We start from the raw sequence: 50684 nt of genomic DNA, 5'->3' as shown, positions 1-50684 counted from the left end.
CTGCTGGCTGCTCTATTTCCTGTTCGTGACCGGGACCCTCGGCTACTTCGACACCGAGATCTTCACCCTGGGGCTCTTCTGGATGCCGTTCATCGTCCTGGGCGGCTACGGATTCGACACCGAGCGCATCGCCCGCCTGCCGGAGCAGGCATTCGGGCAACAGGTCGTCGTGCGATCCGGGACGGCGGCGCCGCTCGTGCCGCTCGAACCGCTGGCCCGCCACGCCGCCGCCGCTTGGGGCGAGGATCGGATCGCGTTCATCCGGGTGGAGATGCCGGGCGACGCCAACAGCGTCGTCACCGTCCAGCGCACGGCCGGCGGCAGCGTGATTGGCGACGCAATGAACTTCGACGGCGCCACGGGCGAGTACATCGGTACGACGTCCGGCGTGCCGAACGCCGCGCTCGGCTTCGCCGGCGCCATGATCGGCCTGCACGAAGGCCTGTTCGCGTCGCCGTTCCTCCGCTGGCTCTACTTCCTGTCGGGGTTGCTGGGCAGCGCGATGATCGCCACCCGGAGCGATCTGCTGGGTGCAGAAACGCAAGCCGAAGACGGAAGAAGCCGACCCGGGGCTGGGTTATCGATTCGTCGAGCGGATGAACGTGGCGACCATCGTCGGGCTGCCGGCGGCGGTCGGCGTGTACTTCTGGGCCAATCGCCTGCTGCCCGTCGAGCTGGCCGGGCGCGCCGACCGGGAGGTGCACTGCATGTTCCTGGCCTGGCTGGGATGTTTCGTGCACGCGGTGGCGCGTCCGATTGAGCGGGCCTGGCCGGAGCAGTGCTGGTTCGTGGCCGCGGTGTTTCTGGGATTGCCGGTGGTCAACTGGCTCACCACGAACCTGCACCTGGGCGTGACCCTGCTCGCGGGGAACTGGGCCCTGGCCGGTGTCGATCTGACAGCGATCGCGACGGGGGTCGTGGCCGTGCTGGTGGCGATCGCCCTCGGCGCCCGCCAGGCGGGTCGGACCGCGTCCCACAGAGCGACCCCGATGGTCGAGGCCAGTGTGGGGCGGTAGATGACGCTGGTGCTCGCGCTGGTGCTCGCCCCCGTCGCCACGGCGGCCTTGTGCGTGGCCATGCGACGGCACCAGCGTCTGTTGTTCTCCACCGAGTTGTCCGTCGGCGGGAAGCGGGGCCTGCAGTCGGCAGGCTACGCCGGGCTCGCGTTGGCTGCGTTCCTGTTCGCGCGTGCGATGGGTACGCTGGTCGGCCTCACCCTCTTCACGGGCTGGTTCACGGTCTGCATGATTGGAACGGCGCTGACCGCCACGTGGCTGCAGGAACACCAGGAAGAATCGGACGGAAGCCTGAACCGCAAACCCAAAGCTTCGGGAGTCCCGCAATGAACATCGCCACAGTTCGGAACACGTTCGCCCTGCTGCTGCCCGTGCTCCTGGCCGGCCTGACCGGATCCGCGGCTGCGCAGGAAACCGACGCGCCGGCGCCGCAGGAGGTCTGGTTCGGCGAGAACATCGCGGTGACCTACGCGGCGCGGATCGAGGGCGACTGGCTGGTCGTCGAGGTGCAGCACGAGTCGGGCTGGCACACCTACGCGATGGACAACGTCGAGCGCGCCCGGGAGGCGACGGGGAGGGACCGGCCCGATACCGAGCTTCCCACCCGGATTACGCCGTCACCCGAGCTGGTGTTGGCGTCTCCCTGGCGGCAGACGGTCCCGACCGACCTGTCGCAGCCCGACATCCGCTGGTACACGTGGGGCTTCGAGGACCGCTCGTTCTTCGCCGCGCCCGTCGAGCGCGCGGACCCCGGCGGCTGGGTCCAGGTGGATGCGCAGGCCTGCACCGACCGGTTGTGCGCGATGGTCGATGCCCTTCCCGTTCCCGTCACGCGGAGCGGCGAGCGCTCGATCGATCCGGAGACCCTGGCCGTGGTGGGCGAACCCGGCGGCGCGCAGGCGGCGGACGCGCCTCGGCAGCAGCTCGCGGCGTTCGGGGACTGGTTTCAGTGGTCCATGGAAGTCACGAGGACGGCTGAAGGTCGGGCCAGGCTCGAAGCGCCGCTGGCGCCCCTCATGCTGCCGTCTTGCGATACGCCTCGGACGGAAGTGTCCGAATGACGGACATGATCAGTCGGTCGGACCAGGACCTTGGCACAGCTTCCACATCGACCAATGCCGGCGACTAGTTCCTCCCCCGCGGACCGTTCGCCATCGCCGGACACCGTTGACCTGTCCGGCGTGCCGGAAACGGCGCTCTGGACGCTGTGGAACCGCGCGATGGACATGCCGCGCGCCGACCGTTTGGTGGACGACCCGCTCGCGGTCGAGCTCGTGGAACGCATCGACTACGACTTCCCCGGCCACTTCGGCCGGCCGACCGCGTTTCATCCCATTCGAGCCCGCGTTGGCGACGACCTCATTCGCGACTACCTGTCCCGGACACCGGAAGAGCCGGTCGTCGTCGGGCTCGGCGAAGGACTGGACAGCCAGCTCTGGCGCGTGGACGACAATCGCGTGCGCTGGATCACCGTGGACCTGCCGGAGCTGATCCGGGTGCGACAACGACTCCTGCCCTCCCATCCGCGTGCTGCGCACGTGGCCGGGTCGGTGCTCGAACCGACGTGGATGGACGCCGTCCCCGCCGGCGCGCGACCCTTCATCACGGCCGCCGGGCTGTTGATGTACTTCACCGAGGACGAGGTGCGCGCCCTGCTCGCCCGCATCGCCGAGCGCTTTCGCGGCGCGGAGATCTTCTTCGACACGATCCCGCCTATCGCTTCCCGGCGTACGGCGAACGGGATGAAAGTCACCGCACGCTACACGGCGCCGCCGATGCCCTGGGGCATAACGGTCGATGATCTGCCCGGCTTCCTGCGGTCGATTCCGAACCTCGAGCCGGTCACGGTGCAGACCTACGCCGATCCCTTCCCGCACCGCATCCGCCTCTATTGGCTCCTGTCCTTCATCCGGCCGATCCGCCGCGCGTTCGCCGGCGGCCTGGCCCACGCGCGCGTCTCGCTTTCCTGATACGCGCTCCCGGGCGTCTCCTGTCGTTCCCTGTTGCGCCGGCACCGTCCAATGCTCAGGACGCCGAGGCCGCGGTCCCTGCGGTTGCCGCCGCGTCGGCATCGATCGCCTCCGGCGGCTCGGCTGGCTCCTCCGATCCGAACAGCCGCCGCAGCGTGCGCTGCACGTCGTCGAGGATCAGGTACGAGACCGGCACCAGGATCAGCGTGATGAAGGTGGCGAAGATGACGCCGAAGGCCAGCGAGACCGCCATCGGCACGAGGAACGCCGCCTGCATGCTGCGCTCCAGCATCAACGGTACGAGGCCGAAGAACGTCGTCAGCGACGTCAGCAGGATCGGACGGAAGCGGTTGCTGCCCGCCTCGCGGATGGCGAGTTGCAGCCCGGCGGACTCGAACTGGTGGCGGTCGGCCGGACGCCCGCCTGCCTGACGGATGGTGCGGCCCAGGTCCGCATGGACGCTCCGCGCGCGGTTGATGAAGTCGACCATCACCAGGCTGTCGTTGACGACGACCCCGGTCAGTGCGATCAGGCCGAACATCGACATCATCGTCACGTCTAGCCCCATGACCATGTGGCCCCAGATGGCGCCCACCAGGCCGAACGGGATGGCCGCCATGATGATGAGCGGTTGCACGTACGAGCGCAGCGGGACGGCGAGCAGGGCGAAGATCATCAGCAGGGCGAGGATGAACCCGCGTTGCAGGCCGCCGACGGTCTCCGTCTGCTCGGCCTGGGCGCCCTCGAAGGTGTAGAACACCCCCGGGTAGCCGGCGAGCACCTCCGGCAGGATCCGGCTCTCGACGTCGGCGATGACCGCGGCGACCGACGTGATCGCGGGGTCCACCGCGGCGGTGACGTTGACCGCGCGGTTGCGGTTGACCCGCCGGATGGATGCGAAGCCGCGCCCCGGCTCCACCTCGGCCACCTGGCTGAAGGGCACCTCGCCGCCGTTCGGCGTCCGGATGCGCATGTTCTCCAGGTCGCCGAGCGAGCGGCGGTCGTCCTGCGGGTAGCGCACCATGACGCGGATATCGTCGCGCCCGCGCTGGATGCGCTGGGCCTCCTCGCCGTAGAACGCCTGGCGGACCTGGCGGCCGAGGTCCTGCAGGGTCAGACCGAGGGTCTCGGCGGCCGGCTTGATGCCGAGCTGCATTTCCTCCTTGCCGGCGCGGAAGGAATCGGAGATGTCGTAGAGGCCGGCGTACTCCGCCAGACGTACCTTGAGCTCGTCGGCGGCGGCCCGCAGCCGGTCGAGGTCCGGCCCGGCGAGCTGCACGTCGACGTCGTCGCCGGGATCCATGATCGACATCGAGAAACCGACCTCGACCGCCTCCGGAATCGGACCGGTGGCCTCGCGCCACAGGTTGCCGAGTTGCTCGCTGGTGAGGTTGCGCGTCTCCGCCGGCAGCAGCTCGACCGTCACCTCGCCGACGTTGGAGCCGGCCGGGCTCTCGATCGGACCCGACGGCACGTCGCCGGCCCCGGCCATGGGCTGGTCGCCGATCGCGGCCGAGACGTGCCGGAAGTAGTCGATGCCCGTCTCCTGCAGCAATCGCGCGCGAACTCGGGCGGCGCCGTCCTCGAGCCTGGCGATGGCCCGCGATGTCGCCTCGACCGGCGTGCCCTGCGGCATGGTCACCGACGCCGACATGAAATCGGCTTCGATGGACGGGAAGAACTGGAAGTTGACCATGCCCCCGAGCACCATCCCGCCGGTCAGGATGAGGGTGGAGAGACCGACCGCCACCGTCACGTACCGCCACTGCAGCGCGGTTTCGAGAAGCGGCGTGTAGATGCTCCGCACGAAACGCTTCAGGCCGTTGGAGAAGAAGCTCTGGAAGCGGCGCCACCGGCCTGGCCGGCCGCGCCGCGGGATGTGCGACAGGTGGGCGGGCAGGATGCCGAGCGATTCGACCAGGGAGAAGAGCAGGCACGGGATGACGACGAACGGAATGACCCGGAAGATCTTGCCCATCATGCCGGGCACGAACATCATCGGCATGAACGCGGCCACCGTGGTCAGGACGGCGAAGGTGACCGGTTTGGCGATCTCTCGCGCGCCCTCGATGGCCCCGCGCAGCCCCTCGCCGTGCTCCTCCTGGTGCCGGTAGATGTTCTCGCCGACGATGATCGCGTCGTCGACCACGATCCCGAGCACCAGGGTGAAGGCGAACAGCGAGATGACGTTGGCCGACACGTCGAGCGACGGCATCATCGCGATGGCGCCGAGGAAAGAGATGGGGATGCCGAGGCTGACCCAGAAAGCCAGCCGCAGCTCCAGGAACAGCGTCAGCACGATGAAGACGAGCACGAACCCGCTGGCGCCGGTGCGCAGCATCAGGCTCAGGCGGTCGTTCAGCACCTCCGCCTCGTTCAGCCAGACCGTCATCGAGACGCCTTCCGGCAGCCGTGGCCGCGTGCGTTCCACGTAGCTCTCGAGCGCGGCGGAGATGTCGAGCGCGCTCTGCTCGCCGGTGCGGAACACCGACACCAGAACCGTCGGCTGTTGATCGAACCGGGCCTGCTGGTCGGTCTCGGCGAAGCCGTCGACGACCGTCGCCACGTCGCCCAGCCGCAGTCGGCTGCCGTCGGCCCGCGTCCAGAGCACGAGGTTCTCGTACTCGTGGCCGCGGTAGGCCTGCCCGATGGTGCGCAGCAGGATCTCGCCGCCGTCGGTGCGGACCGACCCGCCGGGCAGATCCAGCGAGGACCGCCGCACCGCGTCGGCGACCTGGTCGAAAGTCATTCCGTGCCGCCGCAAGGCCACCTCGGAGACCTCGATGGAGATCTCGTAGGGCGGCGCGCTGACCACGTCGACCTGCGTGATCTCCGGCATCGCGGTGAGCTCGTCGCGCACGCCCTCGGCGAGCGCCTTCAGCGCGAAGATGTCGGTGGGCCCGGAGATGGAGATGTCGGTGACCCGGCTGCGGGCGATCATCTCCCGGATGATGGGCTTCTCGGTTTCGATGGGAAACGTCGTGATGGCGTCGACGTTGTTCTTGACCTCGTCCACCACCCGGCGCGGATCGGCGCCGAGCTCGAGCTCGACCATGACCGAGGCGCTGCCCTCGGATGCGGTGGACTGGATCTCCTTGATGCCGTCGATGCCCTGAATCGCCTCCTCGATGCGGATGACGACCCCTTCCTCGACCTCCGCCGGCGCCGCGCCGAGGTAAGGCACCTGGATGCTGATCCAGTCGAGCTCGAGCTCGGGCATCACCTCTTCGCGGACCGTGGTCGTGGCAATGAGGCCGCTCACGATGATGAAGACCATCATCAGGTTCGCGGCCACCGGATTCCGGGCAAACCAGGAGATGCCGCCGTTGTTCATGACCGTCTCCCTTCCGGCCGTCGCGGACCGGTCAGTCGTTCCCGCCGTCGCGCCAGACGTTGTCGGCCGGCGTCCGCTCGAACGCCGGCCAGGCGTCGATCAGCGTGAACGGCGCCGCCGGGGCGACCGTCGTCGGCACCGGGCCGATGCGCCGCCGGTCGCCGCTGTCGTCGAAGCGCTGCGTCACGTGGACGGCCCCGGCCGACGGCTCCCAGCCGCCGTCGCGCCAGAGCCAGCGCTGGCCGCCGATGTCGAGCGTCCGCTCCGCCCGCGCGACCAGGATGTCCGACGACGCCGGCGGGCCGAGCAACGCCTCGGCGGTGCCGGCGCCGACCGCCTCGGCCAGGGCATCGGCCAGCCGCGCGCCGGCTCGCAACCTGGCGACCACCGCGTCGACCGCACCGACCGCGTCGGCCAGCCCGACGGACTCGACCCACCCGACCGTGGCCAGCGGGGTGTACTCCCGCACCCACGGCGCGTCGCCGGCCGCCGCAACCGCGACGGCGGGCGCGTCGAGCGCGCCCAGCGCCTCGATGACCTGGTCGCTGGCCCGCGCCTGCAGCGCGAGCCACGCGTCGAGCCCGTCCTCCCGCCGGACGCACTCCAGACCGACCCAGCCGGGGACGCCGACCCGCAGCCAGTCCTCTCCGGGCTCCTTCCGCAGGTCGGCGGCGTCCGCCAACGCGCGCGCGGCCAGCGCGGCCGCGATGGTCGCGCGGCGCCGCCAACGGCCGAACGCCTCGCCGGCGATGTCCCATCCCTCGTGCTCGGGGAGCCAGAGCAGGTCGCCGTAGAGCGCGGTCCCGCCGTGTTCGCGCGGGGCCTGCAGCACCGTGCCGATCGCCGGCGCTCGTCCGAGCGTCGCGGCTACGCAGTCGCGCATCGCCGTCGCGTCGTCGAGGACGCCGTCCGCGTCGCGCGCGCGCTGCGGCCCGTGGAGCGCGGCCACGCCGCCGCGGCGGGTCTCGACCGGCGCGCCCGGCCACCAGGCCGCGGCGAAGTCGAACGGCCCGTCGGTCCGGCCCGTCGCGGCGATCCGGGCGCCGCCGGGGCGCTCCGCACCTGGATCCGCGCTGGCGAAGGTCACCCTCCAGCGCCAGTCGCCGGCCGGCGCCACGCCCGCCGCCGGCGCCAGTGCGCCCGCGGCGGCATCGCCGGGAACGGGAGCCAGGCCGTGGGCCGCCCGTTCCCGAGGCGCCCGCACCAGCCGATCGGGGTCGTGGCCGAGCGTCGGCAGCAGGTCGGCCGCGCGCAGCCATACGCCGGAGGGGTGCAACCACGGAGTCTCGCCCTCGGCGGACCATCCCTCGCCGCGGGCGACGACCTCCAGTTCCACGGTGCAGCCTTCCGCCGCCAAACCGCATGCGTCGAGCGGCAGCGCGAAGTGGTCGAATGCCACCGTCACCGCTGCCTCCCGGCCGTTCACGGCGGCACGGCGGATCTCGGCGCCGTCGGGCAACGAACCGTGCAGCGTTCCGGAGAGCGCCCGGACGCCGTCGAGCCGCCAGCGCGCGGTCGCAAGACGCTCGACGGGATCGATCACGATGTTCGCTGCGCCGCCGGTCATCGAGATGGGTGACGCCGCGGTCCACCAGCGCGCCTCCCAGGCGGCGTCGTCCGCGATCGCCGTCGCGGCCGACTCGTAGCCGCCCAATGTCACGAGCTGCTCGTGCAGCTCACGATGGATCCCGATGGCGACCGCGAGGGCGGCCGCCGCCAGCGCGCCGGCCCCGCCGGCGCACCTGCGCATGCCCGTACGCCAGCGGAGAGGCACGGTGAGCGCCGTCCCGCGCGGCCACGCGAGCCATGCCAGCGCGACGATCGCGGCGGCGACGGCCAGCTTGAACAGGTCGGCGGTCAGCACGTAGTCGAGCCACGGCGCCCACCCGGAGAACTCCGACAGCGTGGCGCTCGGCGGTACGCCGATCTCCGCCGGCGGGTAGCTGGTGACGCCCAGCTCGTGGTTGACGACGATGAAGAACGCGCAGATGACGCCTGCCGCGTGCGCCGCCCCCGCGTGACGGATGAGGGCGTGGGCCAGCAGCACCAGCGCGCACAGCTCCAGCAGCGCCGGCGCGAGCCGCAACCCGAAGTAGAGGAACGGATCGGACAGGCTGAAGGCGTCGGGGACCGCGAGGAGCGTCACGACCCACACCGCGGGCACCGGCGTCAGGGCGAACACGACGGTGACCGCGGCCGCCGCGAGAGCGCGGCCCCCCACCCGGCTGCCCAGGGGCGCGGGGGCGGCGTCGGCGATCTCGCCGTAGCCGGGGCGGTCGTCCCGCCGCGCCATGACGCCCACGAACGCGGCCACCATGAACACGATCACGAGGTAGAAGAACTCGATCAGCATCGGCTCGATGAGATCGGGACGGGGGAGGAGGGGGCCGTCGGCGTGCAGGATGATGTGAACGAACGAGCCGCCCACGCCCATCGCGGCCAGGATGAGCAGCGCGAGCGGCGTTCCCCACCCGCGGAACGCCAGGGCGAAGTGCCAGACCGCCTCGCTCCACGTGGCGCCGAGCCACGACGGCTGCCGCGGGACGCCGAGCGGCGGGCCGTCGAAATCGGCCGGCTCCGCGCTCGTTTCGTCCGCGGCGTCCGGCCCCCGCACCGCGGGCGCCCCCTCCAGCGTCAGCCGTTCACGCTCCACCCGGGGCAGCACGAGGCCGAGCAGCAGCAGCGGCGGGAGCATCCAGAACAGGCGGTTGGCCACCAGCGGCGGCGTGATCTGCACGACGCCCACCGCCTTCTCGCGCGGCGTCCAGAGGTTGGACTGCTCCTCCACCTCGGCGAACGCGGACGGGTCGAGGAGCGACGCGATCGCCGGGTTCGCGTCGCCGCCGCGCACCACGACCATGGCGATCATCCAGATCAGCATCAGCGCCGCCGCGCAGGCGAACGGCCCCGCCACCCCTCTCGTCCGGATTGCCGCACACAGGAACAGGGCGCCGAGTCCGGCCGCCGACGGCAGGGTCAGGATCAGCAGCGCGTGGCCGATGGCGAAGATCGGCTGCGGTCCGACCGTGTCGGGAGGAAACAGGCCGAGCGCACCCAGGGGGGGAACCAGGAGGAACCCGATTCCGGTCGCGAGCGACAGCACGCAGGCAAGGCCCACCGCGCCGAGGTAGCGGCCGGCGAGCAGGGCGGGCAGCGACACCGGGGCCGACAGCACCAGCTCGTGCAGGCCGGCCGTCCGGTCGCGCGCCACGACCTGCCCGAACAGCCAGGCCCAGACGAAGAGGAGCCAGATCGCCTGCCCGGCCATCATCAGGTAGACGAGGTGCGGGCTGTTGCGGGGCACGTCGGTCGCCCCCATGTCGCGCAGGTAGTCCGCGTTCAGCAGCACCAGCATCAGGTAGGCGATCAGTCCCGGAAACGCGATGGGGATGAGCGGCCCCCGGCAGCCGGCGCGAAACTCGTGCCAGGCTTCCGCGGCGACGAAACGCAGCGCCTTCATACTGTCCTGCTCCTCGTCCTTCAGCGTCGCGAGCGTCCGTCAGTTGTCCCCATCGCCGCGCCAGACATTATCGGCCGGCGTCCGCTCGAACGACGGCCAGGCATCCATCAGCGTGAACGGCGCGTCGGGGTCGGCAGTCGTCGGCACCGGGCCGATGCGCCGCCGGCCGCCGCTGCCGTCGTCGAAGCGCTGCGTCACGTGGATGGCGGCGGCCAGCGGCTCCCAGCCGCCGTCGCGCCAGCGCCAGCGCCGGCCGGCGACGTTCAGGGTCCGCTCGTCCCGCGCGACGAGGACGTCTGAAGAGGCGGGCGCTCCCAGAAGCGCCTCGGCCATGTCCGCGCCGGCCGCGCCGACAAGGGCCGAGGCGAGCGTCCGGCCCGCGCGCACCCCCGCGACCACCGCGCGGACGACACCGGCCGCCTGCCCGGGTCCGAGCGTCTCGACCCACCCGGCGGTGGCCAGCGGGGTGTACTCCTGCACCCACGTCGTATCCCCTGCCGCCGCGACACTTGCGGCGGGGGCGCCGAGGGCGCCGAACGCTTCGGACACGCGACTGCCGGAGCGGGTCAGCAGGGCCAACGAGGCGTCGATGCCGTGCTCGCGGCGGACGCATTCCAGGCCGACCCAGCCGGGGACGCCGACCCGCAGCCACTCCGCCCCCGGCTCCTTGCGAAGGCCCGACTCTGTCGTGACATGGGCTCTTGCGATGGCGGCGGCGATGGTCGCCCGCCGATTCCATCCGCCGAAACCGGCGCCGGCGATGTCCCACCCGGCGTCTTCCGGCAGCCACAGCAGGTCGCCGTGGAGCGCCGTCTCTCCCCGCTCGCGGGGCGCCTGCACCACCGCGGCGATCCGGGGGGCCGCGCCCAGCACCGCCGTGACGCAGGCGCGCATCTGCGACACGTCGGTGAGGACGCCGCCGGCATCGCGCGTGCGAGTCGGTCCGTGCAGGGCGGCGAGGCCGCCACGGCGTGTCTCGAGCGGCGCGTCCGGCCACCACACGGCGGCGAAGTCGAGCGGGCCCTGCGTGCGGCCTTCCGTGGCGGTCGCCGAACCGGCGTTTTCGCTCCCGTTCCCGTGGCCGCCCGCGAAGCTCACCGTCCAGCGCCAGTCGCCCGCCGGGGCGACGCCCGAAGCGGGGGCGAGCGCCGCCGGGGCGGCGGCGGCGGCGGCGGCCGCCAGCCCGTGGTCGCGGCGTTCCGGCGGCGCGCGGAGCACGCGGTCGGCGTCGTGGCCGAGCGTCGGCAGCAGGTCGGCGGCCCGGAGCCACACGCCGGAAGGGTGCAGCCAGGGGGTCTCTCCCTCGGCCGACCAGCCTTCGCCTCGCACCTCCACTTCCAGCTCGACCGTGCAGCCCTGCGCGCCGGCGGGCTCGGCGTCGGACACCGCCGCCCGGGTTTCCGCGCCGCATTCTCCGAGGGGCACCGAGAAGTGGTCGAACGCCACGGTCACCTGCGCCTCCCGGCCGTCGAGTGTGGCGCGCGGGTCGGCGGCACCGTGCGGGAGCGACCCGTGCAGCGTGGCCAACGCCGAGCGGACGCCGTCGAGCCGCCAGCGCGCGGTCGCCCGCCGCGCGGCGGGGTCGACGACGACGTGCGCTTCCCCGCCGGTCAGCGTGAAGGGCGCGGCATCCGCCCACCAGCGTGCTTCCCAGGCGGCGTCGTCCGCCGTCTCGGCCGTCGCGGACCGGTAGCCCCCCAGCGTCACGAGTTGCTCGTGCAGCACGCCGTGGACCCCTGCGGCCAGCACGACGGCGACCGCCGCCAGCGCGCCGGCCGCGCCGGCGAACCTCCGCATGCCCGCGCGCAGGCGGAGCGGAGCGGTGAGCGCGGTGCCCCGCGGCCACGCGATCCACGCCAGCGCCACGATCGCGGCGGCCAGGGCCACCTTGAACAGGTTGGCGGTCACCACGTAGCCCAGCCACGGTGCCCACCCGGTGAACTCGGACAGGGCGACGTGCGGCGGTACGCCGACGTTGGCCGGCGGGTAGGAGACCACCTCGATCTCGTGGTTGAGCACCATCGCGAACGCGCAGATCATCGCGACGGCGTGCGCGGTCCCCGCATGGCGCAGCAGCGCGTGGGCCAGCAGGACCACGGCGCACAGCTCGAGCAGGGAGGGCGCGAAGGCGACGCCGAAGTAGACCAGCGGGTCGAGCAGGCTGAAGGAGTCCGGGACCGCGAGGGCCGGCACGATCCAGACGGCGACGACGGGGGTCAGGGTGAAGACGATGGTGAGCGCCGCCGCCGCGAGCGATCTCCCCGCCACGCGGGTCCCGAGCGGCGCCGGCGTCGCATCGGCGATCTCGCCGTAGCCCGGGCGGTCGTCCCGGCGCACCATGACGCCGACGAAAGCGGCCACGATGAAGACGAGCATCAGGTAGTACATCTCGCCCATCAGGGGCTGGATCAGATCGGGCCGCGGAACCAGGGGGCCGTCGGCGTGCATGACGATATGGACGAAGGAGCTGCCGACGCCCATGACGGCGATCAGCCCCACCGCGAGCAGGGTGCCCCATCCCCGGAAGGCCAGCGAGAAATGCCAGACCGCCTCGTCCCACGTGGCCCGCACCCAGGACGGCCGCGCGGGGATGCCGGGCAGGGCGGCCGAACGGGCGGACTCGACCTCCGGGTCGGTGGCGGCGCGATCCGGCTTCGACGCCGCGGGCGCCGGTTCCAGGGCCAGGCGTTCCCGGCCGAGCCGCTGCAGCACGAATGCCAGCAGCAGCAGCGGCGGGACCGTCCAGATCACGCGGTTGACGACGAGCGGCGTCGTCATCTCGATGACGCCCGTTCTCTTCTCCTGCGGCGTCCAGAGATCGGTCTGCTCCTCGACCTCGGAGAACCCCGACGCATCGAGGAGTGTTGCGACCGCAGGGTTGGCGTCGCCGCCCCGCAGTATCACTATCGCCACCATCCAGACCAGCATCAACGCGGCCGCGACCGCGAACGGCCCGGCCATGCCCCGCGCCCGGATCGCGGCGCACAGGAGCAGCGCGCCGAGGCCGAAGGTCGAAGGAACGACGAAGACGAGCAGCGCGTGGCCCATCGCGAAGTACGGCTGCGGCCCCACCGCGTCGGGAGGAACCACGCCGAGCGCGCCGAGCAGGGGGACCAGCAGGAACGCGAGCACCATCGACAACGCGAGCACGCAGCCCGTCGCCACCGCGCCCAGGTAGCGGCCCGCGAGCAGCGCCGGCAGCGAGACCGGGGCCGACAGCACCACCTCGTGCAGCCTTGCGTTCCGGTCGCGCACGACGATCTGCCCGAAGAGCCAGGCCCAGACGAAGAGCACCCACATCGCCTGCCCCGCTATCATCAGGTAGACGAGTTGCGGACTGTTGCGCTGGACGTCGATCGAACCATATTCGCGCAGGTACTCCGCGTTCGTCAGCACCAGCATTATGTAGGCGATGATGCCCAGGAACACGATGGGGATGAGCGGGCCCCGGCAACCGGCCCGGAACTCGTACCACGCCTCCGCGGCCACGAAACGAAGCGTTCTCACGCCCCTGCCTCCTCGTTGCGGGCGCCCGGTCGGGTCGGTTCGTCAGTCATCGCCGCCGCCGCGCCAGACGTTGTCGGCCGGCGTCCGCTCGAACGACGGCCAGGCGTCGATCAGGGTGAAGGGATCGCCCGGGTCGACGGTCGTCGGCACCGGGCCAAGCCGCTCCCGGCCGCCGTCGTCGTCGAAGCGCCGGGTCACGTGAATGGTCGCGGCGACCGGCTCCCAGCCGCCGTCCCGCCAAGTCCAGCGCTGCCCGGCGACGTCGAGGGTCCGCTCCGCCTCGGCGACGAGGACGTCCGACGCCGCCGGCGGCCCGAGCAGCGCCTCGGCGGCGCCGTCGCCGACCGCGGCGCCCAGGGCGCCGGCCAGGGGCGCGCCGTCGCGCACGCGCGCCACCACCTCGCCGACCGCGGCCGCGGCGCCGGCGGAACCCACCGCCTCGCCCCAGCCGACCGTCGCCAGCGGCGTGTAGTGCCGCACCCATGGCACGTCGCCGGCCGCCGCGACGCCGACGGCGGGCGCCTCGAGCGCCGCAAACGCCTCGACCACCCGGTCGCTGGCGCGCTCCTGCAGCGCCAGCCAGGCCGCGACGCCGTCCTCGCGCCGGACACACTCGAGGCCGATCCAGCCAGGGACGCCGACCCGCAGCCAGTCCTCCCCGGGCTCCTTCCGCAGGCCGGCGGCGTCCGCGAGCTGGCGCGAGGCCAGGGCCGCGGCGATCGTCGCGCGGCGCTGCCAGCGGCCGAAGCCCTCGCCCGAGATGTCCCATCCCTCGTGCTCGGGCAGCCAGAGCAGGTCGCCGTAGAGCGCCGTCTCCCCGCGCTCGCGCGGCGCCTGAAGCACCGCGCCCACCGCCGGCGCGCGGCCCAGGGTCGCGGCGACGCAGGCGCGCATGGCCGCCAGGTCGTCGAGGACGCCGTCCGCGTCGCGCGTCCGCTCGGGTCCGTGCAGGGCGACCACGCCGTCCCGGCGGGTCTCGACCGGGGCGCCCGGCCACCAGGCGGCGGCGAAGTCCAGCGGCCCGGCGGTGCGGCCCGACGTCGCGGTCCGGGTCCCCGCGGGGCGGCTCGCGCCGCCGCTCTCGGCGGCGAAGGTCAGCGACCAGCGCCAGTCGCCCGCCGGCGCCACCCCGGCCGCCGCCGCCAGCGCCCCGGCGGGCGCTTCGCCGGGGACGGGGTCCAGGCCGTGGGCCCGCCGTTCGGCGGGCGCCCGCACCAAGCGGTCGGGGTCGTGCCCGAGCGACGGCAGCACGTCGGCGGCGCGGAGCCAGGCGCCCGAGGGGTGCAGCCAGGGAATCTCTCCCTCGGCCGACCAGCCCTCGCTGCGGACGGCCACCTCCAGCTCCACGGTGCAGCCCTGGGCTGGAGAACCGGGCGGCTCGGGGCCCGGCGCCGGCGCGCCGGTGGCGGTTTCTGCCGCCTCCCCGGCGGCCGTCGCGGGACCGGCGGAACCGGGCGCTTCGAGGCCCGGCGTCGACGGCGCCTGCGGGCCGGTGGCGGGTCCCGCGCTCTCCCCCGTCGCGGGACCGCAGGCGTCGAGCGGCAGCGCGAAGTGGTCGAACGCGACGGTGGCCGCGGCTTCCCGGCCGTTCACGGCGGCGCCCCTGATCTCGGCGCCGTCCGGCAGCGAGCCGTGCAGCGTTCCCGACCACGAACGGACGCCTTCGATCTGCCAGCGCGAGACGGCGCGGCGCCCGGCCGGGTCGATCTCGACGGCCGCCTCGCCGCCGGTCACCGCGAAGGGCGCCGCCTCGGCCCACCAGCGGCCCTCCCACGCGGCGTCACCGGCGATCGCCGCCGCCGAGGTCTCGTAGCCGCCGGTCACGAGCTGCCGGTGCAGCACGCGGTGCGTCCCGAGGGCCAGCAGGACGGCGGCCGCGGCCAGCACGCCAGCGCCGCCGGCGAGCCTCGCCGCGCCGGCCCGCCAGCGGAGGGCCGCGGTGAGCGCGGTGCCGCGGGGCCGGGCGACCCACGCCAGCGCGACGACGGCGGCGGCGACGGCGAGCTTGAAGAGGTCGGCGGTCAGCACGTGCCCCAGCCAGGGCGCCCACCCGGTGAACTCCGACAGGGTCACCTGCGGCGGGATGCCGACCAGCGCCGGCGGATAGGTGGTGACGCCCACCTCGCTGTTGATGACCACGACGAACGCACAGATGATGCCGACCGCGTGCGCCGCCCCCGCGTGGCGGACCAGCGCGTGGGCCAGCAGCACCAGCGCGCACAGCTCGAGCAGCGACGGCGCGAGCACGAGGCCGAACGAGAGCAGCGGATCGAGCAGGCTGAACGCCTCCGGGACCGCGAGCAGGGACAGGATCCAGACCGACAGCGCCGGCGCCACCGAGAACAGGACGGTGACCGCGGCGGCGGCGAGGCTCAGGCCCGCCACGCGGCTGCCGAGGGGGGCCGGGGTGGCGTCGGCGATCTCGCCGTAGCCGGGGCGGTCGTCCCGGCGGGCCATGACGCCGACGAACCCGGCCACCATGAACACGATCGACAGGTAGAAGAACTCGATGATCGTCGGCCCGATCAGGGCCGGCCGGGCCAGGAACGGGCCGTCGGCGTGCATGACGATGTTGACGAAGGTCCCCGCCGCCCCCGCGACCACGAGTATGAACAGCGCGAGCGGCGTGCCCCATCCGCGAAGCGCGAGGCGGAGGTGCCAGGCCGTCTCGTTCCAGGCGGCCCGCACCCACGACGGCGCCGTGGGGACCCCGAGCGGCGCGCCGGAAACGCCGGATGCGGCGGCCGCCGGGGCGGCGGCGCCCTCCCGCCCCGCCGCCGCCGGGGCCGATTCCACCGCGAGGGGCTCGCGCCTGACGCGCCGGAGGACCACCGCGAGCAGGATGAGCGGCGGAACGCTCCACAGGACGCGGTTGGCGACGAGGAGCGGGGTCAGCTCGAGGACGCCGACCGCCTTCTCCCGCGGTGTCCACTGGTGGACGGTCTGCTCCTCGACCTCGGAGAACCCGGACGGATCGATGAACGTGGCGAGCGCGGGGTTGGCGTCGCCGCCCCGCAGCAGGACCATCGCCACCATCCAGACGAGCATGACGACCGTCGCCACCGCGAACGGCCCCGCGAGCCCCCGGGTCCGGATGGCCGCGCACAGGAACAGGGCGCCGGACCCGGCCGCCGACGGCAAGGACAGCACCAGCAGCGAGTGGCCGATCGCGAAGAACGGCTGCGGGCCGACCGCCTCGGGGGGCACGAGGCCGACGGCGCCGAGGAGGGGGACGGTCAGGAAGCCGACGCCGGTGGCCAGGACCAGCAGGCAGGCGACGACCAGCACCCCGAGGTAGCGGCCGACGAGCAGCGCGGGCAGCGAGATCGGGGCCGACAGCACCACCTCGTGCAGGCGGGCCGTCCGGTCGCGCAGCACCGCCTGCCCGAAGAGCCAGGCCCAGGCGAAGAGCAGCCAGACCGCCTGTCCGCACAGCATCAGGTAGACCACGTGCGGGCTGTTGCGCGGCACGTTGGTGCCGCCCATGGCGCGCATGTAGTCGGCGTTCAGCACCACCAGCACGACGTAGCCGATGAGGGCGGGGAACACGATGGGGATGAGCGGCCCCCGGCAGGCGGCGCGCATCTCGTGCCACGCTTCCGCGGCGATGAAGCGCAGCGTCGTCACGCGGCAGCCTCTTCGTCCTTCACGCCGGCGCGGGCGATCGCCGCGTGGTAGACGTCCTCGAGCCGCGGCGCGTGGGGCGCCCAGACCTCCCCCGGGGTCGAGGCCGCCTCGACGACGACCAGCGAGCCCGCCGGGGTCGCCGAAACGTGCAGCACGGCGTCCGGCAGCGGCTCGTCGCGCGGCACCACGCGCGACCAGAGGCGGCCTTCGAGCGGCGCGATCAGGGCGGCCGGCGTTCCCTCGGCGACGATTCGCCCGTCCGCGAGGATGGACAGCCGTTCGCACAGGCTCTCGATGTCGTCGACGATATGGGTCGACAGCAGCACGATGTTGTCGGCGGCGATGTCGGCCAGCACGCGGTGGAAGCGGCTGCGCTCCGCCGGATCGAGACCGGCGGTCGGCTCGTCGACGATGAGCAGGCGTGGACTGCCGGCCAGGGCGAGCGCGATGCCGAACCGGCGCAGCATGCCCCCGGAGTAGGTGGCGACGGCGCGATCCGCGTCCTCGCGGAGATTCACTCGCTCGAGGAGCTGCGCGACCTCGCGGCGGCGCTCGGCCTTGTCGGTCCGGCCCTTCAGCCAAGCGAACCGATCGAGGAGCTGACGTCCGGTGACGGTCGGGTAGGTGCCGATGTGCTGCGGCAGGTAGCCCAGCCGCCGCCGCACGTAGTCGGGGTCGGCGAGCGTGTCGACCCCGTCCAGCGTGATCGTTCCGCTGTCGGGCTGCTGCAGCGTGGCCAGGGTCCGCATCAGGGTGCTCTTGCCGGCTCCGTTCGGACCGAGCAGGCCGTAGAGCCCGGGGGCGACGGTCAGGTCGACCGCGTCGAGGGCGCGGATCCCGCCCGGGTACGTCTTGGTGAGCTTCGTGACCTGCAGGCCTTCATTGGCATTGTTCATCGCGTGCTCCATTTCACTGGCCATTCCGGAGATGGCCGTCGATAGTCGGTCCAGGAGATGGCCCTCGATCGGTGCCGACACCGCTGGTGTCCAGCGGTGCGCCTGGACGGCGGACCGGCCGCCGGGCCGTCAGCCAGAGGCAGAAGGCGCCCGGAGCGGCCAGGCAGAGCGCCCCCGTGACGTCCCAGGACCCGTCCGCCACGAGTGCGCAGACCAATCCGAAGCTGATACCGGCGCCCAGGGCGGTCGGCCAGGCCCAGAGGAACAGGCGGGACGACAGCGGCTCGTTGCCGACGTAGAACAGGATGTAGTGGTCAAGGCTCGAGAGCTCCGTTCCCGGATAGACGGCGAACAGGAGCGACCTGCCGGGCCGGGCCTCCAGGCCGACGTCGTCCGCCATAAGCCCCTGCATCTCCGCGATCTGACAGTACTGGATCATCGGAAAGCTCGCTATTGGCAGCAGGTCAGCGCCGCTTCGCGGCTACCAGCCGAAGTCGACTCCGATGCCGACCGTGCGCGGATCGCTCACGCGGCCGTAGGCGCCGGGCAGGCCGAACGCCGTTCCATCGAAGAGGCCCAGCTCGTACTCGTCGTCCAGCAGGTTCGTGCCCCAGGCGTAGATCGACCAGCCCTCGGCGAACCGGTAGCCGAACCGGCCGGACAGCAGGTTGCGGCTCGACAGCCGCGTGATGTCGGGCGCGAAGATCTCGGTGTAGGCCGTGTCGGTGAAGCTGAACGTGCTGCTCGCGAACGGGCCGGCCGCCGGTTGCCAGCCGACACCCAGCGACGTGTTCCAGCCGGGCGAGTTCGGGAACCTTCTGCCCGACAGGTCCACGCCGTCGAGAACGAAGTCCCTGAACTCCGAGTCGTTGAGGCCCAGCGACGCGAAGACCTGCAGGTCGCGGCTGACGTAGAGCTCGGATTCCACCTCGAACCCCTGCAGGCGCGATTGGCCGACGTTGGCGATGAACTGATCGAACTGCGGGAACCCGCCCGGCGGCGTGTAGGGAACCTGCTGATCGAACCAGTCGATGCTGAAGACGTTGGCGTTCAGGGTGATCCGACCGTCCGCGCTGCGGTGGCGCAGGAAGAACTCGTAGTTGTTGGTGTACTCCTCGCCGTACGACTCCGCCTGCCCGAGAAAGACCGCGAACGCGATGCCGCCGGCCTGGAAGCCGCGTGCGAACGAGGCGCCGATCGACGTGTCGGGCGTGATGCTGTACGAGAGCGACGCGGACGGGATCAACTGGTCGAAGGTCTCCTCTCCGGTCAGCTCGCTGACGAAGCCGTTGTTGTCCGCGAAGTTGTCGGTCCCGCGGGTCTCGCGGTTGAGCCGCAGGCCGGCGGTGGCGAGCAGGCGGTCGCTGATGGTCCACTCGGCGCGGCCGAAGACGGCGAACTGATCCACTTGCTCGTTCAGGTCCGTGCGGGAGTTGAACGGCGCGACGCCGCCCATGCCGTCCGGGAAGATGCCGACGCCGCTGAAACCGGAGCCGTAGTCGCCCTGCGAGACGAACAGGCCGGCAATTGCGTCGACCGAGTCGCCGCCGTACGTGGCGCGCACCTCCTGGCTCGCGACGGTGTCCTTGCCGAAGGAATCGACGTTGAGGAAATCGAACTCCGACAGGTCGCCGTCGAAGCGCTGCGCCAGATCGAACGCGCTGTAGCCGGTCACCGAGGTGAGCGACCAGCGGTCCGTCAGCGCGGCCGACGCCTCCAGGTTCACCAGGTCGAAGGTGAACGGATACTCGTCGAGGCGGCTGTAGTTCTGCTGCCGATCGAACAACTCCGCGCCGGTCCGGGGGTTTGGGCCGACGAGGGCGAACGGATTGGAATCGGAGTCGTTGTGCAGCCAGGTCAGGTCGACGTTCACCCGGTCGTCGGCGCGCGGCCGCAGGCCGAGCTGCAGGCGGACGGTCTGCTCGTCGGTCCGCTGCACGTCGTCGACGTCGTGGACCACGTTGGTGACGGCGCCGTTCCCCTGGCGGTTCTCGTAGGTGACCCGCGCCGCGAGAACGTCGTCGACGAGCTCGACGTTCTGCATGATAGAGGTGCGCAGCGTGCCGTACCCGCCCCCTTCGAAGCGGACCCGGCCCGCGTAGCCGTCGAAAGCCGGTTTGTTGTAGTTGATCAGCACCGAGCCGATCAGCGAGTTGGGCCCCTGCAACGTCGACTGCGGGCCGCGCAGGATCTCCACCGAAGCGACGTCGAAGAGCGACGGCTTCAGGTAGTCGCCCGACTTCGGGCTGAGAGCGGTCTGGTTGAGCAGCACGGAAGCAAGCGCGTTGGCGGCGGAGAACGACCCGGTGAGGCCCGCGTTGTTGACGCCGCGGATGCTGTAGGCCCCGAATCCCGCGGTGCCGGTGAACGCGTTGGCGGTTCGGTCGAAGGCGTCCTCGACCGTGAAGATGGCGTCGGACTCGAGCCGCTCGGCGCTCAGATACGCTACGCTCGTGCCGAACTCCTGCCGCCCGGTGTCGAGCTTGCTGCCGACGACGGTCACGTCCTCGGAAAAGCTGGCGAACTGCAGCACGGCGTCCAGCGTGACGCTGTCCGCATCCGCCACCGTGACGCCGTCCCGGAGCGCCGTCTCGAAGCTGGGCAGCGAGAACGAGACCGAGTAGTCGCCGGCCGGCAAGCCGTCGATGGAATACTGCCCTTCGCCGTCGGTGACCGCCACGCGCGGGCCGTCCGCGAGGGTCGGGCCGGCGGCCTCGACGGTCACGCCCGGCAGGACGCCGCCGGTCTGGTCGGCCACCGTGCCGGTGATGGCCGCATCCTGCGCGAGCGCCGGCAGCGGCAGGCCCAGCAGGCAGGCGAATGTCAGGGTTCCCGGTTTCGTCATGACGTCGTCTCTCCGTTGGGCGCGTCACGACGCCGTCCCCGGGATTGGGGGGCCAGGATGTCGTCACGCGTGCTCTGTGTGCCCGATGATCCAGGGGGATCGGGCGCGTGACCGCGCTCGCCCGCTCTGCCAGAGCGAAGCGAGCGTTACCTTCGCGTACTTCTATTCACTCGAGGCCAAGGTCTCCGTCCGTCCAGTGCTTCAGACGCCGGAAGCCGCGTCCGCGTTTCGTTCGACGGTCGCCAGGTTCAGCCGATACAACGACGCCTGTCGCCGCAGCAGGAACGGGACGTACCGCATTGTCAGGCGCAGCATGAGCGGCAGCCGGTCCACCAGGTCGCGGTCGGCGTCGAAGAACGTCTTCGACGCGGCGAGCCGCAGGTTCGCGCCCCACGACTCGATCTCGCGCGGGTCGTCGCACTTCCAGCGGAACCAGCTCGCCCGCGTGAGGTGGCGCATGGCATCGTGTTTGTACTGGGTGTCGACCGCCCGGGCCGCCATCGAGTCGAAGGCGATGCGGGCGCCGGGAAACCGCCTGGCGATGTTGACGATGGCGCGCTGCGCGTCGGGCGCGTCGAGGTAGATCAGCACCGCCTCGGCCACGAACATCCATGGGCCGCCGGTCGCCGCCACCGCGTCCATCCACGCGTCGTCGAGGACCGACGCGTCGACCATCGTGCGGCGCGGCTCGTCTTCGAAGAAGCGGCGCCGGAGGGCCATGGTGTCGGGCAGATCGAGGTCGAACCAGCGCACGCGGCCGTTGTCGACGCGGTCGAATCGGGTATCGAGGCCGCAGCCGATCTCGACGACGGTGCCCTCGGGATGCGCGGCCAGGAAGCCCTCGACGTAGCCGTCGAACATGCGCGCGCGCAGCACCGCGCCCTTGAGGCTGCGCGTGCCCTCCCACTTCGTGAAGTCGTAGTCGAGCCGGCGCACGATCTCGCACGCCCGTTCGTCCCGCAGCAGCCCGTTCGGCCGCTCGGTTTCCCTGGCGCGGGAGAGCAGGGGGATCAGGAGGGTCTCCTGCACGGGGCCGAGATCCACCTTGACGGGATTCGTCACTTCAGCCTCTCCGTGAAACGCTCGCGGTCCCGGCCCGCCCCGGTTGATGTTCGGCCTCTGCGGGAGTCCCAAGCGTCTCATTCTCACCTAGAACGGGCAGCCCCGGCCTCGACGGGGAAACCGCGGGCGCCGAGTCGAACTCGTTCCCTTGCAGGGCGCCCAGGTCAGGCATCCCGGCGCACCGTCGGACGAACCGTGGAACAATGGATCGCGAGCCGCATGCGCCCCACCATCCACAACCACGCTGTCTCGGTGCTGGCGATAGCGATCCACCTCCTGCTCTGTCCCTGCGCCGCCGCGGCACAGGCCGACGCCGACGGCGAGCAGAAAGCCACCCGGCCGGCGGCCGAGCCGGATCGGGAAACCCCGCAACCCGGCGACGACCCCCTCAGCTTTCTCGACGCGGTCACCGTCACCGCGACCCTTCGGCCGGCGCCGGTGCAGGACATTCCCGGCATGGTCTCGGTCATCGACGACGAGACGATCCAGGAGCGCCTCGTGCAGGACTTCGCCGACCTCGTCAAGTACGAGCCGGGAGTCTACGTCGAGAACAACGTGACCCGGCTCGGCCTCAACGGCTTCAACATCCGCGGCATCGGCGGCAACCGGGTCCTGACGCAGGTCGACGGCGTGCAGACCGCCGAGCAGTTCGCCTTCGGCCCCTTCAGCATCCACCAGGCGGGACTCGACGTCGATGTCCTGAAGTCGGTGGAGATCGTGCGCAGCGCCAACTCGGCGCTCTACGGCAGCGACGCCCTCGGCGGCGTGGTGTCGCTCTTCACGAAGGACCCGGCGGACTACCTGCGCGGGCGCCGCTTTCACCTCGGCGCCAAGACCACCTGGGACGGCCGCGCCAACGAGACGAGCGGCCAGCTCGCGCTCGCCGCGGGAACCGATCGAATGCAGGGATCGCTCTTCGCCAGCGTCCGGCGCGGCCACGAAATCGACAATCAGGGCGTCGTGACCACGACCGACGACACCCGCACGGCGCCGAACCCGCAGGACATCGCCGGCTCGCAACTCCTGGCCAAGCTGGTCGTGACGCCTTCCCCCGGCAACATGCTGCGGGCGGCGGCCGAGGTCTACGACACGCGCGCCGAGACGGAGTGGTTCTCGGACCGGGCGCGCATCGCGCTGGGCAGCCTGCGCTACGACACCCTGGACTCGGATGCGGTCGACACGCAGGACCGCCTGCGGGTGTCGCTGGACCACACGCTCGCCGGCCGGCGTCTCGACCACCTCTCCTGGCGCGTGCACGGCCACGCGAACGATACGTCGCAGGTCATCGACCGCGAGCGCCTGACGTTCATCGACGGTGCGCTGGCCCCGACCCAGCGCCACGGCACCCTCGACTACGAGCAGGCCGGTTACGGCGGCTCCCTGCAGGTCCGGCACCGGCTGCCCGGCCCGCGCGACGGCGTGCTGCTGACGGCCGGCGGCAGCTACACGGCGGACGACTTCGACATCCTGCGCGACCGCACCGAGACCTTCGCCGGCGACGGGACGCCGGTCCCGACGGACCTCGTCTTCCCCACGAAGTACTTTCCGCGAAGCGCCGTCGGCGAAGCCGGCGCGTACGTCCAGGCCGAATTCCTGCTCGGCCGGGTCACGCTGGTGCCGGGGCTGCGGTACGACCGCTACACGCTCGACGCGGACCAGCAGGATCCAATCTACCTCGCCGGCCACAACCCCGAGGCGGCCGATTTCGCCGACGCCGCGCTCTCGCCCAAGGTCGGCGCCGCCGTGCGGCTGAACGACGCGCTGACGGTGCATGGGCAGTACGCCGCCGGATTCCGGGCGCCGCCGTACAGCGCCGTCAACACCGGCTTCACGAGTCTGCGCGGCGGCTACACGACGTTGCCCAACACCGGGCTGCGCGCCGAACGCAGCGACAATATCGAGCTCGGCGTGCGGGCCGACCTCGATCGGGCGAGTCTGGCCGCAACCGTGTTCTCGAACTGGTACGACGGCTTCATCGAGCTCAAGTCCCTCGGCGAGAACCCGGGCACCCGGCTGCTCGAGTTCCGGAGCGAGAATCTCGAAGCGGCGAGAATCCGCGGCCTCGAGGTGCGCGCCGAGGCCCACCTGAGCGACAGCCTCACGCTGCGCGGCAGCTACGCCCGGATCGAGGGCGTCGAGGTGCTCCAGGACGCCGCCACCCCGGCGCTCGCCGAATCGACGCCGCTCGGCTCCGTCGCCCCCAACGAAGGCGTGGCGGGCCTGCGTTACGCGCGCCCCTCGGGCCGCTGGGGCCAGGAGCTGTCCGTGCGGCTGGTCGAGTCCGCCGCCGGACGTCACGACGACGACTTCTTCGAGCCCGACGGCTACGCCGTGGTCGACCTGGTGGGCTTCGTCTCGTTGGCCGAATCGCTCAGGCTGCGGTTCGGCCTGCTCAACCTGACGGACGCGAAGTACTTCGAGTGGTGGAACGTACGGGGCCGGCTGGCGAACGACCCGGTGATCGATCGCTACTCCAGCCCCGGGCTCAGCGTCGTCGGCTCCCTCGGCTACGACTGGTGACCGCGGCCGAGCCGCACCGCGACCGCTGCGTTCGCGTTCGGCGACGACTGTCGGGCCAGCAGCCTGCGCCATAGAAACGGCGTAGACTGCTGGTCAGGCCCGGTTGGGCGGCAATCGGAGCCGGAGGCGACGATTGTCGGGCTACAGGCTGAACCGCACCTCGCCCACGACGGTGCGCCGCAGGATGTCGCCGAAGACGTGCTGCTGGATGCTCTGGTTGAACAGGTTCGTCACCTTGACGAGCGTCGTGATCGCGCCGCCGTTCCACTTCACCCCGAAGCTGCCGTTCACCATCGTGTAGCTGTCCGAGTAGCCGTGATACTCCGGCGTGAGCACGTCCGACCAGAGCGCGGCGGTCGCGGCGCTCACCGACAGGTTGCCGAGGAACCGCGATCCGTCCAGGGACGCGCCGACGTTGACCCGGTGGGTCGGGGGCAGGGTGAGCTCGGTCGGCAGGTTCGGGTTGTCGGACGCCAGGATCTCCGGATCGTCCTGCCACGAGTAGTTGAACCAGGCAGACATCGATCGCGAGAACCGGTGGTCCACCCACATCTCGGCGCCGACCTGCTGCGTCGGCCCCAGGTTGACGTAGGTGTACGCCGTCTGCGGCAGAAAGGCCCCGACCACCGCCATGAACGACAGGGCCTGCGGCGGAAGCAGCCACCCCGGCGGCGGGTTCCGCGCCGTGTAGGGGTCGGCGTCGATCGGCAGCGAGACGAGGTTGATCGTGTCGTCCCGCCGGTTCAGGTAGGCCGCGGCTCCGGCCGTCGTTCGCCGCCCGAACGTGCCCGTGTAGCTCAGCTCGTAGGCGGTGAGCGACTCCTCCGTGAGCCCGACACGCGCCGTGTCGCCCACGGGCACGTCGCTGCCGGCCACGCGGACCACCAGCGGAAACGGCTGTGCGGTGGTCTGGTCGAGCTGCTGCTCGAGCTGCCGCAGCGCGCCCGGCGCCGCCGCCGGCGGCAGGCTCGGCGGCAGCAGCAACGGCAGGAACGGCCGGAACACCGCGAGCCCGCTCAGATCGACCGGCTGGACGACCTGCATGTCCAGGAAGTTCTCGATCATCGACGGCGAGCGGAACGCCCGGTTGTAGGAAAGCGTCACCGAGTGATCGACGCCCGGCTTCATCATGAACGATACGCGGGGCGAGAACACCGGCCTGGCCAGGTTGCCGAACTTGTCGACCCGCCCGCCGAGGACGAGGCGGAAGCGGTCGAAGAAGATCTCGTCCTGCAGGTAGGCGGCGAGCTCGAGGCGGTCGTTCGCGTCCGGGCCGATGGTGAGGTCGAAGGTATTACGGCGCACGTTGCCGCCGTAGGTCAGGTAGTTCCGCTGGCCGACGAACGTCGAGTGGCCGATCTCCGCATCGACGGTCTCGGACTTGAACCCGAGCTGGACCGGCCGCCCCGTGTTCGGGTCCGGCAGCAGGAGATTCGGCGCGCCGCCGTTGAGGATGTTCGTGAACACCTGCGCCCGCAGGTCGCCCCGCTCGTACCCCACCTTGGCGTAGCCCATGTACGACCCGCGCTGGACGTCGAACGGGCCCACCCCGGTGTGCACCAGCCCCTCGGTCCCGGCAACGCCGCCCGAGTAGGAGATCCGGCCGTCCGACAGGTCCTGGTCCACCCGCACGTCGAACTTCGGCTGGCTCGTGCCCCGGTTGGCGAAGGCCCCGCCGAACGTGTCGTCGCGGTCCTCCGGATACAACGCACCGCCCACCGTGGCTCCCGGCACCCGCGGATCCTCGATGACCGGAATCCGCCCCGTCGGACGCGGGAAGGCATCGGACCGGAAGTAGCCGGCGCTGATGCGGTAGGCCAGCCGGTCGGTGGGCGCCCGCGTGACCGTCGCGTTCGTGCCGAACATCGAGCCGACGCCCTGACCCACCGTCGAGCCCGCGTCCCGGTCGATCCACCCGCCGCTCATCGTCACCGTCGTCCCGACCGACTGCCGCGGCGGCTTCGTGATGATGTTGACGGCCCCGGTCATGGCGTTGGCGCCCCAGGTCGCGGACGCCGGTCCGCGCACCACCTCGATCTGCTCGATGTCGCCCTGGTTGGCGGGCAGCAGATCCCACATGACCAGGCCGAAGAAATCCAGGTAGAGGCTGCGGCCGTCCATCAGCACGAGCTGCGAGTTGGTCACCGTCCCGGTGGACTGCCGGCTGGTGACCTGGACGTCGCGCGCCGAGAGCTGGATCACGTTGACGCCGGGCACCGAGCGGAGGACGTCGCCGACGTTCGAGCTCGCCGTCGTCGCCAGCGACTCGCTCGTGACGACCGACGTCGTGACCGGCGCATCCACCACCCGGACCTCGGTCCGCGACGCGGTGACGACCACCGTGTCGCCGAAGCTCGCCAGCGCCAGGGTGACGGGGGGCAGCTCGACGGCGGTGTCCGTGACGACGACGTCTTCCACCGTCGCGTCCGAGAAGCCGCTCAGCGCCACCGTCAAGGCGTAGTCACCGGCGGCGACCCCGGCGAAGGCGTACTCCCCGTCGCCGTCGGACTGGGTGACCCGGGTGCCCTCCGGGCCGCTCAGGGAGACCGTCGCGCCCGGCAGCACGGCGCCGGTCTCGTCGCGGACGCCGCCGCTGACTCCACCGGGCTGCGCGACCGCCTCGCCCAACCCCGCCATCAGTACCAGCAGACTAATCGCGACAACACGTTGCGTCACTCGCCGCCCCCCCCAAGTCTGTCGTTCGCACCGCGCATCGGTCGATTTTAGCAGCAGGGATGCCGTATGAGATTGCGTCTCAGTTGCAGAAAAGGTAGGATCCGCCCGTGCTGCCGACCCCGGTCGACACGCCGTCGCGGCCTCCGCTCCGACCGGGCGGCTTCGTGTGCGCGTGCCTGCAAATCACGGAGCGGCAGTTGCTGGACACCCTGTCCGACAAGCCGGACTGCTCGCTCCGCGACCTGCGCCGCACCCTGGGGGCCGGTGACGGCTGCACCGCCTGCCACGACGTGCTGCAACAGTACCTGGACGCCGGCGGCCGATACCCGGATCGCGGCGATCAGCCGTCGTGTCCGCCCATCTGCTCCGCCAGGTAGTTCTGGATCCCCACCTTGTCGATGCGGAAGAGCTGCGTCTCCAGCCAGTCGACGTGCTCCTCCGATTCGGTGAGGATCGGCGCCACCAGCTCGCGTGTCCCGTTGTCGCCGAGCTTGACGCTCAGCTCCACGAGCTCGTTGTAGAACGCGACGCCCTTCATCTCGAGCTTGAGATCGTTCTCGAACTGCTCCTGCACGTCGGTCCCGACCCGGATGACGTCGTAGCGTGCGATCTCGGGCGTCCCCTCCAGGAACAGGATGCGCTCGATCAGCTTCTCGGCGTGCTTCATCTCGCCGATGGACTCCTCGCGGTGCTTCTGCGCCAGATCGTGGAAGCCCCAGTCGGCGCACATCTTCGACTGGCAGAAGTACTGGTTGATCGCCGTGAGCTCTATCGTGAGCGCGCTGTTGAGTCCGGTGAGGATCTCGGATTGCCCCTTCATGGTTCTCCTCCTTGACGTCGTCGTGCGGAAGCCCGCACTTTCTTCAACGCTACTACCCGGTCCCGCGCAAGGGTGAGAATGCGACTCAGTCGCGCAAGAACGCGGGGGGCGTCCTGGGGGATACTCTCTGCCGATGTCACCGCTGGATGGAATCCGCGTAGTCGATCTCAGCCGGGTCGTGGCCGGCCCGTTCTGCACCATGACCCTGGCCGACATGGGAGCCGATGTCGTCAAGCTCGAGGAGCCGGGGCGCGGCGACGAGTCGCGCGCCTTCGGCCCGCCTTTCCACGGCGGCGAGTCGCCCTACTTCCTGTCGATCAACCGCAACAAGCGAAGCTGCACGATCGACCTCAAGCACGAGCAGGGCAAGGCCATTCTGCGGCGGTTGCTGGACGGGGCCGACGTACTCGTGGAGAACTTCCGGCCCGGCGCCCTGGCGCGGCTCGGCTTCGGCTACGACACCGTCTCGGCCGCGCATCCGCGGCTGGTCTACTGCTCGATCTCGGGCTTCGGCGACAGCGGTCCCGACGCCACGCGGCCCGGCTACGACCTGATCGTCCAGGGGGAGGCGGGCCTGATGGACGTCACCGGAGAGGCGGACGGCCCGCCGACGCGCGTCGGCACCTCGATCGCCGATCTCGCTTCGGGCCTGATGGCCGCCCAGGGCATCCTGCTGGCTCTGTACGCGCGGCGGACGACCGGCCGCGGGCAGCACGTGCGGGTGGCGATGCTCGACGCCGTCGCGTCACTGTTGACCTACAACACCGGCATCTACTTCGCTTCCGGCGAGAGCCCGACCCGGCGCGGCAACGACCATCCTTCCGTGGCGCCGTACCAGACGCTGCGCGCGGCCGACGGCTGGATGAACCTCGGTATTGCGAACGACTCGCTCTGGAAACGCTACTGTGACGCCGTCGAGCGCCCCGACCTGCGGGACGACCCGCGCTTCGCGACCGCCCCGGCCCGCGTCGAGCACCGCGAGGCGCTGATCCCGATCATCGAAGCGCTGACCGCGGCGCGGACCGTGCAGGAGTGGATGGATCTGCTCGGCGCGGCCGGCGTCCCCTGCGGCCGCATCCGCAACGTGGCGGAGGTCTGCACCAATCCGCAACTCGTCGAGCGCGGCAAGGTCGTGGAGCGCCCGCACCCGACGGCCGGCACCGTGCAGATGATCGGTCAGCCGATAGAGCTCAGCGCTACGCCGGCCCGCATCGAGACGGCGCCGCCCCTGCTCGGCGAGCACACCGACGCCGTGCTGCGCGAGGCGGGCTACTCGGCAGCGGAGATCGAGAGACTCCGGGCCGGCGGCGCGGTCTAGCCCGACAATCGTCGCCGAACGCGACCGCTGCGGTCGCGCTGCGGCATCCGATTGCCGCCCAACCGGGCCTGACTAGAAGTCTACGCCGTTCTACGGCGCAGACTCCTAGCCGCCGGCCCGGAAACATCAGTGCATCCGCGCGACGTGCTCGCGCAGCAGGTCCCGCCCGAGATCGCCGTCGAAGTCCCGGTACGCCGCGTGGATGTGGTTCGGGTCCTCCTGGGTGTTGTCGAACTCGATGAGGAACTCCTGCCCCTGCACGCGGTAGTAGGCCACCTTGCCCCGCTCAGTCGGACCGGCCCACGCGAACCGGATATCGTCGATGCCGCCGGCCAGGATCGCGGCCCGGCGCAGCGCCGCGATGTCGTCGGCCATGATTCCCACGTACGACTCGATCACGGCCATGAGCAGGTCCTGCTGCCCGGCAGTCAAGGCCGACGCCGGAATCCCGATCGGGTCGAGCGGATCCACGACCAGGTCGGCGCCCGTCACGACGTTGGTCGGGGCGACGTCGTCGAAGATCGCGACCTCACGCTGATCCGCGTTGAGCGAGGCCAGCAGTGCGCGGGCCGTGTCCTCCTGCTCCTTCATCGCCCGCATGCCGCGGCGCGGCCCGGACGGCACGGTCGCCGGGTTCGCGCCCAGGAAGGTGGGCGTGCTCACCGTGATCTCCCCGTCCACGATCGTGTAGTGCAGGGAGAGGTGATGGCCTTCCCAGCGCCAACCCCACGTGCCGCCAGCCTCGGGCGTCCCGAACACCGAGACCCAGTACTCGTCCTGACTGCGTGCGAAGCGGCGTCCCTCGCCCTCCACCAGGACCCCCAGGATCCCCTCGACCTCCATGATCTGCTGCGCCGTCAGGTAGCCGCCGTAGCTCAGGCCGGAGCGCAGCAGATCGAGTGCGTGCACCCGTTGCTCGAAGTCCATGTCGGCGTAAACCATGCCGTGACGCTCGAACACTTCCGGCGGGATGAAGTGGTGCCGCGACCGCTCATCGGAATCGAACGCGAAGGTCGCCCTGTCCGCCTGCTCGTCGGAGAGCGACGCGAGCAGCGCTCGGGCCGCCCCGGCCATCTCGTCCACCGCACGCGCGTGCTGAAAGGTCTCGATGGCGCTGCTGCCGCACAGTCCGACAACGACCACCGCCACGACTATCCTGGCTGTCCGCAAGATTCTCTCCGCCTGCATGATGCGCACCTCCTGACGTGCGTTCCGCTGATTCTCTCCCGCCGATTCCCCGCCTATCCTACTTCCAGCCGGCCGGACCGGCCGCCGGCGCCGGACGCGCGCCGACCGCGCGTCACGACCGCCGCGCGCCCCATCTCCGCCCCCCGACCACCAAGACAACCAGGACGGCCGCGGCGCCGACTGAGATCGCCAACCCGCGCCACGTCCGTTCTTCGCTGACGGGCGGCGCTTCGCGCTCGTCTTCGACGCCCATCCGGACTTGTCCGGCGACGATGACGCCGCCCGCTTCCTGCGCCGCGGCCGCCCCGCCGGCGCCCTGCTCCGCCGCGACCGCCGCCGGACGGCGCTCCCCGATGGCGTAGAGGTGTCCGGTGGTGCGGATGAAGATCTGACCTTCGGAGACCGCCGGCGAGCTGAGCACGTAGTCGTCGAAGTCGTTCTCGGCCAGCACCTCGAACTCCGGTCCGTCGCGCAGGACGGTTGTCATCCCGCCCTCGTTGGTGACGTAGATCTTCCCGTCGGCCAGCACCGGCGACGCGCTGTAGGTGCCGCGGCGAATCCGCTCGGGGCCGTAGACCGGCGCGCCCGTCTTGGCGTCCGTCACGTAGACGATGCCGCGGTCGTTGACGACGTAGAAGTACTCGCCGTCGGTGACAGGCGTCGGCACGTCGGGACCGTCGTCGGTCGACCAGATGACATGCGAGTCGAGCACGTCGCCTCGCCCGCCGGGCCGCAGCGCCAGCAGCGGCCGGACCCGCGTCGGCGCGTAGATCACCCCGTCGCGCACCAGCGGCGACGCCACGATGCGGTAGTCGCGCTGCCGCGTCGGGTTGAGCCCGTCGGCCCGCCACAACTCCCGGCCGGTCTCGGGATCGTGTCCGGTCACCGCGTCCCCGCCCGTGATGACGATCTCGGTCGTCCCGTCGTACTCCAGCAGGGCGGGGGTGGAGTACGCATCCGGCGACTCGCGCACCGCCAGCGACGGGCGCTCGACCCGCCAGACCGTCTCGCCGCTCGGCGCGTCGATCCGCAGCACGTAGGAGGGGTCGTCCGTCCGCATGCCGTGCAGCACCTGCACGAACAGCGCCCCGCCGTGCAGCAGGGGCGACGACGCGTAGCCCCAGTTCAGGCCGAACCGGCCGTACGAGGCCGGGATGTCGCGCGTCCACAGCTCGTTGCCGTCGACGTCGAAGGCCTTGAGGATGCCGGTGCCGGTCATGACCCAGACGTGCTCGCCGTCGGTGACCGGGGACGGCGACGACATGTTCTGCTTGCGGAGCCGGCGGTTGCCGCCGCTCAGGTGCCGCGTCCAGATCGGCTGGCCGGTGTCGCGGTCGAGGCACCAGAGCTCGATGTCTTCGTCGTCGATGGCGACGTTCAGGAAGATCCGGTCCCCCCAGACGATGGGGGTGGATCCCGACCAGGCCGGCATCGGGAGCTTCCAGGCGATGTTGCGCTCGGTGTTCCATTCCACCGGCAGGTTCGTCTCGGTGCTGACGCCGTCGCCGGTGGGACCGCGCCACGCCGGCCAGTTCTCCGCCTCGGCGCTGCCGGCGGCAATGGTCGCCGCCGCCAGGAGCGCCCCGACCGGACCGAATACAAGGGGTTGCGAACGCATGATCTCCTCCGGCGGGTGTTCCCTCGTCTTCTCGCAGTGCATCCCGCGCGCGAGCATACCGCCCCGACCCGGCCGACCGTCCCGCTGTTCCCGACGCCGCGCGGACCGTATGCGTCGTAAGGATAGAGCATCCTCGAGGCCGCGACGTCGACGGCAACCGTATCCTCCGGCGCGTTCAGGGCGATGAGACGCGACCGAACCGCAACCGGCGACCGTGCGTATACTCCCTCGACCATGCTCTACGCGAAGCGGCCGGCGAGGCGCGGCTGGACGGCTTGGCGCGGGTTGGCGCTGGGCGCAACGGTCGTGCTGGGCGCGACGGTGGTTGCGCCGTTCGCGGACGCTCAACCGGAGCTGAATCTCGAAGACTGCCGCCTGGACGGCGTCTCGGTCCCGGCCCGCTGCGGCTCGCTGCCCGTCCACGAGGACCGCCTGGCGCGTGACGGCAGGACGGTCGACCTGAAGATCGTCGTGATCCCGGCCGTCTCCGACAGCCCGGAGCCGGATCCGCTCTTCTTTCTCGCCGGCGGGCCGGGCCAGGCCGCCACCGCGCTGGCGGGTCCGATGCTGCCGCTGCTCTCCGAGGTGCGCCGGACGCGCGATCTGGTCTTCGTCGACCAGCGCGGCACGGGCGGCTCGGGCCGCATGACCTGCGCGTTCTTCGAGAGCGAAGTGGACGAGCAGCAGCTCGGCGAGTCGCTGCAGGTCGAATCGCTGCCCCTCGACGACCTGCGCGAATGCCTCGCGGAGGTGGAGACCGTTGCCGACCCGCGCCGGTACACGACGCCCGTCGCCATGGACGACCTCGACGACGTGCGAGCGGCGCTCGGCTACGAGACGCTCAACCTCTACGGCGGCTCCTACGGCACGCGCGCCGGGCTGGTCTACATGCGCCGCCACCCGGAGCGAGTGCGAACCGCAGTGCTCGACGGGCTGGCCCCGGTCTCCATGCGCCTGCCCCTGAGCATCAACGCGGACGCCCACCGCGCGCTCGACCGCCTGTTCGACGACTGCGCCGACGACGCCAACTGCCGCGAGGCGTTCCCCGACCTGGCGCAGACCTTCGCACGCCTCATCGCGGAGCTGGAGGCGAGTCCGCTCGAGATCGACACGATGCACCCCCGGACCGGCGGGCCGTTGAAGCTGACGCTGACCGGGGCGAGCTTCGCCGGCGGGCTGCGCGGCGTGCTCTACAGCCCGACCCTGGCGAGCCTCGTGCCGTGGACCATCGCCCGCGCCGCGGAGGGCGACTTCGCGCCGTACCTGGCCCAGATCGTTCCGCTGCTGGACTCCGGCGAGGTTCTCAACCTGGGCATGTTCTTTTCGGTCATCTGCGCCGAGGACGTGTCGCAGATCGCCGACGGAGACGCCGCGCGCCGGGCCGCGGACGGCGTCCTCGGACGGCTGTTGATCGATATGACGGCCAGCGCCTGCACCATCTGGCCGGCCGCCGACCTGCCGGCCGCCTACTTCGAGCCGGTCCGCTCGGACGCTCCCGCCCTGCTGCTGTCGGGAGCGCTCGATCCGGTGACGCCGCCGCGCTGGGGCGAGGAGGTGCTGGCCGGGCTGAGCAACGCGCGTCATGTCGTCGCGCCGGGAGCCGGCCACGGCGTCATTGCCAGGGGTTGCGCGGACGACGTCGTCGCCGAATTCATCGAGACCGGCAGCCAGGCGGACCTCGACGTGAGCTGCCTGGAGCGGATCCGGCGGCCGCCGTTTCTGCTCTCCGCGGCGGGGACGGATCCATGATCGAGGTGCGCGGCATCGAGCGCCGCTTCGGCGACATCGTCGCGGTGGACGGGGTCAGCTTCACGGCGGGCGACGGGCGCATCACCGGCCTGCTCGGCCCCAACGGCGCCGGCAAGACCACGACCCTGCGCACGCTCTACGGCCTGCTCCCGCCGGACGCGGGCTCCGTCGCCGTCGACGGGTCCGACGCCGTCGCGGATCCGCTCGCCGTGCAGCGGCTCATCGGCGTCCTGCCCGATGCCCACGGCCTCTACGTCCGCCTCACGGCCCGCGAGCACCTGCGCTACGTCGGCGAGCTGCACGCCCTCGACGCCGCGACGATCGCGGCGTCCATCGACCGTCTGGTGGACCTCCTGGACATGGAGGAGATCATCGACCGCCGCGTGGAGGGCTTCTCGACCGGCGAGCGGATGAAGGTCGCCGTCGGCCGCGCCCTGGTGCACGACCCGCCCAACCTGCTGCTGGACGAGCCGACCAGCGGCCTCGACGTGATGAGCACCCGCGCGATGCGCACCCTGATCCGGCGGCTGCGGGACGCCGGCAAGTGCGTCCTCTTCTCCAGCCACGTCATGCAGGAAGTGTCCGCGCTGTGCGACGAGATCGTCATCGTCGCCCGCGGCCGGGTCGTCGCCCACGGCACGCCGGACGAGCTGTGCCAGCGCGCCGGCGAGGACGATCTCGAGGACGCGTTCGTGCGCATCATCGGCACCGACGAGGGGTTGGGGTGAGCGGGCGGCGGCTCGGTTTCGCCGGGCAGGTGCGCGCGGTCGGGCGGAAGGAGCTCACCGACGCGCTGCGCGACCGGCGCTCGTTGCTGTCGGCGCTGCTCTACCCCCTGATCATGCCGCTGATGATTGCGGTGATGTTCACCACGCTGGCCCGGACGTTGAGCTCCGACGCGCCTCTGGAGACGCCGGTCGCGGGCCGCGAGCACGCTCCCAACCTGATCGTCTGGCTGGAGGAGCGCGGCGTCGTCGTCCAGGAGCCGCCCGCCGACCCCGAAGCCGCGGTGCGCGCCGGCGACGTCGACCTCGTGCTGGTCATCGACGAAGCGTACGGAGAGCAGTTCAGATCGGTGCAGCCGGCCGTGGTCCGCATCGTCCACGACAGCTCCAGGAACGCGTCGCGCAGGACCATCGGCCGCGTGCGCACGCTGCTCCGCACCTACGGCAACCGGGTGGCGGTGCTGCGCCTGATGGCCCGCGGCGTCAGCCCGGCGGTCGTCCAGGCGGTGCGCGTGGACGACCTGGACCTGGCGACGCCGGCGCAGTCGGCCGCGCGCTTCTTCGCCATGCTGCCCCTGTTCCTGATCATGGTCGCGTTCGTCGGCGGCATGAACGTGGCCATCGACACGACCGCGGGCGAACGGGAACGCCAGTCGCTGGAGCCCCTGCTCGTCAACCCCGTGTCGCGCGGCGCGTTGACGACCGGCAAGTGGATCGCGACCTGCCTGTTCGGCCTCGTCGCCACCGTGCTGACGCTGGCGATGTTCGTGCTCATGATGCGCTTCGTGCCGCTGGAGGAGCTCGGCGTGCAGCTCAGCCTGGGCGCGCGCCAGCTCCTGCTGATGGCCGTCGCCGTCGCCCCGCTGGTGCTGCTCGCATCCGCGCTGCAGATGTTCGTCGCGACGTTCGCCCGCAGCTTCAAGGAGGCGCAGACTTACGTCAGCCTGCTGATCTTCGTGCCGATCATCCCCGGCACCGTCGTGCAGTTCTACCCGCTGCAGTCCACCGGCTGGATGATGCTGGTCCCGGCGCTGTCGCACCACCTGCTGCTGGTCGACGTCATGGGCGGCGAGTCGGTCGCGGCCCTGAGCGTCGTAACCTCCGCGGTCGCCGCGACGCTGCTGGCGGTCCTCTTTCTCACCCTCACGTCCTGGCTGCTGCGACAGGAGAAGATCGTCTTCGGCCGCTCGTAGCAGGGCGCCTGCCGCGCGCGCATGGGCACTGCTACCATCAAGGAGTGGTCCCCGAGTCCCGGCGACTCGTCGCCCAGGTCGGCAATCCCGGATCGCCCCAGGCCCGCAGTGGGCGGAACGAGGGCCTGAATCGCCGAGGTGCTTCATGTTGAAGCGTCTCACGATCCGCGGCTTCAAGTCGATCCGCTCGCTGGAAGACTTCGAACTCCGCGACCTCAACGTCCTTATCGGCGCCAACGGAGCCGGAAAGAGCAACTTCATCGCCCTGTTCCAGATGCTGGCGCGACTGATGAACCGGTCGCTGCGGCTATTCGTTCGGGAGCAGGACGGCCCCAATGCGTTGTTGTTCGGCGGACGAAAGCGCACGAAGACGATGAAGGCGCAATTCGTCTTCGACCGAAACGGATACGAATTCTCGCTCGCTCCCGCGGCCGACGGATTGGTCTTTGCCGACGAAGCGACGTTGTTCTTCGGCGACGTGACTGACTCGCGGCGTTCGCTGGGAAGCAACGGACAGGAGGAAGCGGGCTTGCCCGATGCCGACGACTCCTTCGCAATCTACGTCCGGCCCGCCGTTGCCGGTTGGCGCGTCTATCATTTTCACGACACGAGCCCGTCCGCGGCGGTCCGGCATGGCCAGGCCGTGCGCGACAACGCGAGGCTGAAGCCGGACGCGAGCAACCTCGCGCCGTTCCTGCGGCGGCTCCGCGAGCGACACTCGGCAGCATATCGCCGCATCGTGGACACTATCCGTCTGGCGGCGCCGTTTTTCGGTGACTTCGTGTATCGCCAGAGCCCGGAAGAAGCCATCGACCTGGAGTGGTCCGAGTCCGGCGACCCTGACACGGTGCTCGGCCCTCGACAACTTTCCGACGGAACCCTCCGCTTCATCTGCCTCGCGACGCTGCTGCTTCAGCCGAATCAATTGCGGCCCAAGACCCTGCTTATCGATGAGCCGGAGCTGGGGCTGCACCCGTACGCGGTAAGCCTCCTCGGCGCGCTGCTGCAGCAGGCAAGCGAGGACCACCAGGTCATCGTCTCGACGCAGTCGGTCGACTTGATCAGCGAGCTCCAACCGAAAGACATCGTGGTCGTCAGCCGGCGCGACGGAGAGTCCGTGTTCGAACGCCCGGACCCGGATCGCCTCCGGGACTGGCTGGAGGACTATGCGCTGGGCGACCTGTGGAAGATGAATATCCTCGGCGGGAGACCGGCGCGATGATCGAGGTGACCATCGTCTGCGAGGGGCAGACGGAACAGGCCTTCGTGGGGGAGGTGCTGGCGCCGTTCTTCGGCCAACGGCGGGTCTTCGTCGATCCCAGGATCATTCCTACGTCTCCCCGGGCAAAGGGTGGAGCGCTGACCCGTGGCCGCGTCCTGCGCTATCTGCGCAATACGCTGCGCGAGCGCGGCGACACCTACGTCACCACGCTGTTCGACCTGTACGGTCTTACGGCCGACTTCCCGGGAAACGCCGCCGCTGCCGGGCTGACGGACCCGATCGAACGCGCCATCGCTATCGAGAGGGAGTTCGGTCAGGCCGTCGTCGACGAAGCCGGGTGTCGCCCGCAACGATTCGTTCCGCACATCCAGCCGTACGAGTTCGAATCACTTCTCTTTTCCGACGTCGCGAGGTTTGCCGAAGTAGAACCCGACTGGCAGCGGTACATCGGCAAGCTACGGGACGCCCGGCGATCGGCCGCAACCCCGGAACATATCAACCACGGCCGCAACACGCATCCTGCGGCCCGTCTGACAACCGTCCTGCATTCGAGGAAATACAAGAAGGTGCTTCACGGCGCCGCCGTGTCGGCCCGTATCGGCATCGAGTGCATCCGCGCGGAGTGCCGCCATTTCAGGGAATGGCTGGACCACGTCGAGGGTCTTCCGCCGCTCGCGAGAGCGGAGTGACGGCATGCCATCCTTCACGGAGTCGCTCGTCGAGGAAGCGGCCCTCGACTGGTTTCGCGCACTCGGCTACGCGATCGTTTCCGGTCCGGATACCCCCCCGGGTTCGGAATCCGTCCGCCGGACGTACGCCGACGTCGTTCTTCCGGGCGTCCTGCACGGCGCGCTGGTCCGACTGAACCCATCCTGCCCACCCGACGCGGTCGACGCCGCACTGCAACGGCTGACCCAGCCCGACGGATCGACGCTGGAAGCCAGCAACCGCACTCTCCATCGGCTTCTGGTGAACGGCGTACCGGTCAGGTACCGCACTGCGAACGGGTCGATTCGGAACGCGTTGGCGCAGGTCCTCGATTTCGAGACACCTGGCAACAACGACTGGATGGCCGTGAGCCAGTTCACGGTCATCGAGAATCTCCACACCCGCCGGCCGGACATCGTGCTGTTCGTCAACGGGCTGCCGCTCGGCGTCATCGAGCTGAAGAACGCCGCCGACGAGAACGTAACCGCATGGACGGCGTGGCGACAACTCCAGAACTACAGGAAAGCGCTTCCAACTCTGCTCGCCTTCAACGAGGTGCTGGCAGTCTCGGATGGGGTCCGTTCACTGGTCGGCACGCTCACCGCAGAACGCGACGGTTTCAGGCCGTGGCGCACCATCGGTGGCGAAGAGCTCGCACCGGCCTTCCTGACGGAGCTGCAGGTGCTGATCGAGGGCGTATTCGAGCCGCGGCGCTTCCTCGATCTCATCCGCGATTTCATCGTCTTCGACGACGGTGGCGGCGCAGTCGTCAAGCGGGTGGCCGGCTATCACCAGTTCCACGCGGTGCGCGCAGCGGTCCGGGAGACACTGCGCGCCGCGGGACCTCCGCAGGCGGGGCCAGGGACGGTCGAGCACAGCGAGCCCGCCGCGGCAGACTTCGAGGGGCGCGGGGGATATCAATCCGGCCGAGGAGCAACCGGTCGGGTCGGGGATCGGCGCATCGGGATCGTCTGGCACACACCGGGCACCGGCAAGAGCCTGACCATGGCCTTCTATGCGGGGTGCATCAGCCGCGAGCCGGCCATGGCGAATCCGACCATCGTGGTACTGACCGACCGCAACGATTCCGATGGCCAGCTCTTCAACACCTTCGCGCGCTGCCGGGACTTGCTGCGCCAACCGCCGAAGCTGGCCCAGAACCGAGCCGATCTGCGCCGCCGGCTCGCGGTGGAATCGGGCGGCGTGATCTTCACCCCGGCCTGGAAGCTCTTCCCGGACGCCGGGAACGCACAACACCGGGCGCTGTCCGAACGACGCAACATAGTTGTCATCGCCGACGAAGTCCACAGCGGGCAATACGACCTCGTCGGCGGGGCCACGCATATGCGCGACGCGCTCCCTAACGCCTCGTTCATCGGTTTCACCGGCGCGCCGATCGGACAGCGAGACGCCCATTCCCGCGCGGTCTTCGGGGAATACACCAGCATCTACGACATCCAGCGCGCTATCGACGACTGTGCGACGATACCGATCTACTACGAGAACCGGCTCGCAAGGCTCGCTGTCCCCCAGCGCGAGCAAGCTGCCACGGGTCGCGACTTCGAGGAAGCGAGCGCGCGAGAGAGCGTGGAGCCTGGGGAACCGCCGCGGACGAAAAGAGCGCAACCCGAAGGGATTGCCGGCGCCGAACGGCGAGTCGCGCTCGCCCGCGACATCGTCGCGCATTTCGAGCAGCGCATCGAGGCTCTCGCCGGCAAGGCAATGATCGTCTGCAGGAGCCGGCGCATGTGCATCGATCTGTACCGCGAGATCATCCGCCGGCGCCCGGCTTGGCGCCACATCGACGACAAGGGGAATATCGAGATCGTGATTACCGGCACGGCGTCGGATCCGCCTGACTGGCACGCCCATATCCGCGGCAGGGCCGAACACGAGACGCTCGCGAAACGGTTCCGCGACGCCAACGATCCCCTCGTGATGGTGCTCGTATGCGACATGTGGCTGACCGGGTTCGATGTCCCCTGTCTCCACACGATGTACGTGGACAAGCCGATGCGGGGCCGGCACCTGATGCAGGCCATTGCACGAGTCAACCGGGTGTTCAAGGACAAGCCGGGCGGACTGATCGTGGACTACGTCGGCCTCGCTCACGAGTTGAAGCGTGCGCGCGCGACCTACGCCGAGAGCGGCGGCTCAGGCGCGACGGTGCTCGAGCAGTCGGAGGCGGCGGCTGTCCTGCTGGAGAAGTACGACGTTTGCGTTGGACTGTTCCAGGGCTTCGACCGGTCGGCGTGGGCAACCGGGACGGCGGCCGAACGCCTCCGGCTGTTGCCGGATGCACAGGAGCACATCCTGGCCCAGGGTACCGACACCAACGACTCCGGCAACGGTCACGGTCTCAACCGTCCGTCGGGCAAGGAGCACTTTCTGCGCGCCGCGCGCGAGCTGTCCCGGGCATACGCGCTGTCAGTACCGCACCAGCACGCTCTCCGAATCCGCGACGACGTCGGCTTCTTTCAGGCCGTCGCAGCCGCTCTGCACAAGCGTGCGCCGGGCGACGCCCAACCGGCGGAAGACATGGACCCCGCCGTGCGCCCCATCCTCTCGCGTGCGGTGACCTCCGAGGGCATGGCCGACCTCTTCGCCACCGCGGGACTCGACAAGCCGGACGCCTCGATCCTGTCCGACGACTTCCTGACCAGAGTGCGGGGCATGCGGCAGCGCAACCTGGCCGTCGACCTGTTGCGGAAGCTCTTGCAAGGAGAGCTCGTCAGCCGGCGGCCCCGGAACGTCGTCCGGTCACGTTTCTTCGCCGAAAAGCTGGAATCGAGCATCCGGGACTACCGGAGTCGAGCGATCACGGTGGCGCAAGTCATCGAGGAGCTCATCCAGCTTGCGCGGGAGATGCGCCAGGCGCAGGGCCGCGGCGACAAGCTCCGACTGTCGGATGACGAGCTCGCCTTCTACGACGCCCTCGATGCCGACGACAGCGCGGTAAGGGTGCTCGGCAACGAGACGCTGCAAACCATGGTCCGCGAACTGGTCGAGACCGTGCACGGCAACGTCGAGAACGACTGGATGCTGCGCGAGAGCGTCCGCGTGCACCTTCAGACGCTCGTCAAGCGCATCCTGCGCAGACACGGCTACCCGACCGAGCGGCAGGAACGCGCTGCAAGAGCGGTTCTGGAGCAGGCCGAGAACCTGTTCGGCGGCTGAGCGGCCTCGGCCGGTGACACGGATTCGCCGGATACACCCCTGATACCCGGCACTCGCGTGTCGACCGACCGTATCGACGCCCTGATTCTTCGAGGCCACCGCAGACTACGGCGTCAGCGCCCCGACGCCCCGGTGCCTGCCCGGCTCGGGACGGCCTCGGCGGCAGGCCGCTCGACCTGCCGTTTGACGTGCTCCAGGTAGTGGCGCACGGCATCCCGCGAGCGGCGCCGGATGATCGGCCGCAGGAACCAGCCGCGGAAACCGGTCATGCCGTCGTTTCGCGAGCGCGTGACGGAGATCAGCGTGGAGGCGGCACGACCGCCGCGGTCGATACGGTCGACGAGAAAGCGCAACTCCAGCGTGGTGTGGAAGTAGTGGCTCGCGTACAGCTGCTTGGTGGCGATCGCATAGGCGATGCCGGTCGACGACCGCCCGGCCAGCGGGTAGATGACGACGTGGTTCACACGGATGGTCGGCTTCATGCCGAAGTCGACCACGGTCCAGTAGAAGAACTCGTCCGCACCGCCCGGCAGTCCCCGGGGGTACTCGTCCAGGTAGTGCAGGAGCCCGGGCACGGCGGCCGGCAGCGGGTCGCGGCTGGCGAGCAGGGCGCGGAACTGCTCGGCCACGAGCAACGGGTCGTCGTCGTCGACATAGGCTCCGAGCGCCGTGTTGCCCTCGGCCTGATACGCCCGGACCAGGTCGAGGACCATCTCGCGGGCGAGCTCGCTCGCCTGACGCCCGGCATCGGCCGACGACCAGTCCACGTCCGTGCGGAAACGTGTCAACGCATCCGCCGAGAGCTTCACCTGGCAGTCGCCGGTGCGGCACTTCGGCAGCTCCTCGACGTCCTCGGCGGGCAGCGTCAACGACTGCAGATCCTCGAGGCGCGGCGGACTGCCGAAGCGGCCGATCTTCGGAATGCCGGGGCCGCGCTCGAAGCGCTCGATGTCGCGGAACAGGTCGACGAACTCGTCCGGCGGCACGTCCAGGTGGACCACGCCGACATGGGCCAGCTCCTGGCGGACCGGCGTGTCGAGGCTGCGGATGACCGCCGAGCCGCGGTCCAGCCCCCGGAGGTCGTCGATCGAGAAGCCGATCGTCTCGTTCAGGAAACGCCCGACGCTCGAGCCGGACTGCGCGGCAAGCGGTACGACCGCAGCCAGGGCGGTCGCCCAGGCGAGAACGAGGAGACCCGGCGGCCCGGGAAGCCGGCGCCCGTTCCGACGACGAAACGAACCGCTGACGAGGAACATCATCAACCGCACCAGGGCGGCCGCCGGCCGTCAGCCGGAATCGGGACGCCTCAACGCTCCGTGTATCGGCTCAAGTGCTCCAACAGAACAGTGGACATCGCCTCGGCCGCCAGATCGGGAATCCAGTGATTCACCCCTTCCAGCACCTCGAAGCGGTACGGGCCGCTGACGTACTCCTCCGTGAGCAGTGCGCCGTCGATGCACAGCGCCGTGTCGCCGTCGCTCCACGTGAACATCGTCGGCACCTCCACCGGGCCGAGGGCCGGTCCCTGCAGGTTGCGGTCGCCGATATTCGCGCGGTACCAGTTGAGGGCGGCGCCGAGGGCCGGCTTCGACCCGAGGACGCGCACGTACTCGTCGACCGCCGCCTCGTCGATGCCGGCGTAGATGCCCCGCAGCAGTGCGCGATCGTTGGCCAGGAAGGCGTCCTCGGAGTCCGGCTGGACGAACACGTCGAAGTAGGACGACGCCTCCGGCTGGCACGACGCCGGGTCGTTCAGGACCCGCGCGAACGCGTCCGGGTGCGGGACCGACACCGGGTTGGCGGTGATGACGCGATCCCGCGCGGCCACGGCGACGGCCCAGGCCACCACCGCGCCCCAGTCGTGGCCCACGACATGAAAACGCGCGGCGCCGATGGCATCCGCCAGACCGATCACGTCCTGCACGAGGAGCGGCAGCGCGTAGTCGGCGATGTCCGGCGGGCGGGCCCCCGGCGAATAGCCGCGCTGATCCGGCGCCACCACGCGGAATCCGGCCCCGGCCAGCGCCGCGATCTGATGGCGCCATTCGTAGGAGGTCTGCGGAAACCCGTGCAGCAGGATCACCGGCTCGCCGTCTTCCGGACCCGCCGTCCGCACGTCGAACGTGTAGTCGCCGACTGCGATCCGGGTCACCGCGACCTCGACGCCGGAACCGCCGGCGCTCGCCGCGCGCCCCGGCGCCGTCTGCCCCTGCGCGCCGGACGGCGATCCGACCGCCGCCGCCAGCGCCAGCAACACGGCTACCGGGAACCGTCCGTTCGCTCGAATATCCATCCATTCAGCATACCCCGGCGCGACCGGCGCCTCCGGTCCGCCGAAGCCTTCGCGGCGACGGGCGATACGCCGGAATCGCGCGCCGCCCGGGATCGGGCCGACAACCTCGCACCGGCCCGCCGCGCGCCCGAGAGCGACTCAGCCGGCGCCTTCGAGCAGCGGGGGCAGGTCGGTTATCGCCGCCACCACGCGATCCGCCGCGAACCCCAGCTCCTCGGGCGGCTCGGCGGCGCTGCGCTGAATCCAGAAGGTGGGCAGGCCGGCCGAGGCGGCCCCGGCGATGTCCCAGCCGTTGGACGAGACGAACCCCAGCGCCGAGCGGCCGACCCCGAGTCGCTCCAGCCCCAGGTTGTAGACCCGCGGGCTGACCTTGAAGATCTTCACCTCCTCGACGCTGATGATCGTGTCGAGCAGGGTATCGATGCCGGCGCTGCGGGCCGCCGCCTCCAGCATCCGCGGCTCGCCGTTCGAGAGGATCGCCAGACGCACTCCGCGGTCTCTCAGCGCCTCCAGCCCCGGCCGCACGTCAGGAAACGCTTCCAGCGTCAGGTACGCGTCCATCAACCGCGCGCGCCGGGCGTCGGTCAGGTCGAGGTTCAGGCTGCGGGCCGCATATACGAGCGCGTCCTCGGTGACCAGCCAGAAGTCGCGGTGCCGCCCCATGAGGCTGCGCAGCAGGCTGTATTGGAGCTGCTTGGCGCGCCACCGCTGCGCCAGGGCGTCGCCGTTCTCCGGAAAAAGCTCCTCGCAGAGCGCGGTCACCGAAAAGACGTCGAACAGCGTCCCGTAGGCATCGAACGCGAAGGCCTCGATGGCCTCCACCGGATCGGCCTGTCGTGCAACGGCGGCGGCCGGCGCAGGCCGGGGTCCGGGCGCCCGCGGCGATCCTGCGGCCGCCCTCGCGCCCGCGGCCCCGACCGTGGCGGCGCCCAGCGTCCCGACGAAAGCCCTGCGGTCCAGCTTCATGGTGCGGCTCCTTCAGGATGACGCGGAATCGCGGTCGGCCCGGTCCGCCAGGTCCAGCAGGAACGCGTACTGGAGCGCGGTCTCCCGATACTGCCGGAAGCGTCCGGACGCGCCGCCGTGTCCGGCATCCATGTTGGTCTTCAGCAACAACCGCCGGCCGTCGCCCGGCTGCAGCGTGCGGCGCCGGGCCACCCACTTCGCCGGCTCCCAGTACTGCACCTGCGAGTCGTGCAGGCCGGTCATCACGAGCAGGTGCGGCCAGGTCACCGGCTCCATGTTGTCGTACGGCGAGTATGACCGGATGTACGCGTAGTCCCCCGCCCGGTTCGGATTCCCCCACTCGTCGTACTCGCCGGTGGTCAGCGGGATGGACTCGTCGAGCATCGTGGTCACGACGTCGACGAACGGCACCTGCGCGACCACGCCGTGGAACAGGTCGGGACGCATGTTCACGACGGCGCCCATCAGCAGACCGCCGGCGCTGCCGCCCATGGCGAAGAGCCGCCCGGGCGCCGTGCACCCGGCCGCGACGAGGTGCTCGGCGCAGGCGATGAAGTCGGTGAAGGAGTTCTTCTTCTTCCGCAGCTTGCCGTCGTCGTACCACCGGCGGCCGAGCTCCTCTCCGCCGCGGACGTGGGCGATGGCGTAGGTGAACCCGCGATCCAGCAGGCTCAGGCGCGCCGAGCGGAACGTCGGCTCCATGCTGATGCCGTAGGCGCCGTAGCCGTAGAGGAGCAGCGGCGCCGGACCGGCGTCGGCCGTGGCGCCGCTGCCGGAGGTCTCCCGCTTTCGGCGGACCAGCGAGATCGGCACGCGCACCCCGTCCGGCGCGGTCGCGAGCAGCCGCTCCGTCTCGTAGCGCCCGGGGTCGAAGTCGCCCAGGACCTTCTCGCGCTTGAGCAGCGTGCGCGCGCGGGTATCCATGTCGTAGTCGTAGACCGAGGGCGGCGTGGTCAGCGAGCTGTAGTGGAAGCGGAGCGTGGTCGTCTCCGGCTCGCGGTTCGTGCCGATCGAGACCGCGCAGGCCGCCTCGTCGAACGCGATGTGGTGCTCGGGCCCGTCCCACCGCCGCACGCGGAGCCGCGTGAGCCCGGCGTGCCGCTCGGCCACCACCAGGTGGTCGCGAAAGAGCTCGAACCCCGTGATCAGCACGTCGTCCCGGTGGGGGATCAGCTCTCGCCAGGCGTCCCGCGCCGGCGCCTCGTCGTCCGCCTCCAGCAGCCGGAAGTTGCGGGCGCCGCCGTTCGACCGGATGTAGAAACGTCCCCGGTAGTGGTCGATGTCGTACTCGTGCCCCCGTTCCCGGGGGAGCAGGACCCTCGGCGACGCGCCGGGGTTCGTGGCGTCGAGATAGCGGAACTCGGTGGTCAGGGTCTGGAACGACCCGATCAGGACGTAGCGCCTGGACCGGCTCAGCCAGACCCCGCACGAGAACGTGTCGTCGGTCTCCTCGTGGACGAGCCTGTCGTCGGACGGATCGTCGCCGAGCCGATGCCGCAGGATCTGGTACGGGCGCAACGTGGTCGGATCGTGCCTCGCGTAGAACAACGCCTTGCTGTCGGCCGCCCAGGCGATGTTGGAGGTGACGTCGGCGACAACGTCCGGCAGATCCTCTCCCGTGGCGAGGTCGCGCACGCGGATCGTGTACTGCCTCCGCCCGACGGTATCCACGGCATAGGCAAGCAGATGCGCACTGGGACTGACCGGGCGGGACGCCACCTGGCAGAACGCGTGCCCCGCGGCCACCCGGTTGACGTCCAGGATCACCTGCTCGCGGTCCGCCGGGGCATCCGCCTTGCCGCTGCCCGGAAACGGCCGGCGGCAGTGGATCTCGTACTCTCGGCCCTCCTCGTACCGGCGGTAGTACCGATGTCCGTTCTCGCGGTACGGCGCCGACATGTCCGTCTGCTCGATGCGCCCCTTGATCTCCTCGAACAGCCGTTGCTCGAAGCCGGCCGTGCCCGCCATCGCTTCCCGGACGTAGGCGTTCTCCGCTTCCAGGTATTCCCGCACCGCGGGGTTGTCGCGCTCGCGCAGCCAGTAGTAGTCGTCGCCGCGGACATCGCCGTGCTTCTCGTGGCGGTGCGGGCGCTGCGGGGCGCGGGGAGGCGGCATCGGTTGCTGTCTCTACTCCGCGCGTAGCGCCGTGACGGGATCGAGACGCGCCGCGCGCCGCGCGGGCAGCCAGCTCGCCAGCAGGCAGACCCCGACCAGCAGCGTCGAGACGGCGGCGAAGACGAAGGGGTCGAGCGGACTCGTTTCGAACAGCAACGCCTGCAGCCGGCGGGTCAGCGCGACCGCCGAGCCCACGCCGAGGGCCGCCCCGACCAGCGCGAGCGCGCCCGCTTCGGTCAGCACCAGCCGGTGCACGGCCGCCACCTGCGCCCCCACCGCCATGCGGATGGCGATCTCGCGCCGGCGCTGCGCGACCATGTAGGAGACCACCCCGTAGAGTCCGACCGAGCCGAGGAGCAGCGCGAGCGCCGCGGAAACCGCGAGCAGGGTCATGACGAACGCCCGCGTGCCGCGCGCCCGCCCGACCAGCGTCTCCAGCGTCTCGATCTCGGCGATCGGCAGGGTGGGGTCGAGCCCGCGCACCACCTCCCGGACCGCACCCGACAGTGCCGCCGCGTTCGGCCCGCGAATCACGTAGCGCATCGCGGCAGGCACCCCTTCTCCGCGCATCAACCCCGGCAGCGGGTAGTACGCCATCTCCGGCGGCGCTTCGTGCAGGTTGATCTCGTGCACGTCGGCCACCACGCCGACGACGCGGGACCATTCCTCGCCTTCCTCGTCGGGCGGGCCGCCGAGCCGAATCCCCTTGCCCAACGCGCTCTCTCCCGGCCAGTGCGTGCGCGCCAGCGACCGCGACACGATGACGACCTGGGCCTCCCGCTCACCGTCCAGCCGGTCGAACACCCGCCCCTCGACCAGCCCGATACGGAGCGCGTCGAAGTAGCCGGGCGCCACCCGCTTGATCATGAACACGGGCGGCACCTCGCCATCCGACAGCGGACGGCCCTCGATGGTGTGACCCGAGCCGGACAACTCGCCGCTCAGGGGCACGGTCGTCGCCGCCGAGGCATCGACCGCGCCGGGCAGGCCGCGCAGGCGGTCGACCACCTGTCGGTGGAAATTGAGGCGGGCGTCCGCCGTCTCGTAGTCGCGCGCCGAAAGCGCCAGGCCGAACGCCAGCACGTCGACCGGATCGAACCCCGGATCGACCGCCGCCAGCCGTTGGAACGAGCGCACCGCCAGTCCGGACCCGACGAGCAGGGTCAGCGCCAGCGCAACCTGCAGCACGACGAGTCCGCGCCGCGCGATCTGCCGCTCGCGCCCGACCGTCGCGCCGCGCGCGCCGGCCGTCATGTGGCCGGCCGCCGCCACCGCGCTTGCCCGCAGGGCCGGCAGGAGTCCGAACAGCAGTCCCGCCACCGCCGACACGGCGAGTCCGAACAGCAGCACGGCCCCGTCGATCGAGATCTCGTCCAGGCGCGGCAGCTCCCGCGGGCCGAAGCGGACCAGCAGGCGCACCGCCAGCTGCGCCAGCGGCAGCGCGAGAAGTCCGCCCGCCACGCCGAACGCGAGACTCTCGAAGAGGACGGATCCGGCCAGCCGTCCGCGGCTCTCGCCCAGGGCGGCGCGAATCGCGACCTCACCGTGCCGCTCCTCGGACCGCACGAGGAACAGGTTGGCGACATTGGCGCACGCGATGAGCAGCAGGAACCCGACGGCGCCGAGCAGGATCCACAGCGTCGCCTCGATGTCGCCGACCACCACCTCGCGGGCGCGGTCGATCAGCGGCCGGAATCCCGCGTTCGCCAGAATCGGCGCGGCGCCCTCGTCGGGGAAGATCTCGACCAGGTTCGACAGCATCGCGTCCAGCTCGGCCCGCACCTGCCCCAGCGTGGAACCGTCGGCGATGCGCGCGACGCCGTTGATCCCGAAGGCGCCGAGCTGGACGTTCTCCCGGTCCAGGCGGAGCGGCCGCCACAGGTCGATCTCCTGCTGCGAGAAGGAGAATCCCGGCGGCATGACCCCGACCACCTCCACGCTCTCTCCGTCGAGGTCGACGACCCGCCCCACCACCCCCGGCTCGGCGCCGAACCGCGTGCGCCAGAGGTCGTCGCTCAGCACGATCACCGGGGCGGCGCCCGGCCGATCTTCCTCGGGGGTGAACGAGCGGCCGAGACGCGGCGGCGTCCGCAGCACCTCGAAGAACGACGCCGTGACGCTCGATGCCTCCACGCGTTGCGGGTTCTCGGGGCCGGTAAAGCTCACCTGTTCGTCGCGGTACGCCGCCACGCTCTCCAGGGTCCTGGTCTCGTCCGCGTACAGGAAGTGGAGCGCGTCCGACATCGGCAGCTCGTCGAGCAGGGCGAGGCCCGGCGCGGCGTGGCGGAGAATCACCAGCCGTTCGGAGTCCGGGATCGGCAGTGGGCGCAGCAGCACCGCGTTGACGATGGCGAAGATGGCGACGTTGGCGCCGACCCCGACCGCCAGCGTCGCCAGCGAGAGGAGCGCGAAGCCGGGGTGCGCCGACGCGCGACGGCAGAAGAGACGAAGCTGTGCGTACAGGGTCATTCGGCCTCCCTTCCAGTATAGGAGCCCTCACCTACCGACGACGGCGCGGCCCACGGCGACAAATCCGCTCGGGTGCTTCTCGGGGCACGATCCTCGACACCGCGATCGAGACCCCGCCGGCATCCGGCGCCAACGTGCTGTAGTGTCTCGCCATGTCGAACCTCGTGCCGGTCACCGAGCGGCTGCGGGAACGGACCCGCGGCCTGCGGTTCGCCGAGCCGGTCATGCACGTATACGCCCCCCTCGACTACGCCTGGGCGCCGCACCGCCTCTACCTGGAGCGCTACGGCCGCGGGCAGCCGGAGATCCTCTTCGTCGGCATGAACCCGGGCCCGTTCGGGATGGCGCAGACCGGGGTGCCGTTCGGCGACGTCGCGATGGTGCGCGACTGGCTCGGCATCGAGGCGCCGGTGGAGCGGCCGGCCGACGAGCACCCGCGGCGACCGGTTCTCGGCTTCGGAATCGGCCGCGGCGAGGTGAGCGGCGCCCGGCTGTGGGGTTGGGCGCGGGAACGCTTCGGCAGCCCGGAGCGGTTCTTCCGGCGCGCGTTCGTCTGGAACTACTGCCCGTTGTGCTTCCTGGACGACGGCGGCCGCAACGTGACGCCCGACAAGCTCCGTCCCCGTGACGCGCGCGAGCACCTGTTCGCGGCATGCGACGAGGCGCTCGCGGGCGCCCTGTCCCACCTGCGGCCCGACGTCGTGGTCGGCATCGGGCGGTTCGCGGCCGAGCGGGCCCGCCCGGTCGCCGAGAAGTACGACGCGCGGTGCGGAGCCGCCCCGCACCCGAGTCCGGCCAGCCCCCTGGCGAACCGCGGTTGGCCCGCCGTCTTCGACGCCGCGCTCGCCGATCTGGGCATCGTGGTGTAGGCGTCCGTTCCCGCAACGCCTCCAACCCGCGCGGAGAACACGACGGTAGACGCACGAACCGGGCGTGCATATAGTGGAAGCCATGACGACGACGACTCGGGCCATGCGGATCTGCCTCGCCTTCCTGCTCGCGTCGTCGGTAACCGGCGCCGACGCGGCGGCGGGACAGGACTTCCGGCTCGTCACCGCCGCGGCCAATCAGGATCGGGATGCCGTGCACGCGCTTCTCGCCGGAGGCGCGGACGTCGACGCGGCGCGGGCGGACGGTGCGACAGCGCTTCTGTGGGCCGCCCACTGGGACGACGTGGCGCTGGTGGAGCGCCTGCTCGACGCGGGCGCGGACGTGAACCGGGCCGACGACCACGGGGTGACGGCGCTCGAACGCGCGGCCGAGAACGCGAGCGCCGCCATGGTCGAGACGCTGCTCGACGCGGGCGCGAACGTGAACGCGGCACAGGAGAGCGGACTCGCACCCCTGATGACCGCGGCCCGCACCGGGAACCCCGATGTCGTCCGCGCGCTCATCGCCGGCGGCGCGGACGTCGACGCGGCCGTCACCGAGACCGGGAGCACGGCGCTGATGTGGGCGGTGTCGGAGCCGCATCCGGAGATCGTGCGCCTGCTGCTCGACGCCGGCGCGAACCCCGCCGCATCGACCGTCAAGGGCTTCACGCCGCTGATGTTCGCGGCGCGCAACGGCGATGTCGACACCGCCCGCGCGTTGATCGCCGCCGGCGTCGACGTCAACGCGCCGAGCGCCGACGGCACGCACGTCCTGCCCTTCTCGATCGTGAGCGGTCGGGACGCGTTCGCACTGTTCCTGCTGGAGGAAGGCGCCGACCCCGAGGGCGAGATGAACGGCGTGCGCGCGCTGCACGCGGCGGCGGGCGGCGTCGGCACCTGGCTGCGCGAATGGTACGCCCGGCACGGGGGGAACCGGCTCTATTCCCGGCGCAGCCGCTCGCGGCTCGCGGCCGACCGCCGGCTGCCCGTCGTCGAGGCGCTGCTCGCCCGGGGCGCCGATCCGAACGCGCGGATCACGGCGTCGGCCATGCTCATGAGCTATATCGGCTACCCTCGGAAGGGGGCGTTCGAACCCTTCGCCTGCGGCACCGGCGACCTGCGCGGCGCCACGCCGCTGTGGGTCGCGGCCTTCGACATGAACGGCGCGGGCGGGACGTTCGGCGCCGGCGAGACCCGCACGTCGAGCAACACGGCGATCCTGCACGCCCTGCTGGACGCCGGCGCGGATCAGCATCTGACGACGCACGACGGCACGACCCCGTTCATGGCCGCGGCCGGTCTCGGGCGCTCGACCTACACGCCGCGGCAGCCGCGCGG

The 50684-nt window shown here is 70.9% G+C and carries 31 protein-coding genes and 1 pseudogene (1 of these 32 only partly in view); 15 read left to right on the top strand and 17 right to left on the bottom strand.

What is annotated here, in order from left to right:
• The first annotated feature begins 25 nt into the window (after window positions 1-25).
• The 4 genes from F4X11_21425 to F4X11_21410 all read left to right on the top strand — a co-directional run bounded on the left by F4X11_21425 (window position 26) and on the right by F4X11_21410 (window position 2986).
• Window positions 26-760 (top strand): PepSY domain-containing protein, encoded by a 735-nt coding sequence (locus F4X11_21425; GenBank protein MYN67554.1) that lies wholly within the window; start codon window positions 26-28, stop codon window positions 758-760.
• 256 nt (window positions 761-1016) lie between these two features.
• Window positions 1017-1346 (top strand): DUF3325 domain-containing protein, encoded by a 330-nt coding sequence (locus F4X11_21420; protein MYN67553.1) that lies wholly within the window; start codon window positions 1017-1019, stop codon window positions 1344-1346.
• Complete coding sequence (locus F4X11_21415) at window positions 1343-2077, top strand: hypothetical protein (protein MYN67552.1); 735 nt, start codon at window positions 1343-1345, stop codon at window positions 2075-2077. Before F4X11_21420 ends, F4X11_21415 begins: the two co-directional genes overlap by 4 nt.
• 54 nt (window positions 2078-2131) lie before the next feature.
• The gene (locus tag F4X11_21410; GenBank protein MYN67551.1) at window positions 2132-2986 is read left to right on the top strand and encodes a class I SAM-dependent methyltransferase; all 855 of its coding nucleotides are present in this window, start codon (window positions 2132-2134) and stop codon (window positions 2984-2986) included.
• Between the two features lie 55 nt (window positions 2987-3041).
• On the opposite strand, the gene F4X11_21405 is transcribed toward F4X11_21410, so the two are convergent.
• The 8 genes from F4X11_21405 to F4X11_21370 form a co-directional block, all read right to left on the bottom strand.
• Window positions 3042-6320, bottom strand: coding sequence for an efflux RND transporter permease subunit (locus F4X11_21405; GenBank protein ID MYN67550.1), 3279 nt, complete (start codon window positions 6318-6320; stop codon window positions 3042-3044).
• Between the two features lie 31 nt (window positions 6321-6351).
• Window positions 6352-9780 (bottom strand): ABC transporter permease, encoded by a 3429-nt coding sequence (locus F4X11_21400; protein ID MYN67549.1) that lies wholly within the window; start codon window positions 9778-9780, stop codon window positions 6352-6354.
• A 39-nt stretch (window positions 9781-9819) separates the two neighbouring features.
• Complete coding sequence (locus tag F4X11_21395) at window positions 9820-13287, bottom strand: ABC transporter permease (protein MYN67548.1); 3468 nt, start codon at window positions 13285-13287, stop codon at window positions 9820-9822.
• A gap of 42 nt (window positions 13288-13329) precedes the next feature.
• A complete protein-coding gene (locus F4X11_21390) occupies window positions 13330-16914 on the bottom strand; it encodes an ABC transporter permease (GenBank protein MYN67547.1) in 3585 nt (1194 codons plus the stop codon).
• Window positions 16911-17810 (bottom strand): ABC transporter ATP-binding protein, encoded by a 900-nt coding sequence (locus F4X11_21385; protein ID MYN67546.1) that lies wholly within the window; start codon window positions 17808-17810, stop codon window positions 16911-16913. The genes F4X11_21390 and F4X11_21385 overlap by 4 nt, the downstream gene beginning before the upstream one ends.
• Before the next feature lie 13 nt (window positions 17811-17823).
• A complete protein-coding gene (locus F4X11_21380; protein ID MYN67545.1) occupies window positions 17824-18249 on the bottom strand; it encodes a hypothetical protein in 426 nt (141 codons plus the stop codon).
• A gap of 42 nt (window positions 18250-18291) precedes the next feature.
• Window positions 18292-20655 carry a TonB-dependent receptor gene (locus tag F4X11_21375; GenBank protein MYN67544.1) on the bottom strand — a complete coding sequence of 788 codons (2364 nt, stop codon included), beginning with the start codon at window positions 20653-20655 and terminating at the stop codon, window positions 18292-18294.
• A gap of 201 nt (window positions 20656-20856) precedes the next feature.
• A complete protein-coding gene (locus tag F4X11_21370; GenBank protein ID MYN67543.1) occupies window positions 20857-21798 on the bottom strand; it encodes a class I SAM-dependent methyltransferase in 942 nt (313 codons plus the stop codon).
• Between the two features lie 138 nt (window positions 21799-21936).
• Between F4X11_21370 and F4X11_21365 the strand changes: the two genes are divergently transcribed.
• Window positions 21937-24237 carry a TonB-dependent hemoglobin/transferrin/lactoferrin family receptor gene (locus F4X11_21365; protein ID MYN67542.1) on the top strand — a complete coding sequence of 767 codons (2301 nt, stop codon included), beginning with the start codon at window positions 21937-21939 and terminating at the stop codon, window positions 24235-24237.
• 141 nt (window positions 24238-24378) lie between these two features.
• Here the strand turns inward: F4X11_21365 and F4X11_21360 are convergent, their stop codons facing one another.
• The gene (locus F4X11_21360) at window positions 24379-26913 is read right to left on the bottom strand and encodes a TonB-dependent receptor (GenBank protein ID MYN67541.1); all 2535 of its coding nucleotides are present in this window, start codon (window positions 26911-26913) and stop codon (window positions 24379-24381) included.
• A gap of 107 nt (window positions 26914-27020) precedes the next feature.
• Here F4X11_21360 and F4X11_21355 point away from each other — a divergent pair, with 107 nt between their 5' ends.
• The gene (locus F4X11_21355) at window positions 27021-27290 is read left to right on the top strand and encodes a (2Fe-2S)-binding protein (protein MYN67540.1); all 270 of its coding nucleotides are present in this window, start codon (window positions 27021-27023) and stop codon (window positions 27288-27290) included.
• Here the strand turns inward: F4X11_21355 and bfr are convergent.
• Window positions 27254-27733, bottom strand: a complete 480-nt coding sequence (bfr, locus tag F4X11_21350; GenBank protein ID MYN67539.1) for a bacterioferritin — start codon at window positions 27731-27733, stop codon at window positions 27254-27256. The two genes, F4X11_21355 and bfr, sit on opposite strands and share 37 nt — an antisense overlap.
• A gap of 133 nt (window positions 27734-27866) precedes the next feature.
• Here bfr and F4X11_21345 point away from each other — a divergent pair, with 133 nt between their 5' ends.
• Window positions 27867-29051, top strand: coding sequence for a CoA transferase (locus F4X11_21345; protein MYN67538.1), 1185 nt, complete (start codon window positions 27867-27869; stop codon window positions 29049-29051).
• Window positions 29052-29177: 126 nt separating this feature from the next.
• Here F4X11_21345 and F4X11_21340 read toward each other — a convergent pair whose 3' ends face one another.
• On the bottom strand, window positions 29178-30239 hold the full coding sequence (locus tag F4X11_21340) for a DUF3500 domain-containing protein (protein MYN67537.1): 1062 nt from the start codon (window positions 30237-30239) through the stop codon (window positions 29178-29180).
• A gap of 112 nt (window positions 30240-30351) precedes the next feature.
• Entirely contained in the window at window positions 30352-31914 is a 1563-nt protein-coding gene (locus F4X11_21335; protein ID MYN67536.1) for a PQQ-binding-like beta-propeller repeat protein, read from the bottom strand.
• Window positions 31915-32040: 126 nt separating this feature from the next.
• On the opposite strand from F4X11_21335, the gene F4X11_21330 reads away from it, so the two are divergent.
• The 6 genes from F4X11_21330 (at window position 32041) to F4X11_21305 (ending at window position 40631) form a co-directional block, all read left to right on the top strand.
• Complete coding sequence (locus F4X11_21330; GenBank protein MYN67535.1) at window positions 32041-33606, top strand: alpha/beta fold hydrolase; 1566 nt, start codon at window positions 32041-32043, stop codon at window positions 33604-33606.
• The gene (locus F4X11_21325) at window positions 33603-34334 is read left to right on the top strand and encodes an ATP-binding cassette domain-containing protein (protein ID MYN67534.1); all 732 of its coding nucleotides are present in this window, start codon (window positions 33603-33605) and stop codon (window positions 34332-34334) included. Before F4X11_21330 ends, F4X11_21325 begins: the two co-directional genes overlap by 4 nt.
• A gap of 29 nt (window positions 34335-34363) precedes the next feature.
• A complete protein-coding gene (locus tag F4X11_21320; GenBank protein ID MYN67533.1) occupies window positions 34364-35524 on the top strand; it encodes an ABC transporter permease in 1161 nt (386 codons plus the stop codon).
• 145 nt (window positions 35525-35669) lie between these two features.
• Window positions 35670-36746, top strand: coding sequence for an AAA family ATPase (locus F4X11_21315; protein ID MYN67532.1), 1077 nt, complete (start codon window positions 35670-35672; stop codon window positions 36744-36746).
• Window positions 36743-37435 carry a DUF4276 family protein gene (locus F4X11_21310; protein MYN67531.1) on the top strand — a complete coding sequence of 231 codons (693 nt, stop codon included), beginning with the start codon at window positions 36743-36745 and terminating at the stop codon, window positions 37433-37435. The genes F4X11_21315 and F4X11_21310 overlap by 4 nt, the downstream gene beginning before the upstream one ends.
• Before the next feature lie 4 nt (window positions 37436-37439).
• Complete coding sequence (locus F4X11_21305) at window positions 37440-40631, top strand: type I restriction endonuclease subunit R (protein ID MYN67530.1); 3192 nt, start codon at window positions 37440-37442, stop codon at window positions 40629-40631.
• Window positions 40632-41612: 981 nt separating this feature from the next.
• Here the strand turns inward: F4X11_21305 and F4X11_21300 are convergent.
• The 5 genes and pseudogenes from F4X11_21300 to F4X11_21280 all read right to left on the bottom strand — a co-directional run bounded on the left by F4X11_21300 (window position 41613) and on the right by F4X11_21280 (window position 48474).
• Window positions 41613-41708 (bottom strand): annotated as a pseudogene (locus F4X11_21300) (DNA-binding response regulator).
• A 229-nt stretch (window positions 41709-41937) separates the two neighbouring features.
• Entirely contained in the window at window positions 41938-42783 is an 846-nt protein-coding gene (locus tag F4X11_21295; GenBank protein ID MYN67529.1) for an alpha/beta hydrolase, read from the bottom strand.
• Window positions 42784-43062: 279 nt separating this feature from the next.
• Window positions 43063-43890: a haloacid dehalogenase type II gene (locus tag F4X11_21290; protein MYN67528.1), complete on the bottom strand. Its 828-nt coding sequence runs from the start codon at window positions 43888-43890 to the stop codon at window positions 43063-43065.
• Window positions 43891-43902: 12 nt separating this feature from the next.
• Window positions 43903-46005: a S9 family peptidase gene (locus tag F4X11_21285; GenBank protein MYN67527.1), complete on the bottom strand. Its 2103-nt coding sequence runs from the start codon at window positions 46003-46005 to the stop codon at window positions 43903-43905.
• A gap of 12 nt (window positions 46006-46017) precedes the next feature.
• Window positions 46018-48474 carry an ABC transporter permease gene (locus tag F4X11_21280; protein MYN67526.1) on the bottom strand — a complete coding sequence of 819 codons (2457 nt, stop codon included), beginning with the start codon at window positions 48472-48474 and terminating at the stop codon, window positions 46018-46020.
• Window positions 48475-48626: 152 nt separating this feature from the next.
• On the opposite strand from F4X11_21280, the gene F4X11_21275 reads away from it, so the two are divergent.
• Both F4X11_21275 and F4X11_21270 read left to right on the top strand, forming a co-directional pair.
• Complete coding sequence (locus F4X11_21275; GenBank protein ID MYN67525.1) at window positions 48627-49343, top strand: single-stranded DNA-binding protein; 717 nt, start codon at window positions 48627-48629, stop codon at window positions 49341-49343.
• 82 nt (window positions 49344-49425) lie between these two features.
• Window positions 49426-50684 carry the 5' portion of a hypothetical protein gene (locus F4X11_21270; protein ID MYN67524.1) on the top strand. It continues 355 nt past the right edge of the window, so 1259 of the gene's 1614 nt are visible here — the first part of the coding sequence; the start codon lies at window positions 49426-49428; its stop codon lies beyond the right edge, outside the window.

This window comes from Acidobacteriota bacterium, assembly GCA_009861545.1.
GTDB lineage: Bacteria > Acidobacteriota > Vicinamibacteria > Vicinamibacterales > UBA8438 > WTFV01.
Note: the sequence above shows the minus strand (reverse complement) of the source record. Positions and strands in the feature narration are given on the sequence as shown.

Coding starts and splice junctions, on each gene's coding strand:
- F4X11_21420 (MYN67553.1), top strand. CDS start 1,017: ATGACGCTGGTGCTCGCGCTGGTGCTCGCCCCCGTCGCCACGGCGGCC.
- F4X11_21415 (MYN67552.1), top strand. CDS start 1,343: ATGAACATCGCCACAGTTCGGAACACGTTCGCCCTGCTGCTGCCCGTG.
- F4X11_21410 (MYN67551.1), top strand. CDS start 2,132: ATGCCGGCGACTAGTTCCTCCCCCGCGGACCGTTCGCCATCGCCGGAC.
- F4X11_21405 (MYN67550.1), bottom strand. CDS start 6,320: ATGAACAACGGCGGCATCTCCTGGTTTGCCCGGAATCCGGTGGCCGCG.
- F4X11_21400 (MYN67549.1), bottom strand. CDS start 9,780: ATGAAGGCGCTGCGTTTCGTCGCCGCGGAAGCCTGGCACGAGTTTCGC.
- F4X11_21385 (MYN67546.1), bottom strand. CDS start 17,810: ATGAACAATGCCAATGAAGGCCTGCAGGTCACGAAGCTCACCAAGACG.
- F4X11_21380 (MYN67545.1), bottom strand. CDS start 18,249: ATGATCCAGTACTGTCAGATCGCGGAGATGCAGGGGCTTATGGCGGAC.
- F4X11_21375 (MYN67544.1), bottom strand. CDS start 20,655: ATGACGAAACCGGGAACCCTGACATTCGCCTGCCTGCTGGGCCTGCCG.
- F4X11_21370 (MYN67543.1), bottom strand. CDS start 21,798: ATGAGACGCTTGGGACTCCCGCAGAGGCCGAACATCAACCGGGGCGGG.
- F4X11_21365 (MYN67542.1), top strand. CDS start 21,937: ATGCGCCCCACCATCCACAACCACGCTGTCTCGGTGCTGGCGATAGCG.
- bfr (MYN67539.1), bottom strand. CDS start 27,733: ATGAAGGGGCAATCCGAGATCCTCACCGGACTCAACAGCGCGCTCACG.
- F4X11_21345 (MYN67538.1), top strand. CDS start 27,867: ATGTCACCGCTGGATGGAATCCGCGTAGTCGATCTCAGCCGGGTCGTG.
- F4X11_21340 (MYN67537.1), bottom strand. CDS start 30,239: ATGCAGGCGGAGAGAATCTTGCGGACAGCCAGGATAGTCGTGGCGGTG.
- F4X11_21335 (MYN67536.1), bottom strand. CDS start 31,914: ATGCTCGCGCGCGGGATGCACTGCGAGAAGACGAGGGAACACCCGCCG.
- F4X11_21330 (MYN67535.1), top strand. CDS start 32,041: ATGAGACGCGACCGAACCGCAACCGGCGACCGTGCGTATACTCCCTCG.
- F4X11_21325 (MYN67534.1), top strand. CDS start 33,603: ATGATCGAGGTGCGCGGCATCGAGCGCCGCTTCGGCGACATCGTCGCG.
- F4X11_21315 (MYN67532.1), top strand. CDS start 35,670: ATGTTGAAGCGTCTCACGATCCGCGGCTTCAAGTCGATCCGCTCGCTG.
- F4X11_21310 (MYN67531.1), top strand. CDS start 36,743: ATGATCGAGGTGACCATCGTCTGCGAGGGGCAGACGGAACAGGCCTTC.
- F4X11_21305 (MYN67530.1), top strand. CDS start 37,440: ATGCCATCCTTCACGGAGTCGCTCGTCGAGGAAGCGGCCCTCGACTGG.
- F4X11_21290 (MYN67528.1), bottom strand. CDS start 43,890: ATGAAGCTGGACCGCAGGGCTTTCGTCGGGACGCTGGGCGCCGCCACG.
- F4X11_21285 (MYN67527.1), bottom strand. CDS start 46,005: ATGCCGCCTCCCCGCGCCCCGCAGCGCCCGCACCGCCACGAGAAGCAC.
- F4X11_21280 (MYN67526.1), bottom strand. CDS start 48,474: ATGACCCTGTACGCACAGCTTCGTCTCTTCTGCCGTCGCGCGTCGGCG.
- F4X11_21275 (MYN67525.1), top strand. CDS start 48,627: ATGTCGAACCTCGTGCCGGTCACCGAGCGGCTGCGGGAACGGACCCGC.